General features: G+C 53.5%; 40 protein-coding genes (2 of these 40 running past the window's edge). 18 read left to right on the top strand and 22 right to left on the bottom strand.

All coding sequences use genetic code 11. The features are described 5' to 3' along the window. From ACQKLP_RS08395 to ACQKLP_RS08365, 7 genes are all read right to left on the bottom strand, one after another. A protein-coding gene (locus tag ACQKLP_RS08395) for a glycosyl hydrolase family 95 catalytic domain-containing protein (protein WP_427321874.1) crosses the window boundary here: on the bottom strand, positions 1-1163 show its 5' portion. The gene continues 1057 nt to the left of window position 1, outside the view; only the first 1163 of its 2220 coding nucleotides appear in the window; its start codon is at positions 1161-1163; the stop codon falls past the left edge of the window. A 101-nt stretch (positions 1164-1264) separates the two neighbouring features. Then, positions 1265-2755 (bottom strand): alpha-L-fucosidase, encoded by a 1491-nt coding sequence (locus ACQKLP_RS08390; protein ID WP_427321872.1) that lies wholly within the window; start codon positions 2753-2755, stop codon positions 1265-1267. Positions 2756-2797: 42 nt separating this feature from the next. Beyond that, the gene (locus ACQKLP_RS08385) at positions 2798-3196 is read right to left on the bottom strand and encodes an L-rhamnose mutarotase (RefSeq protein ID WP_427321870.1); all 399 of its coding nucleotides are present in this window, start codon (positions 3194-3196) and stop codon (positions 2798-2800) included. Between the two features lie 18 nt (positions 3197-3214). Next, on the bottom strand, positions 3215-4510 hold the full coding sequence (locus ACQKLP_RS08380; RefSeq protein ID WP_427321868.1) for an alpha-L-fucosidase: 1296 nt from the start codon (positions 4508-4510) through the stop codon (positions 3215-3217). Positions 4511-4533: 23 nt separating this feature from the next. Next, on the bottom strand, positions 4534-6171 hold the full coding sequence (locus ACQKLP_RS08375; protein WP_427321866.1) for a sodium:solute symporter: 1638 nt from the start codon (positions 6169-6171) through the stop codon (positions 4534-4536). A gap of 15 nt (positions 6172-6186) precedes the next feature. Further along, positions 6187-7407 (bottom strand): enolase C-terminal domain-like protein, encoded by a 1221-nt coding sequence (locus ACQKLP_RS08370; protein ID WP_427321864.1) that lies wholly within the window; start codon positions 7405-7407, stop codon positions 6187-6189. Positions 7408-7422: 15 nt separating this feature from the next. Further along, on the bottom strand, positions 7423-8196 hold the full coding sequence (locus ACQKLP_RS08365) for an SDR family NAD(P)-dependent oxidoreductase (protein WP_427321862.1): 774 nt from the start codon (positions 8194-8196) through the stop codon (positions 7423-7425). A 255-nt stretch (positions 8197-8451) separates the two neighbouring features. On the opposite strand from ACQKLP_RS08365, the gene ACQKLP_RS08360 reads away from it, so the two are divergent. Then, a complete protein-coding gene (locus ACQKLP_RS08360) occupies positions 8452-9321 on the top strand; it encodes an AraC family transcriptional regulator (RefSeq protein ID WP_427321860.1) in 870 nt (289 codons plus the stop codon). A gap of 53 nt (positions 9322-9374) precedes the next feature. On the opposite strand, the gene ACQKLP_RS08355 is transcribed toward ACQKLP_RS08360, so the two are convergent. Continuing rightward, entirely contained in the window at positions 9375-9647 is a 273-nt protein-coding gene (locus ACQKLP_RS08355; protein WP_427321858.1) for a hypothetical protein, read from the bottom strand. Positions 9648-9736: 89 nt separating this feature from the next. Here ACQKLP_RS08355 and ACQKLP_RS08350 point away from each other — a divergent pair, with 89 nt between their 5' ends. The 7 genes from ACQKLP_RS08350 to ACQKLP_RS08320 all read left to right on the top strand — a co-directional run bounded on the left by ACQKLP_RS08350 (position 9737) and on the right by ACQKLP_RS08320 (position 18133). After that, positions 9737-10756: a LacI family DNA-binding transcriptional regulator gene (locus ACQKLP_RS08350; protein WP_427321856.1), complete on the top strand. Its 1020-nt coding sequence runs from the start codon at positions 9737-9739 to the stop codon at positions 10754-10756. A gap of 99 nt (positions 10757-10855) precedes the next feature. Continuing rightward, positions 10856-11992, top strand: a complete 1137-nt coding sequence (locus ACQKLP_RS08345; protein ID WP_427321854.1) for a glycoside hydrolase family 172 protein — start codon at positions 10856-10858, stop codon at positions 11990-11992. 20 nt (positions 11993-12012) lie between these two features. Continuing rightward, positions 12013-13563: an aldehyde dehydrogenase (NADP(+)) gene (locus ACQKLP_RS08340; protein ID WP_427321852.1), complete on the top strand. Its 1551-nt coding sequence runs from the start codon at positions 12013-12015 to the stop codon at positions 13561-13563. 39 nt (positions 13564-13602) lie between these two features. Beyond that, entirely contained in the window at positions 13603-14397 is a 795-nt protein-coding gene (locus ACQKLP_RS08335; protein WP_427321850.1) for an SDR family oxidoreductase, read from the top strand. A gap of 6 nt (positions 14398-14403) precedes the next feature. Further along, positions 14404-16008 carry a UxaA family hydrolase gene (locus tag ACQKLP_RS08330; protein ID WP_427321848.1) on the top strand — a complete coding sequence of 535 codons (1605 nt, stop codon included), beginning with the start codon at positions 14404-14406 and terminating at the stop codon, positions 16006-16008. 35 nt (positions 16009-16043) lie between these two features. Next, entirely contained in the window at positions 16044-17267 is a 1224-nt protein-coding gene (locus ACQKLP_RS08325; RefSeq protein ID WP_427321846.1) for a DUF6786 family protein, read from the top strand. 8 nt (positions 17268-17275) lie between these two features. Beyond that, complete coding sequence (locus ACQKLP_RS08320) at positions 17276-18133, top strand: fumarylacetoacetate hydrolase family protein (RefSeq protein WP_427321844.1); 858 nt, start codon at positions 17276-17278, stop codon at positions 18131-18133. A 65-nt stretch (positions 18134-18198) separates the two neighbouring features. Here the strand turns inward: ACQKLP_RS08320 and ACQKLP_RS08315 are convergent, their stop codons facing one another. Beyond that, on the bottom strand, positions 18199-18606 hold the full coding sequence (locus ACQKLP_RS08315; RefSeq protein ID WP_427321843.1) for a DinB family protein: 408 nt from the start codon (positions 18604-18606) through the stop codon (positions 18199-18201). A gap of 67 nt (positions 18607-18673) precedes the next feature. Further along, positions 18674-19507: a helix-turn-helix domain-containing protein gene (locus ACQKLP_RS08310; RefSeq protein ID WP_427321841.1), complete on the bottom strand. Its 834-nt coding sequence runs from the start codon at positions 19505-19507 to the stop codon at positions 18674-18676. 129 nt (positions 19508-19636) lie between these two features. On the opposite strand from ACQKLP_RS08310, the gene ACQKLP_RS08305 reads away from it, so the two are divergent. Beyond that, positions 19637-20356 (top strand): GAF domain-containing protein, encoded by a 720-nt coding sequence (locus ACQKLP_RS08305; protein WP_427321839.1) that lies wholly within the window; start codon positions 19637-19639, stop codon positions 20354-20356. Here the strand turns inward: ACQKLP_RS08305 and ACQKLP_RS08300 are convergent. Beyond that, on the bottom strand, positions 20353-20730 hold the full coding sequence (locus ACQKLP_RS08300) for a YidH family protein (RefSeq protein ID WP_427321837.1): 378 nt from the start codon (positions 20728-20730) through the stop codon (positions 20353-20355). The genes ACQKLP_RS08305 and ACQKLP_RS08300 overlap by 4 nt on opposite strands. Before the next feature lie 56 nt (positions 20731-20786). After that, positions 20787-23489: a GH116 family glycosyl hydrolase gene (locus ACQKLP_RS08295; protein ID WP_427321835.1), complete on the bottom strand. Its 2703-nt coding sequence runs from the start codon at positions 23487-23489 to the stop codon at positions 20787-20789. Between the two features lie 237 nt (positions 23490-23726). On the opposite strand from ACQKLP_RS08295, the gene ACQKLP_RS08290 reads away from it, so the two are divergent. After that, a complete protein-coding gene (locus ACQKLP_RS08290; protein WP_427321833.1) occupies positions 23727-26993 on the top strand; it encodes a caspase family protein in 3267 nt (1088 codons plus the stop codon). Here ACQKLP_RS08290 and ACQKLP_RS08285 read toward each other — a convergent pair. Further along, positions 26990-28927 carry a PAS domain-containing sensor histidine kinase gene (locus ACQKLP_RS08285; protein ID WP_427321831.1) on the bottom strand — a complete coding sequence of 646 codons (1938 nt, stop codon included), beginning with the start codon at positions 28925-28927 and terminating at the stop codon, positions 26990-26992. The genes ACQKLP_RS08290 and ACQKLP_RS08285 overlap by 4 nt on opposite strands. A gap of 462 nt (positions 28928-29389) precedes the next feature. On the opposite strand from ACQKLP_RS08285, the gene ACQKLP_RS08280 reads away from it, so the two are divergent. From ACQKLP_RS08280 to ACQKLP_RS08265, 4 genes are all read left to right on the top strand, one after another. Next, positions 29390-32893 carry a SusC/RagA family TonB-linked outer membrane protein gene (locus tag ACQKLP_RS08280; RefSeq protein ID WP_427321829.1) on the top strand — a complete coding sequence of 1168 codons (3504 nt, stop codon included), beginning with the start codon at positions 29390-29392 and terminating at the stop codon, positions 32891-32893. A gap of 46 nt (positions 32894-32939) precedes the next feature. Next, positions 32940-34322 (top strand): RagB/SusD family nutrient uptake outer membrane protein, encoded by a 1383-nt coding sequence (locus ACQKLP_RS08275; protein ID WP_427321827.1) that lies wholly within the window; start codon positions 32940-32942, stop codon positions 34320-34322. Positions 34323-34498: 176 nt separating this feature from the next. After that, on the top strand, positions 34499-35752 hold the full coding sequence (locus tag ACQKLP_RS08270) for a TlpA family protein disulfide reductase (RefSeq protein ID WP_427321825.1): 1254 nt from the start codon (positions 34499-34501) through the stop codon (positions 35750-35752). 11 nt (positions 35753-35763) lie between these two features. Then, positions 35764-36906: a TlpA family protein disulfide reductase gene (locus ACQKLP_RS08265; RefSeq protein WP_427321824.1), complete on the top strand. Its 1143-nt coding sequence runs from the start codon at positions 35764-35766 to the stop codon at positions 36904-36906. A 67-nt stretch (positions 36907-36973) separates the two neighbouring features. Here ACQKLP_RS08265 and ACQKLP_RS08260 read toward each other — a convergent pair whose 3' ends face one another. The 8 genes from ACQKLP_RS08260 to ACQKLP_RS08225 form a co-directional block, all read right to left on the bottom strand. Then, positions 36974-37408, bottom strand: a complete 435-nt coding sequence (locus ACQKLP_RS08260) for a hypothetical protein (protein ID WP_427321822.1) — start codon at positions 37406-37408, stop codon at positions 36974-36976. Positions 37409-37480: 72 nt separating this feature from the next. Continuing rightward, positions 37481-38548 carry a hypothetical protein gene (locus ACQKLP_RS08255; RefSeq protein ID WP_427321820.1) on the bottom strand — a complete coding sequence of 356 codons (1068 nt, stop codon included), beginning with the start codon at positions 38546-38548 and terminating at the stop codon, positions 37481-37483. 22 nt (positions 38549-38570) lie between these two features. Beyond that, on the bottom strand, positions 38571-39038 hold the full coding sequence (locus ACQKLP_RS08250) for a MauE/DoxX family redox-associated membrane protein (RefSeq protein WP_427321818.1): 468 nt from the start codon (positions 39036-39038) through the stop codon (positions 38571-38573). A 946-nt stretch (positions 39039-39984) separates the two neighbouring features. Then, positions 39985-40821 carry a sugar phosphate isomerase/epimerase family protein gene (locus ACQKLP_RS08245; RefSeq protein WP_427321816.1) on the bottom strand — a complete coding sequence of 279 codons (837 nt, stop codon included), beginning with the start codon at positions 40819-40821 and terminating at the stop codon, positions 39985-39987. Between the two features lie 499 nt (positions 40822-41320). After that, on the bottom strand, positions 41321-42925 hold the full coding sequence (locus tag ACQKLP_RS08240) for an MFS transporter (RefSeq protein ID WP_427321815.1): 1605 nt from the start codon (positions 42923-42925) through the stop codon (positions 41321-41323). 2 nt (positions 42926-42927) lie between these two features. Further along, a complete protein-coding gene (locus ACQKLP_RS08235; RefSeq protein ID WP_427321813.1) occupies positions 42928-43992 on the bottom strand; it encodes an HlyD family secretion protein in 1065 nt (354 codons plus the stop codon). Positions 43993-44011: 19 nt separating this feature from the next. Further along, positions 44012-45325, bottom strand: a complete 1314-nt coding sequence (locus tag ACQKLP_RS08230) for a TolC family protein (RefSeq protein WP_427321811.1) — start codon at positions 45323-45325, stop codon at positions 44012-44014. A 57-nt stretch (positions 45326-45382) separates the two neighbouring features. After that, positions 45383-45829 (bottom strand): MarR family winged helix-turn-helix transcriptional regulator, encoded by a 447-nt coding sequence (locus ACQKLP_RS08225; RefSeq protein ID WP_427321809.1) that lies wholly within the window; start codon positions 45827-45829, stop codon positions 45383-45385. Positions 45830-46300: 471 nt separating this feature from the next. Between ACQKLP_RS08225 and ACQKLP_RS08220 the strand changes: the two genes are divergently transcribed. From ACQKLP_RS08220 to ACQKLP_RS08210, 3 genes are all read left to right on the top strand, one after another. Then, positions 46301-49399, top strand: coding sequence for a SusC/RagA family TonB-linked outer membrane protein (locus ACQKLP_RS08220; protein WP_427321808.1), 3099 nt, complete (start codon positions 46301-46303; stop codon positions 49397-49399). Positions 49400-49410: 11 nt separating this feature from the next. Further along, positions 49411-51024, top strand: a complete 1614-nt coding sequence (locus ACQKLP_RS08215; RefSeq protein WP_427321806.1) for a SusD/RagB family nutrient-binding outer membrane lipoprotein — start codon at positions 49411-49413, stop codon at positions 51022-51024. 94 nt (positions 51025-51118) lie between these two features. Then, complete coding sequence (locus ACQKLP_RS08210; RefSeq protein WP_427321804.1) at positions 51119-53074, top strand: AAA domain-containing protein; 1956 nt, start codon at positions 51119-51121, stop codon at positions 53072-53074. 323 nt (positions 53075-53397) lie between these two features. On the opposite strand, the gene ACQKLP_RS08205 is transcribed toward ACQKLP_RS08210, so the two are convergent. Beyond that, positions 53398-55419, bottom strand: coding sequence for a TonB-dependent receptor family protein (locus ACQKLP_RS08205; RefSeq protein ID WP_427321802.1), 2022 nt, complete (start codon positions 55417-55419; stop codon positions 53398-53400). A 77-nt stretch (positions 55420-55496) separates the two neighbouring features. On the opposite strand from ACQKLP_RS08205, the gene ACQKLP_RS08200 reads away from it, so the two are divergent. Then, positions 55497-57671, top strand: the 5' portion of a protein-coding gene (locus ACQKLP_RS08200) for a B12-binding domain-containing radical SAM protein (protein ID WP_427321800.1). The gene runs 21 nt beyond the window's last position; 2175 of the gene's 2196 nt are visible here — the first part of the coding sequence; the start codon lies at positions 55497-55499; its stop codon lies beyond the right edge, outside the window.

The raw sequence follows: 57671 nt of genomic DNA, 5'->3' as shown, positions 1-57671 counted from the left end.
GGCTTGCCGGTAAGGGTGGTGACGCCGGGAACGTTGAGCCCTTCCACCCCGAAATACTGCTTTGTATAGCGTTCGTTTTCCGCGCGGGTGTTCCAGAGCCAATTGGTGAAGCCTTCCGTGAGATCGGTATGGTTGGCGGTATATCCGGGCCAGTAGCTCAACTGGGTGTTGAGATCGTGGTGGAAATCGCCCTTCCACGGCGGAAGATGGCTGTTATCCGCCGTCCACACCGCTTGCAGGGAGATCGGCGGCGTATGCGCGCGGGCTACGCTGCCGAATTTGTACATATCGAGATAGTATTGCTTTTCGAGCAGGGGCTCGGGGAGCTGGATGGAAGAGCGTTTCCAGAAACCGGCCCACCAGGCGGCGTGGCTTTTCCAGTTCTTCGCTTCGTTTTTGGAAGCGGCGGGAATAACGGCGGGCCGGTCGGGGGTGATCGTCCACCAGCCGGTGGTTTTGCCGTTTTTCACGGTCCATTCCACCAATACTTCGTAAAAATGCCCTTCGTAAGTCGGTTGCCGGTAACGGATGGCGTTCGCGCTTTTGGTGACCGTTCCTTTTCCATATCCCAGTCTTGCGAGGCTTTGTCCGTCTACGCTCGTGGCTTCACCGCCCTTGCTTTCCGAGACATACAACGGTGCGATGAGCTCGGGACTGAAATCCGCGCCTTCCAGCGAAAACACGCCTACATCCTGTCCTGCGTGCACGTAGGTGCGGAAAACAGCACCAGAAGCGAACCGGGCCTCGTGCACACCGTTGCTGATGTCCAGCACGGAGGAAACGGAGTTGCCCCAACCTTTCATATCCAGTTCCAGCGAGGCGCCGGGGATCTTGGTGGGCGCGGCGTTGGCTTCATATGGCACATCGCCCAATTGCTGAACGGGGGTGTAATCCTTTTTGTGGACCTGCTCCGTCACGTATTTGAAAGTCAGCTTGTCGATATTGGCCATGGGCCGGTCGTCCCACAAATCAACCCTGTCCAGCGAAAACCGGAGCTTGTCCGCTTTCTGCCAGATGAGGGCGCCGATCATCCCGTTCCCCAGCGGCATGGCTTCGTCCCATCTCCGCGGGAGATCGCCTTGCCGGAGGTTATGTTCCGGCTTCGGCTGCGCCGCGGCGGTGAAGGCAACGGCGAGTAGCATCCCTGTAAAAAGTCGTTTCATATCATACAATTTAATTGGGTGTTAATGAGGGCGCATCCCGAAAAATCGGGATGCCGGTCTCTGGAAATTCTCTCAAATTTTTAATCCAATAACTGGACTTCCTATTTTCTTGCCATATCGATTACCGAAATTTCGTAGATAGACGGCAGGTCGGTGGCTTTCGTCACGCGGAAGCGCAGCGCGTCCGTCTTGTACCGCCGCGGCAGGTGGACCACCTTGCAATCGCCCATGGGCTCATGCCCCAGGAAGATCGTTTCCCACTGGCCGTTCCGGCGGATGTCGATCGCATATTCCCGGATGCGCGGTTCACGAAGTTGCGAGAACCCGTCACTGGAATTCTTCACATCCTTGTATTCGAAAATGCTGATTTTATTGAAGTATTCAGAAGGATCGAGGGAAATTTCGAGGGAAGCGAGGGTGTCTGCCGAAGCCCAGCGGCTATCGAGCTTTCCATCGGTCACCTTACTGCCGTCGTACTGATTGTGCGCATCCGCCGGATATACGCTCGACGCCTTTGCAGGCCTGCGCTCCGACACGAACTTACCGTTCACCGGCAAAGGTTTCCCCGGCGCAAGGCCCAGCCGTTTCCCCAGGTTGATGGCCGCCAGCGCTTCGTATTCGCGGATGCGGCCCGTCTGGTCGGGCGGGATGTTCATCACCAGGCAATTGCTATTGGCCGTGCTCCAGTAAAACAGTTCTTCCAGTTCGTCCAGCTCGCGCACCGGCAGCTGCACGGATTTCTGGAACCAGTTATATCGGCTGCTGAGGCAGATCGTGGCTTCGTAAGGCAGGTAGTACGATTTCCCCTGGTGGAGATATTGCTTTTTATCGAACCGCGTGATGATCTGCGGGTCCCACAGCCGGAAGTCGGACGGGAAATACTGGAAGAAATACTTATTGTCTTCCGTCATGTTCGACGGCCGCGTATAATTCCGTTTCCCTTCCTCGTTCACGATAGTGTGGTTGACGCTCACGGCGCATTTGGGATTGAATTTCTTCACCAGCGCATACAGCTGGTCGATGCCCCAGTTCTCCGGCTTGCGGTCCCAGCCACCGTCGAGCCACAGCTCGCAGATGGGACCATAATTCGTGAAGAGCTCCGTCAGCTGGTTCTTCATATAGTCGATGTAAGGCTGCGGATCGGCATCTTTGTAGGTGGGCTCCTTGCGGTCCCACAGCGAATAATAAATGGCGAACTGCAGGCCGTGCTTTTTGCAGGCATCGGCCACGGCTTTCACCACATCGGTTTTCACGGGCGATGAAGCCACATCGTATTCGGTGTACTTGCTGTCCCACAGGCAAAACCCGTCGTGGTGCTTGGTGATGAGGAGCACATACCGGAACCCCGCGTCTTTCGCGGTTTTCACCCATTGTTCGGGGTCCAGTTGAGTGGGATGGTATTGGCTGACGGGGATCGTACCGTCCGACCATTCCACATCTGCAAAAGTGTTCACCCCGAAATGGATGAACATGCCGTATCCCCGGTCGATCATCGCCTGTTGGGCGGCGCTGGGCTTGGTTGCGGGCAACTGCTGGGCCGTGACGCCCAGTGTGGCGAGCGAAAGCGCCATAGCGCCTGCGCATCGTTTCATAAAACTGTACATGGATATTGCTTACTGTGCTGGTTGATTATTTCATGGCAGGTGCATCACTTCTTCGAGCTTCGACCACGTTTCGCCGGTTGCGGCCGCGTCTGGCAGGGGGATCTGCGCGGGAGCGGTTTCTTTCCACCAACGCTGCGTGACCGTGTCTGCCGCCATTTTCTTCATGTCTCCGGCGAAATCGTTTCCTGTGTACTCAAAATAACTGAACAGATATGTTTTTCCATCCATCTCTTTCAGATAAATGGAGTAATTGCGAATATTGCATGCCTCGATGGTTTTCACCACGCCGGGCCAAACATGGGCATGCAGTTGCTTGTAATAGGCGATCTTTTCGGGCTTGATGCCGGTCACCATGCCGAAGCGCTCCACTTTCCTTTCAACACAACCCGCCGCCAGCATCACGATGAGCAAAACGAAAACCGTTCTCATGTATTGCATTTGAAGGGATTAAAGAATAGGCAATTGATCCGCCGGGCCGTCGAGCGTAAGCTCGATCACGTAAGGTAAAGTGGCCGGCTGCTGCGGGATTTTGATGCGCAGTTCATCGTTCGCGGTTTCTGTAGTAACGGCACTGCCGCCGATGATGGCGGATTTGCTGATGTTCCGTCCCGGCAGGGCTTTCAGCGTGAGCCCGCCTTCGGCGGATTTGAGTACGTGGATGAATACCTTGTTGCCTTTGCGCGTGGCGGCGAATGTTTCGTTCGGCTCCCAGGGGCCGCCCATCGTTCCGTATACCGCCGTTCCATATTTCCGCATCCAGTCGCCGATCTCCCGGAGGCGCGCCACCTGGCGGGCTTCGATGCGGCCATCGGGCATGGGGCCTACGTTCAGGAGCAGGTTACCGTTTGCGCCGGCCGTTCTGGAGAGGATGTCGAGGCAGGTTTCGAGGGATTTCAGCTGGTCGTTCGGCTTCCAGGCCCATTGCTTGCAAATGGTGAAGCAGCTTTCCCAGGGCGTCGTGAGGTTCATTTTGCCGATCACCTGCTCCGGCGTATCGTAATCGCCCACCATTTTGGTATGGTCGATCTGCTTGTTGTCCATCGCCGCGAATTCTTTCCCCAACCGGTTATTGGTGATGAGCGAGGGTTTGAGCTGTTTGAGGTAAGCGTAGATCTCGCGGCCGCGCTCGTCGGTCCAGGGTTCTTCCCACTGCCCGTCGAACCACAGCATGTAGGGGTCGTATTTGGTAACGAGCTCCTTCAGCTGGTTTTTCATATAAGCCACGTACTTGTTCATATCCGATTTGGGATCGATGGAAGGCTTGGTAGACGAGTGGTTGGGATAATCCGGATGCCACCAGTCGAGCACGGAATAGTAAATGCAGAATTTAATGCCCTGTTTCTTGCAGGCGGCAGCGAGCGCGCCTACCACGTCTTTTTTGTAAGGCGTGGAAGCGATGTCGTATTCCGTGAAGGCGGAAGGCCAGAGGCAGAAGCCGTCGTGATGGCGGGCAGTGATGGTGAGATATTTCATGCCCGCGTCTTTGGCCACTTTCACCCATTCGTCCGCATTGAACAATACGGGATTGAATTCTTTGTAAAGATTGTCGTATTCAGCGGCCGGCACCTGGTTGCCCCTCGACCAGCCGATCTCCGTGCCGCGGAGGCTTACCGGCCCCCAGTGCACGAACATCCCGAAGCGCATGTCCATGAACTGGCGCAATACCGCGGGATCGGTTTTGGCGGGCGATTGCGCGAACGATCCGCTGCAATACAACATCATCAATAGTATCAGTTTCTTCATCATCATAACTTTTTTAAACATGGTTATCTGAAAATCCAGTACAGCACCCCCATCACCAGGAGCAACAGTACCGACAAAAATTTATAGTTACCGAAACCTTTCCATCCTTCCCCTTCCAGCGGCTCCCGCCAGGAGCGCCAGTACAAAGCGCCGCTCTTCTCCGTAAGTACCACGGGGTAAAGGAACGAAAACAGCACCTGCATGGCCACACAGGCCAGGAAGAGGTAAAACGCCATCATCATGAAAGGAATGCCACCGAGCGGCCCCTGCGGGTACAATTTGTTCATCGCGTACACCAGCGCACCGAGCGCAGACCCGATCCAGAGCGTGAGCTGGGCCGACCGCGCGGAAGCCCGCTTCCAGAAAATCCCCAGCAAAAATACGCAGGTAATGGGCGGCGCGATGTGTGCGATCACGTCATTGATCCCTTCAAACAGGCTCTGGTAGCGGTTCAGCAAAGGCAACAGCCCGATGGAGACGAGCAGCGCCAACGCCGAAGCCCAGCGGCCCGCTTTCACGAGATCGGCATCTTTCGTTTCCGGCCGGAACCGCTTGTACAGATCGAAGCTGGCCAATGTAGCGATGGAATTCAGCGCCCCCGCGATCTGGCTCATGAGGCCCGACAATAATGCCGCCACCAGCACGCCGATCAGCCCGGAAGGCAGCAGCTGGGTGATCATGAGGGTATATATGCCTTTGGAGTCTACTTCGCCGGTCCCGTGTTTCAGGGCCGACAGGTCGAGCCCGCCGGATTGATACAAGGCCCAGGCGAAAAGCCCCGGCAGCACGAAAATGAATACCGGCAGGATTTTGATGAACCCGCAAAAGAGGGCGCCCACCCGCGCGTGGTTCTCGTCTTTGGCGCCGAGCACCCGCTGCACGATGGTTTGGTCGGCACACCAGTACCAGATCCCCAAAATCGGGTACCCGAGGAACACCGCCATCCACGACATGCCCGAAGCATCGCCCACCGGGCGCATCATGCTCAATTTGTCCAGCGCGCCCTGGTTGGCGAGCACCGCTTCCATCGGCTGCCAGCCGCCCATTTTGTTCCAGGCCGCCACGGTAATGATGACCGCTCCGGCGATGAGCACCACGCTTTGAATGGATTCGGTCACCACCACGGCCCGCAGCCCGCCCACGATCGTGTACAGCCCCGTGAGCGCGGCGATCACGATGATGCTGGCGTACATATCGATCCCGAACAGCGTTTCCAGCACGATGCCGCCCGCCAGGAACGAAAACGCGATGTGAATGATGACGGCCGAAACGATGGACACGATCGCCAGCCAGTCGCGGCACGCGCGGTTGTACCGCCTTTCCAGGAAATCGGGCAGCGTGGCCACGCCCGAGCGGATGTAAAACGGTACGAAGAACAGGGCGAGCAATATCAGCGTGAATGCCGCCATCCATTCGAAATTCCCGTTCAGCAGCCCCGAGTCGAAGCCGCTCTGGGCAAGGCTCACGAGGTGAAGACAGGAAATGTTCGTGGCGAAAAGCGCCAGGCCGATCATGGGCCAGCGCAGGGTTTTGCCCGCCAGGAAATACGCGCCGGAGCCTTCCGTGGCGGCGGATTTCTTCCGCAGCCCCGTCCACAGCCCGATGGCGACGATAAGCAGGATATAACCGATGGTGATGACGATATCTGCGGTTCCGATCATATGTGGATTATTGGATTATTTTAAGTCGCAACTGCTGCCCGGTTCCTGCGGCGTAACGTACACGCCGTTTTCGATGCGGACCGGGTGGAGGAAATGCTCCTTCAGATGCGGGATATGTTCGAGAAAAAGTGCTTCGTGCCCCATGGCGATGTGGTTGAACAACACGAGGTGCTGATGCAGCTGCCCCATGTCGCCGACGTGCGGCACTACCGGCACGCCGAACTTTTTGCACAGCAGGCTGATGGTGATGAATTCGCTCACCCCTCCTACCCGCACGGCATCCACCTGGATGAAGCCCGCGCAGCCCGACTGCAGGTAGTTCTTGAAGATCACGCGGTTGGGAACATGCTCTCCCAACGCGAGTTTCACCGGGGCTACGGCTTCCGCCAGCGTCACATGCGCCTGCACATCGTCCGGGTGCGTCGGCTCTTCTACCCAATACGGCTGCATCTGCTTCAGTTCGTTGCAGATGGAAATGGCCTGCGGGAGGTTCCATTGCTGGTTGGCGTCGAGCATCACTTTGACGGAATCGCCAACGGTTTGGCGGACGATGTTGGCCCGGCGGATGTCGCGCTTCGGATCGGCGGAGCCCACCTTCAGCTTCATGGCTTCGAAACCCTGGTCCAGCGCGCGTTTGCAATTCTCCCGCACCTGCTCGTCGTCGTAATTGAACCAACCCACGGAAGTATCGTACCCGGCATATCCTTTTTCGAGTATCCCCATCCGGCCGGCCGCCGTTTCCGAAGCTTCGGTCAATAGGGCGATGGCTTCTTCGCGGGTGAGGACATCTTCGAGATAGGTGAGATCGAGCGTATTGACGATGCTTTCGGGCGACAAGCCGATCAGCAGCTTCCAGAGGGGCACGCCGCGCTGTTTGGCCCAGAGGTCGTAGCACGCGTTGGTAACGGAAGCGAGGCCGAGGTGGACGACGCCCTTGTGCGGCCCCAGCCAGCGGAACTGTTGTTCGTTGGCCAATGCGTGGAAGGTGCTGCCGAAGTTGCTCATGAGCGTTTCGATGTCTTTCCCGCGGAGGGTTTCGGCGTAAAACCGGGCCGCGCGGCAAACCAGGTCGTTGCCTTCTCCGAGCGTGAATGCGAGCCCCGTGCCGCGTAGCCCCTGTTCGTTCTGCAGGTGCGTGACGGCATAGGCGTATTGCGGGTCTTTGTGCACGGCGTCGCTGCCGGCGCCGTTTTTCAGCGCAAACCGGGCGTCTGCGATGTCGATGTTTTTTATCATGTAGTGAAAGAAATGTCAGATCAGGGCCCGGTACCCCAGTTCCGCGCCGCCCGTTACGGGCAGGATGCAACCGGTGATGAAGCGGGCGGCATCGCTGAGCAGGAACACGCAGGCGTCGGCGATCACGTCGCCAGCGGGCATGGCGCCAAGTGGCTGGAGGCGGTCGAGATACCGTTGCATGATTTCCGGCTGCGGCTGTTCGGCGCTCCAGGCTTCGAGCATGGGTGTGCGGATGGCGGCGGGCGCCACGGCGTTGACCCGGATGCCGTCTGCCGCGTAATCGAGCGCCATGGCTTTGGTGAGCGCGTTCACGGCGCCTTTCGTGGCAACATAGGCGGCATGGTCCGCCTGCCCGATGCTGCCTACGAGCGAGCTGGTGTGCAGGATGCAGCCTTTGGATGCGCGCAGCAGGGCGATGCCGTGGCGGGTGGTGAGGTAGATGCTTTTGAGGTTCACCCGCATGAGGGCTTCCCATTCGGCATCTTCCGTTTCGTGCAGCGGCCTGGCGGGCTGCGCGATGCCGGCGTTGTTGTGGACCGCGTCCAGCCGGCCGTACGCTTTACCGATCTCCGCGAACAACTGGGCCACGGCCGTATCGGAAGTAACGTCGCACAAAAAGAAGGTATGCCCCTCGCCCGGCAGCTTCGCCAGCTTGTCGCGCCCCGCGGCATTCAGGTCTGCGATGCAAACCTTCGCACCCGCGGAGGCGTAGGCCAGCGCGCATTCCCAACCGATACCGTCTGCCCCGCCCGTGAGCAGGACCACCTTATCCTTCAGCATGTCTTTCATTCTTTCCATTTTTAATCCAGGCATAAGTTAATTCATTCCACCACCATTTCGCGCAGCGGTACCGGTCATGAAACAAAACTAACGTAAGGGCCCGGGGAATACTAACGGACCGTTGATGACTTCTGCGCCTATATTAGCAAGTTTATCACACTATTTTCATAATTGGCGGCAATAGAAATTCAGATTTGTTACGGGGATTGCCGATTTACGCCTATATTAGCATACAATATCCCGAATAAAATAAATTCCATCAATATGAAGCCGGTTTTCACCAAGATACAGGAAGAGGCCCACATGGGCGTGTTTGCGATGCGGGTGATCGACCTGCCGTATTTCTCGACGGAGTTTCATTTCCATAAGGAATGCCAGCTCGTGTATGTGGTGGAAAGTGAGGGGAGGCGCATCATCGGCGACAGTGTGGAGAATTTCGACAGCGACGAGCTTATCCTGCTGGGGCCCGACATTCCGCATGTCTGGCATAACGACAGCCGGTATTTCGACCGGAATAATTATAAACATGCCCGGTCGGTGGCGCTTTTCATCGAGCCAGACAAGCTCCTGGCCTCCATGACGCATTTCGGGCTGGGGCGGCAAACGGAATTGCTGCTGAAGAAATCGAGGCGGGGGATGAAATTTTTTGGACAGGCGAAACGGGCGTTGAAAACTTTACTGCTCGAGATGACGGAGCAGCCTCCCTTCGCGCAGCTCATTTCCTTCATGCGCGTGCTGGACGTGCTCACCCGCACGCGGGAATACGAACTGCTGGCCAGCCAGGGCTATGTGAATACTTACCAGGCGAAAGACAACGACCGGATCGATACGGTGTTCAAGTTCGTGTTCGAAAATTTCAAGAGCGAGATCCAGCTGGATGAGGTGTCGCGCCTCGTGAACATGAACAAGCAGGCGTTTTGCCGGTATTTCAAAAGCCGGACGCAGAAAACGTTCGTGTCGTTCGTCAATGAAGTGCGGATAGGGCATGCCTGCAAGCTGCTGGCGGAAGGCGAGCTCGCCATTTCGGGACTGGCGTATGAATGCGGGTTCAACAGCTTGTCCAACTTCAACCGCTTTTTCCGGGAAATAAAAGGCATGACCCCGCGGGAATACGTGCGCTCGCTGCCGGATTGAAACGATATATTTATGGGGAAGCCGCTTTGTGAGCGGCTTTTTTTATGGAAAGATCAGCCTACCGGCGATGCGAGGATCGCTTCGGCGAATGCGGCTTCGAGGGGAACGTATTGGGGCGGGCAAATCCCCCGGCCCACGATCTTGAATTCCCCCGCGGCGTTCTCCTGGATATGGAAACGCACTTCCTTTCCTTCGTGCGGCACATATACCTGGTACAATTGCTTGTGCACGCAATTCATCGTCACGAAACGTACCCGCACCGGTTCTCCGTTCACTTCAAATTCCTTGTCGAAACTCCTGATTAACTTCCAGCCTAATGAACTCATGTGTCTAAAAATGAGCGGCAAATGTAGCCAAAAAATGATTTTCGACGGCAAAACTTGCTTACTTAAACGTTTAAGCTTATATTTATTTCATGAAGAAGAGAGTCTCCCTGAAAGACATCGCACAGGAAGCCGGGGTATCCACGGCGCTGGTATCCTATGTGTTGACGAATAAAGAGGAGAAGGCCCGGGTGGGGCGGGAAATGGCGAACAAGATCAGGAAGATCGCACGCAAGCTCAATTACCAGCCCAACTACCTCGCCCGCAGCCTGAAAAGCGGGCGGACAGACACCATCGGCCTCATCGTGGCAGACATCTCCAACCCTTTCTTCGGACAGATCGCCCGGATCGTGGAAGACGAAGCCAAACGGCACAATATCACCGTCATCTTCGGCAGCTCCGACGAAAACGCGGAAAAATCCGCCGACCTTATTAATGTATTGCTCAACCGGCAGGTAGACGGACTGATCGTAGTCCCCTCGGAAGGATCCGAACAACAGATCCTCCAGCTCAGCGAGCGCCACTTCCCGTTCGTGCTCATGGACCGGCCGTTCCCCTCCATCGCCGCCAGCAGCATCAGCATCAACAACTTCGGGGCTTCGTATAATGCGGTAGAACACCTGCTGCGCACCGGCCGCAAACGTATCGGCATGATCGCCTACCAAACCGGCCTGCACCACATCGCCGAACGCCGCAGGGGGTTCGAAGTAGCCCTGGCCAACGCCGGACTCAAAACGGAAAAGCGCCTCAAACTGGCGCGGTACAGCCACCTGCGCGAAGATATCCGCAAAGCGATCGACCAGCTGAGGGGCGGCAAACATCCGGCCGACGCGCTGTTTTTCGCCACGAACAGTCTTGCCATCGAAGGGCTGCGGTATATCAGCGAACTGGGCATCCGCGTACCAGAGCAACTGGCAATTGTGAGCTTCGATGAAAGCGAAGCGTTCGACCTTTTCCACGCGCCCGTCACCTTCATCCGCCAGCCTATCCGGGAAATGGGCAAAGCCGCCGTGCAACTGCTGCTCAGCCAGATCGCCGATAGCGAACGGCCGCCGGAAGACATCCGGATAGATGCGGAACTGGTCGTGCGCCGTTCCAGCGCAGCCAGCTGAACCATCCATCAAATCACTTTATACGCCACGTGCATGGAAACCGTTGAAGCCAGGGGCGCTTAATCGATAAAGCGGAAAACCTTTCAAACGATACACATTATGAAAACACTGCTCCTTCTCTCCTTTTGCGCCTGCCTGGCCCTCGTTTCGGCAGCGCAGCAGCCATTTAACGGGCTCGACATGAACCTGGGCAACCTCCACCGTTTATCCGACGCCAAAACCCGTTCCATTTCCCCGGAAAACTTTACCGGCGAGCCCGGCAAGGGCGGCATGGCCACCCTTGAACAGGGCAACGCACGCGGCGCCGCGCGCGATCTCGGACAGGGATGGAAAGTGAATCCCTATGTGCACATCGAGCCCGGACAAACGTTTACCCTCGCGGAAATTAACGCCTCCGGCGCCATTCAGCATATCTGGATGACGCCCACCGGCAACTGGCGCTATTCCATCCTCCGCTTTTATTGGGACGATGAAACCACGCCCAGCGTGGAAGTGCCCGTCGGCGATTTCTTCGGGATGGGATGGGGAGAATACGCACAACTGAGTTCCCTGCCCGTAACCGTCAACCCCGGCAGCGCATTCAACTGCTACTGGCCCATGCCCTTCCGGAAAAAATGTAAGATCACCATGGAAAACATCAATACGGAAAGGATGACGCTCTATTACCAGGTCGACTACACGCTCACGCAGGTGCCCGACGACGCGGCGTATTTCCACGCGCAGTTCCGCCGCAATAACCCGGTCAAAAATGCGGAATTCACGCTGATCGACGGCATAAAAGGAAAAGGGCACTATGTTGGCACCTATATGGCCTGGGGCGTGAACAACAACGGCTGGTGGGGAGAAGGCGAGATCAAGTTTTTCATGGATGGCGACGGCAAATTCCCCACGATCTGCGGCACCGGGACGGAAGATTATTTCTGCGGTTCCTACAATTTCGACAACAAAGGGAAATACCAGGAATTCACCACGCCATATGCTGGCTTACACCAGGTGATCCGTCCGGACGGATTGTACAAATCGCAGCAACGGTTCGGATTGTACCGCTGGCATATCATGGACCCCATCCGTTTCGACAAGGAACTGAAAATTACCATCCAGGACCTGGGCTGGCGGAGCGGTGGACGGTATTTGCCGCAGCAGTCGGACATCAGCTCGGTCGTGTTCTGGTACCAGCGCGAGCCGCATGCGCCGTTCCCGAAGCTGCAACCGAAAGACCAGCTGGAAGTGAATTGATCTATTTAAAAGTTTGACGCATGCATACAATCGGATTACAGATGATCGGGAACCGCCAGTCCGCGGAAGGCACGCAAACCTTCCGCGCCTGGGCCCCCGCGAAGCAGCAATGGCTCCCGCAGCCATTCCATGAAGCAACGCCCGCAGAAGTGGACCAGGCCGTAGCCCTCGCCGCCAAAGCGTTCCCGGCATACAAGAAAGCCACGGCCACGGCGCGCGCGGCATTCCTCCACGCCATCGCATCGGGGATCGAAGCTCTTGGCGAAGCGCTGCTCCAGACGGCTTCGGAAGAAAGCGGCCTGCCCCTGGCCAGGCTCAACGGCGAGCGCGACCGTACGGCCAACCAGCTCCGGCTTTTCGCGAAAACCATCGAAGAAGGCTCCTGGGTACATGCGCGGATCGACGGTGGCGCGCCAGACATCCGGCAGATGCAGATCCCGCTGGGACCGGTAGCCGTTTTCGGTGCGAGCAATTTCCCCCTCGCCTTTTCCGTGGCCGGCGGCGATACTGCGGCCGCACTTGCGGCCGGTTGCCCCGTGGTCTGCAAAGCCCATCCCGCCCATCCGCATACTTCGCACCTCGTCGCGAAAACCATCCTCGAAGCTGCCAAAGAAACCGGTATGCCGGAAGGCGTTTTCAGCCTGGTCCATGGCGCCACCGTTGAAACGGGGCAACACCTGGCCCGTCACCCGCAATTGCGCGCCATCGCGTTCACCGGATCGTTCGGCGGCGGGAAGGCGCTTTTCGAAACGGCCGCGCAACGGCCCGTGCCCATCCCCGTTTATGCGGAAATGGGCAGCGTGAACCCGATTTTCCTCTTACCAGGCATGCTGGCGGAAAACGCGGCTACCTTCGCTGCGCAATATTTGCAATCGCTCACCATGGGCGTGGGGCAATTCTGCACCAATCCCGGTGTGATCGTAACCGCCGGCGACGGGAACGAATTGATCAAAGCCCTCGAAACCGGCATCACCCAGCTGGCGGCAGGTGTCATGCTCACACCGGGCATCCTGAACGCCTACCAGGCTGGCCTGCAACGCCTCGAAAGCATGGGCGCGCTGCCGGTTTGCAAAGGCGCCGATGTTGCCGGCAAAGCCGCGCCGGTAATGATGCGTACGTCTTTGAACAAAGTACTGGAAACACCAGGTATGTTGCATGAGGTTTTCGGGCCGGCGGGGCTGCTCGTGCTGTGCGATGATGCCGCCGGTCTTTCCATTTTCGCCGAAGCCCTGGAAGGGCAGCTCACCGCTTCCATCCACGGTACGCCGGCCGATCTGGACCATCATGCGCCACTGGCAGACATTCTTCGCGAAAAAGCGGGGCGCCTGCTCGTGAACGGCTTCCCGACGGGCGTGGCCGTGAACCACGCCATGGTGCACGGGGGGCCTTGGCCCGCAGCTACGCCCGGCGCCGGTACTTCCGTTGGCACGGCATCGATTTACCGGTTCACGCGGCCGGTGTGTTTCCAGGATTTCCCGGGACAGATGTTGCCGGAAGAGCTGCGCAACGAAAATCCGCGGAGCATCTGGCGGATGGTGAACGGCGACTGGCAGCGCGGAAGCATTTCCTGAACGGACCAGCATATTTAATCAACCCTCATACCACACGTTATGGACCTCGGCTTACAGGACAAAGTAATTATCGTGACCGGCGGTGCCAAAGGCATCGGCGCGGCCATTTCGGCGGTACTGGCGCAGGAAGGCGCCATTCCCGTCATCGTCGGCAGAAGCGAAACCGACAATCTGCAGCATCTTTCCAACATACAGACTGCCGGTGGAAAAGGCTGGCAGACCGCGGCCGAGCTCACCGACCCGGAAGCCTGCAAACGCGCCGTGGAAGCGGTGGCGAAGCAATTCGGGCGGATAGACGGGCTCGTCAACAATGCGGGCATCAATGATGGCGTGGGGCTCGCATCGGGATCGTACGAAGCCTTCATGCGATCGCTCCACCGCAACCTCGTGCATTATTACCTGATGGCGCATCATGCGCTGCCCATGCTCAAGGAAAGCCGCGGACCGATCGTCAACATCAGTTCCAAAACGGCGGAAACCGGCCAGGGCAATACGTCTGCTTACGCGGCGGCCAACGGCGGCAGAAACGCTCTCACCCGCGAATGGGCGGTAGAATTGCTTCCCTGGAGCATCCGCGTAAACGCCATCATCGTTGCGGAATCCTGGACGCCGCTGTACGAGAACTGGATCAATACTTTCGGGGACAAAGCAGCGAAACTTGCCTCCATCGTGTCCCGCATCCCGCTCGAAAACAGGATGACGACGCCGGAGGAAATCGCGCAGATGACGGCATTCCTCCTGTCAGGCAAATCCAGCCACACCACGGGCCAGCTCATTCATGTAGACGGCGGCTACGTTCATCTCGACCGTGCATTACCATCCCTTCAACCTTAAACCATCATGCGTCAGCAAATACTTCAGATCCACCCGGCAGACAATGTGATCGTGGCCCTGCAGGACGTTCCGAAAGGCACCCTGGCCGGCGGCGTCACCGCGCTCCGCGACGTACCTGCCAAACACAAGCTTACCACTACCTTCATCCCCCAAAACGGCGACGTGATCATGTACGGCGTGCTCGTAGGGCAGGCGAAGGAAGACCTTCCGCCCGGGGAGCTCATTTCCACCGCCAACGTCCGCCACGCTTCGGGGAATTTCGGCGTGCGGGCAGAACGGAAAACGGACTGGCAGGCTCCCGACGTGAGCGCCTGGGAAGGCCGCAGCTTTTTGGGGTATCACCGCTCAGACGGCCGCGTGGGCACCGGCAATTACTGGATCATCCTGCCGCTGGTGTTCTGCGAAAACCGGAACGTGCAATTGCTCCACGAAACGCTCACCAAAGGCCTGGGCTATCATAAAGGAAATCCTTACGAATCCCTCCTGCAGGAAATGCTCCACGGCGAAAAACATGTTTCACAAGCCGAAACGGCATCCAGCCGCCCCTTTCCGCAGATCACCGGAATCAAATTACTGACCCACACCATGGGCTGCGGCTGCACCAAAGACGACGCCCGCACGCTTTGCGGGATCCTCGCCGGGTACGTGACGCATCCCAACGTAGCAGGCGCTACCGTGCTCAGCCTCGGTTGTCAGAACGCGCAGGTGGCGATGTTGCGGGAAGAGATCGAAAAGCGGTCGCCGGGGTACGACAGGCCCCTCGTCATCCTCGAGCAGCAGCAGGAAGGCACGGAAAAAATGCTGATGGAACAGGCGATGCGGCAAACGTTCGACGGACTGGCGAAAGCCAATGCACAGGAGCGCAAACCCGCGCCGCTGAGCAAACTCATCGTAGGCATGGAATGCGGCGGCAGCGACGGGTTTTCCGGCATTTCCGCCAACCCTGCGGTGGGCAAGGTGGCAGACAGGATCGTGGCCCTGGGGGGATCGGTGATCCTGTCCGAATTCCCCGAATTGTGCGGCGTGGAACAGGAACTGAGCGACAGATGCGTGAATACCGAGCTCGCCGAAAAATACACCGGGCTGATGAAAACGTATGCCGCGCGCGCGGAGGCAGTGGGCTCGGGGTTCGACTCCAATCCTTCTGCCGGCAACATCCGCGACGGCCTCATCACCGACGCCATCAAATCGGCCGGCGCCGCGCGGAAAGGAGGCTCCTCCCCCGTAACCGATGTGATCGATTATCCCGGATGGGTGCAGCGGCCCGGACTGGCGCTGCTGTGCACGCCCGGCAGCGACGTGGAATCGACGACGGCGGAAGTGGGCGCCGGTGCGAACATGGTATTGTTCACCACCGGCCTCGGCACGCCTACCGGCAATCCCGTGACGCCCGTGCTGAAGCTGTCCACCAATTCGCGGCTCGCCGCCAAAATGCCCGACATCATCGACCTGGACACGGGGCCGGTCATCAATGGAGACGAAACCCTCGACCAGGCGGCCGACCGCATCATGGAGCTGCTCATTTCCTCCGCCAGCGGGCATTACACCGCCAAGGCACAATTGCTGGAACAGGACGACTTCATCCCCTGGAAACGGGGCGTCTCGCTCTGATCCGGCATCAAACATTAAAAAACAATCCGAACGATATGAAACCATTACTCATGGCATGTTTATTAACCGCCGGCATCGCTGGTTGCCAGACCAGCGGGAACAAGCAGCCCAACAAACCCGCCAACTTCGGCGAAGACGTGGCTTTCCTGCGCCAGCATCTTAAAAACGTAGTGGTGCTGCAGCTTCCGGGAGACAGTAGCCGCGTGCTCGTTACCGGCGATTACCAGGCCCGCGTCATGACCAGTTCCGCTTCCGGCGATGCAGGCAACAGCTTCGGCTGGATCAATTACGACCTCATCGGTTCCGGCAAACTGATGCCGCACATCAACGCCTTCGGCGGTGAAGAACGCTTCTGGCTGGGGCCGGAAGGCGGCCAGTACGCCTTGTTTTTCCCTCCCGGCAAGCCGTACGAATTCACGCACTGGCAAACGCCGGGCATGATAGACACTGCGCATTACAACGTAACGGCGGAAGCTCCGGGCGAAGTATCCTATCAATATGCCGGTGCCATTCAAAACCACGCCGGTTATACCTTTAAGCTCGGCGTAGCGCGTACCATCCGCCTGCTCGGCAAAAAAACCATCGAATCCAAACTGGGGATCGCATTGCCGGAAGGCTTGCGCAGCGTGGCATACGAGACCGAAAACCAGGTTTCCAACCTGGGCGACAGCGCCTGGCAGGAAACAACGGGGCTCCCCAGCATATGGCTCCTCGGCATGTTCAAACCGTCTGAACAAACGGCCGTGGTAGCGCCTTTCCGGCCGGGTGCGGACTCCCGCAAGCTGATCACGGACGATTACTTCGGAAAAATCCCCGCGCGCAATCTGCAGGTGAACGACAGCCTGCTGCTGTTCCGCGCAGACGGCAAGGCACGCGGCAAACTCGGCATCGCGCCGGGCATCGCGAAAACCGGCGCCGGCAGCATCGACCTCGCCAACAATTCCATCACCGTTTTGCTGTATGAAATTTCACCCAATGGGAAATACGTGAATTCGAAATGGGAAGACCAGGCGGAACCCTACAAGGGCGATGCGGTGAATTGTTATAATGACGGTCCGCTGGAAGACGGTACGCAAATGGGCCCTTTCTATGAAGTGGAATCCTCCTCAGACGTTATTCCCCTGCAACCCGGCGAGGCGCGGAAATACAGCCAGGTCACCATGCATTTCGAAGGAGATGCTGAAGCGTTGAAAGCCCTGGCGGAAAAGCTGTGGCAGCTGCCGCTGGATTCTGTTCGTCAATTCCTCCAACAAAAATAATTCCCGCTATGAACTTAATAAGGATCTATAAAACATCCGAAGGCATCATCGTTCAGCACGACGGCCGCTTCTATGCGACATCTACCGGCTGGAACGAATTCGTGAACCGGAAAGGCCTCTACGCAGCCGTTGTGGCCGAACTGCCGGATATGGCCCCGCTGGCCCCGCATCCCGCCGAACAGGCCATCGCCACAGGTTTACAGGCCCCCATCGGTACGCAGGAAGTCTGGGCGGCGGGCGTAACGTATTACAGGAGCCGCACGGCGCGGATGGAAGAATCGGAAGATGCGGGTGGCGCCACTTTCTACGATAAAGTATACGTGGCGGAAAGGCCCGAACTGTTTTTCAAAGCCACGCCCCACCGCGTTTCCGGGCACCGCGAGGTGGTGTACATCCGGCCCGATTCGAAGTGGGACGTGCCGGAACCGGAACTGACGCTGTTCGTGTCTTCGCAAGGCACCATCGAAGGCTATACGATCGGGAACGACATGAGCTCGCGCAGCATCGAAGGGGAAAACCCGCTGTACCTGCCCCAGGCGAAAGTCTACGAGAAATGCGCCGGGCTGGGGCCTTGCCTGCTCGTTCCGGAAAACCCCATTCCCCCAGATACCATGATCAGCATGTCGATCTTCCGGAACGGGGAAATCAAATACAACGACAGCATCGCCATCAGCCAGATGAAACGCGGCCACGGCGAACTGGTGGAATTCCTCTTCCGCGGATGCGCCTTCCCCGACGGCTGCTTCCTCATGACCGGCACCTGCCTCGTGCCCGACAACAGCTTCACCCTGCGCGACAACGACCGCGTAGAGATCAGCATCGACCACATCGGAACGCTCATCAACGAAGTGCAGACCCTCCGCTGACCATAATTAGCAAAGCCGCGACCCCGCGGCTTTGCATCAAACAAAAAAACCAAATCACCTGCCGGCTAGTACATGTACTCCGGCGGGGTGATGCCTTTGCACCGCAGGTACGTAGTGGCTTGTCCACGGTGGTGCGTAATATGGTCGAGCGTGGCGAAGAACCCCTCCAGCGGCAGTTCCTTTTCCTTCGCCGCCGCCACGCTTTTATCCAGGTGGGCGAACGCCTGCTCCAGGTACTTCGTAACGGCCTGTTTGCCATAGGTCACGGGCGTGGGCGCCCAATCGGCCGTCTGCCCCCGGATGTAATTTTCTTCCCACCAATATATGCCGTAGCCAATGTGGTGCAGCAATTCGTTGAATGTCCATACACCGTCGGCAGGCTTGAAACCATATGCTTCTTCGGGCATGGCTCCGGCTACGGCGAGGGTGTACATGCGGGCGTTTTCCAGTGTTTTCTTCAAATGCGCTTTCATAATTGAATGTTTGATACGGCAAAGCTATCGTAGCGGCCGCGGCGGCATTTAAGGAAAATTGCGGTTTTTACGCCCGTGCGCCCGACGGCGGTTTGCCATACACCTTCCGGAAAGCGGCGGAAAAATGTTCGAGACTGTGAAACCCCGTGGCAAACGCGATCTCGGTCACCGGCCGGCCCGTATGCCGCAACTGCCACGCCGCTTCCTGGAGGCGCACATTGAGCAGGTAGCGATAAGGCGTGGTCTGGGTCATTCGCCGGAACATCCGGTTGAAGTGATAGGGGCTCATATGGCTCATAGTCGCCAGGGCGTTCAGGCTCAGGTCTTCATCGAAATGCGTGCTGATGTGGATTTTCACTTCTTCCACCAACGGCAGGTAATGCCTTTTCTCGCGGTCGCTGAACGGCGCGGGGCCTTGATCCGCGTTGTTCATCAGCCTGCCGAAAAGGTCCGCCATCAACTGTTCTGCCTCCATTTGCGGGAAACGCGGGCGTTCCAGCAGCGTTAATATGCGATGGTGGAGATATTCCATATCGGGCGTGGCTTTTACGAGGATGGAATGCAGGTCGGGATTGCGGAAAAACCCCTTCAGCCCGGGGGCCTGACTTTCCAGCAATTCGGCATGGGCGGCGGAAAAAGAGAAGATGGTACACTCGTCCGGCAGATCGTGGACATGCCCCACGGTATGTTCGTATCCCGGCTTGCAGAAGAGGAACAATCCGCTGTAAGCATCCAGCTCGTTGCGGAACACGTTGAACCGGAAATTTCCTTTCCGGATGTAGGCGATGGAAAAATGCTCCTGGTGCTCCTTCCCCGAAACGCCGCAACTGGTGCAGCGGCACCGGAAATCCCGGATGCTGTATTCCGGCGAGCCGAACAACAGGCGAATGTCTGCTTCCATAAGTCGAAGGTAGTTGTATCCGGGCGAAATTTAAGGGAGGGAAGTGACAACCCTATGTCAGCAGCCTCGTTTCCGGCTTGGAAATCTGCCGCAATACGTCTAATTTGAGCGAAATTGGAAAGCCCTTACATGTTATTTAACCTTCTCGAAATTCAATTCAGATATCCCCTCGAAGGATTCCCCGCCGAACTGCTACTTACCGCGAACGTTACCTGGAACACGCTGCAGCACTGCTATTCGCTCGACAATGTCCGCCTCCCGGGAAACGCCGGCATACCGGTCATGCCGCCCGTCCAGCTTAAAAAGAAAAACGACCAATGGGTGCATACCGACAGTGAAAGCGGCACGCTGCTCAGCGAATCGGCCGGTGCGGCCATCGACGAAGCGGAAGCCGACAAGGTCAATTGCCTGAATAACGACTGTCCGGAACTGGGATATTACCTGGAAAAAGCCATTTCGGCGGATGGGGCGGACTTCGGGAACATCCAGCTTTTCAATCCCTCCTATCGCTCCCTTTCCATCGTTACCCAGCGCGGCTTCCGACGGGATTTCCTCGCGCATTTCAACGTAGTAACGGCCGGCGACCGCTCCGCCTGCGGAGATGCGCTGCGGACGGGCCAGCCCGTCGTCATCCCCGACGTATCGCAGCTACAGAGCTATTCCCGGCATTGGGACGTAGCGGCACGGGCAGGCTACCGCTCGGTGATTTCCACGCCTGTAACGACGGGCAAGCGGTTCATCGGCATGCTGAGCACACATTCCAGCCAGCCCCACTGGCAATGGAACATCCGGGAGCACCAGCAGATCGCCGCCGACCTGGGGCTTTGCCTCGAAGCGCGGCTGCCCTAAACGCTTTCCAGCAGATAAACGATCAGTAAAATGCTGACCAGGAAGATGAAACCGGTCAGTGTAGTGAGGAGGCCCGAAGAATGGCCATAGGAACCCTCGTTCAGTTGCTTTTCGATATTCCGGTAACGGAAATACGAGAAAATGACGGTGGCCGCGCCCACTGCCACGAGCGTAATGCCCGCTATGGCCGACAGTCCATGCGATTTGACCGCATATTCCTTGCCCAGCATGAGCGACAGCTGTTTGACGAACAGCGAAAATTTCACCACCACGAAGCCGAACGCCATTATCCCGATAGCGGTGCGTACCCATGCGAGGAAAGTGCGCTCGTTGGCCAGGTGGTCGGTTGGCCCGCCGTATTTCTTAGGTTCCATAGTCGATAATTAATGGGTTGCTGACCATGAAGTTACAAAATACGGCGGGCGCCCGGTCATGAAAATTGGATGTGCAGTTTTTGACCTTCCAGCACGCGCACCGCATCCGCCAGTTCAACTGTAGACGTACCGTCTGCCTGGCGCAGCGTGGCTTTGAGGGTTTTCCCGTTCAGTTGTACCGTCACTTTTTTCCACGCGGAAGCCGGTCCGGTTTTGAAGGTTTTGAGCCGGAGCGATCCATACGCCAGTTCCAGTTCGCAGGTACGGCCACCGCCGGAATGGTTTTCCTGGGAATAGGTGCCCCAGCCTTCCGCCGCGGTAAACGGCGCGCTGAATACCGGCTGGTTGATCGCCGGTGCGAAGCGGATCTCCCCTTTCGGACCATGATAATCGAAGCCGCAGGCGGTGATGAAAGTGCCGTAGCTGGCCATGGCGCGGGCGTAGTGGTCGCTGCACTCGATCTCGTTGAACGGGTTGCGGCGCGCGGCGTGGTGACGGTCGTGGATGACGCGGGTAAGCACCATCGCTTCGTCCGTCATGCCCTCCGCCATCATGTGGCTGGCCACCTGGTGCTCGAAGCCGGACATGCATTCATGGAAATATCCCAATTGCCAGGTTACGTTGTCGCCATAGGCTTTTTCCTCATTTTTCGGATTGGTGTTCATCACCATTCCGCCTTCACCTGCAACGGCGTAAGGGCGGCCGCCGGTGTGGGTTTTGATGTATGGCCCCACGTCCATCGTGAAATTATATTTCCAGAGGGCGCGCAGCGCGGAAAGGGTTTCTTCCCTGTTCCACAGCCTCCCGAGCCCCGCCTGGAACGCCCAGCTCTGGCCGTATACCTGGTCGATGTGGCAGGTATTGTACGAGCCCAGCTTGCTGCGGCCGTGCGCGGCATTGGGCCGGTGGATGTAATATTCTCCGTTGAACAACTGCGACATGTTCCTGCCACCCTTGTCCGCATATTCCCGGCAGATTTTGGCGAAAGCCTTATCGCCTGCGTCTTCCGCCAGTTTTTCCGCCGCCCGCGCCGCTGCGATGCACAGCCCTGCGATCCAGGCGATCTCGCCTTCCCAGATGGCATCGAGCGTATTTTCCATGGGCGTATCGGTGAGGCCGTCGCCGTTTTTATCCTGCGCCAGCATGAACTGCGTGGCTTTGCGGATGGCGGGCCAGTTTTGCGTGAGGAATTGGTTGTCTGCGCTCATGCAATGCTCGCGCCAGATGCGGAGAATAGTGCCCGCCTGCCCGTCGATCGCCGGGCGGCCTTCGAATTCCGCGCGGAAGATGATACCACCGTCGGGCTGCATGGCGATGCCGAGATCCGTGCGCTGGCGGGTGTCGCGCTCCAGCGAGGGGAAAATGCGCCCCATGGCCTGGGCGTATTGCCAAACGTGCGTGCAGGTGCCTTCGCAGGCGTTCACACCTTCCCATGACCAGAACCGTCCGCTGGCGAAGCGATAGGTGTTTGCCGTGGCGAGGGTGCCGATATTGAGGAAAGTGCGCTCCAGGAACCAGTGCGGCAGTGTCGATTTATTGTACCAGGTATCGCGCCAGCGCAGGGTGGCGCCCCAGAGGCGGTCGAGGTTTTGCGCAAGATAGCTACCCACGGCCGCGGCGTCTTTGAAGCGCGCGCCGTAGAAGAACCCGCCTTCAGTGTCTTTCAGTTTAGCGCGGAGCGTTGCCAGCGGGTGGTTGAAATGCCAGCTAAGGAGGAAGCGGCTGGATGCGGTGGCTTGCGGTGCGAGAGATTTCGTTTCCGTAACGACGCCGCCGTTCAGGATGCCGGAAGGCGCGCTGGTGGCGGGCGCTTCGCTGCGTGTCGAAAAATAGGCGGACGTTACCGGCCAGGGCTGCGCATGGGTATTGGCGAAACCCGTTTCCCCGGCGAGCGTGATGGCGGTATAACCATCGTCCGGGCGGTTGGAGCTGCCGTCTGCCGCGGCGAAGGAGCCCTGCACGGTAATGAAGCCATCGCCTTTTACGACCTGGTTCCTGCGCTCACCTTCCCCGTCTTTGGCGGATACTTTCCGCGCGCCGTTTTCCAGCCATCCGGCCAGCGTCACTTTCACATCCTTCCCTGAAATATTTTTAATACGGATATCGAAAACGGTAGCGGGCAAAGCGGAATCGTCGGCGTCCAGCGGAACGAATACGCCGCCGGCGAACATTTCCACTTCCACCGGCAGCGCGCTGTGCTTGAAACGTACCACTGCCACGGGGTACGTGGCTTCGAACGTCACTTCCTGCCAGTCGTCCTCTTTCAATTCCTTGATCCATTCCTGTCCGCCGGATTCGATTTTCAGGGCAAAGCCCTGGTCGAGCACGCGCTTGTTGGCGGCGATGGCGGGCTCTACATAGCAGGCGCCGTCGCGGTTGCGGACTTTCACCTCCTGCTTACCGTCGTTCCACAAAACCGTTTTAGGGTCTATCCCTTCGCGGGGATCGTTGTAGACCTGCCAAAGCCAGAGGCGGCCGTCGCCCCCGAGGTATACCGTTCCGGCATGCAATCCGCCGGCCGGCATGCCGATAAATTTCAGTTCGTTGGCGGATTTACGGTACACGGTTGTTTCACCGCGCTCATACAAGCTTTTGATCCAGGCGGCATCGATCGATTTATCGGCCGGGATATTATGTGTGGGCTGAAGCACGCCCTGGTAGGGCTTTTGCGTGGCCGCCAAAGCGGGGATGCGCAGCGTGAGGAGACCTGCTGCCGCAAGTCCGCCTTGCTTCAGGAAATTTCTTCTGTGGATGGTCATGTGCGGTTGCTGTTAACTGGTTATCTCCGGATAGACGTGGGACCGGATCATCGACAAAATAGCAAACCTTGCGCGGATACGCCCCACAACCGGAAATTTCCGCTATTAAATGTGAAAAAAGCATTAACCGCAAACAGATTTGCATGACAAGTTCCGGTAGCGGTTTTCCGGGAAATATTATTGCCGCATCCGCATCAAAGCTGTAATTTCGGGAAGTAACCTCAAAATACTTTACGCATGTCCGTCTTTGCCCTGCTCGTCGGCGTTTCCGCCTACCATCCCGATTCCGGCGTATCCGGATTGAACGGCTGTCTGAACGACGTAAAAGCCATGCACGACCTGCTCCGCAACCGGTTTCCGGACGATCCTCCCGGCAATGTGCGCATCCTGCTGAACGAAAGCGCCACGCGCAACGCGGTAATCGCCGCATTCCAGGAACATCTCTGCCAAAATACCGGTATCCGCGACGGCGATACCGTCCTGTTTTATTACAGCGGCCACGGCAGCCACGCCCCCTCCGCACCGGAATTCCTGGCACTGAACGAAGACAGCCAGGGGCAAGACGAAACGCTCGTACTCTACGATAGCCGCCTGCCCAGCAACTTTGACCTGGCCGACAAAGAACTGGCGCTGCTGCTCTCCCTCGTTCCCGAAAAAGCGCATACCGTCGTGATCCTCGATTCCTGCCATTCCGGTTCCGCCACCCGTTCGCTCAAAACCCTCCAGCATTCCGGGCTTCCCAAATTCACCAGCAATGCCGACATTCCGCGCAGTTTATCCGATTACCTGCAGGCCGGTAGCGTAAGTTACGCCCAGATGCATCAAAACGGAAAACTGGAACTGCCCCGCTCGCGGCACCTGCTGCTGGCGGCCTGCGGGCGCAACGAGCTGGCGTATGAAGACGTGGCGGCGAGAGGGGTTTTCTCCGGATGGATGACAAGGCTGTTGCAGGAATATTCCGGCGGACTGTCGTACGCAAAGCTGCACGAATCCCTGTACGCCGCGATCAGGAAAAACGCCAACGCACAAACGCCGCAACTCAAGACATACGGCGGCTTCAATCCCGACCAGTTTTTCGGGCGGCCAGACAGCGACGCTTCCGCGCCATTGCTAATAGCGCGATTCTCGGAAAACGAATGGATCGTGAACGCCGGCGCCCTGCACGGCATTCCGGCAGACAGCGCGGCGTTTTCCAGGGCGCAGGTGCTGCTGTACAAAAATGCCGACAGCCTGGCGCCCGACTTTACGACGTCCATCCTCCGCGTGGGATTGACCGATTGCGTGCTGCGCGTGCCGGAAGGCGCGGACGCGGGCGCCCGGTACGCTGCATCCATCATCAACCTGCCGCCACGCCTCAGCATATTTATTTCCGGAGATGCGGCAGCGGATGTGAAAGCCCTGCTGCCGAAAGATCCCGATATATATTACCACACCGACGCCGGACAATATTTCGATTACCGGCTGGATACGGCGGACAACCAAATCAAAATCCTCGACAAACATACTGGCAACCTCGTGCATGGCGTATTGGGCGCCGAGGCCGAACATTGCCACTATATCGGCAAGGCCCTCGCGCAGATCGCGAAATGGCGCGCGCTGGAAAGCATGCACAATCCGCAGACGGCCATCCCGAAAAAGAATATCGAACTGGACGTACAGCTGATGGACGATGACGGGAACTGGGAATCCTGCAACGGCCAGGAAATCACGGTCGACATTACGGAATCCCGTCCCGAAATCCCTTTCCGCATCCGGCTGGCCAATACTTCGCAGGTAGAATACCACGTGGCGCTTTATCACCTGTCCCCCACTTTTTCGATCGACAAACAATCACCCGACACGGATGCCAGCGTGTTGCGGAACGGCAAGGCGATTGCGCTGAAATGCAACCCCCTTAACGATTTCATCACTTTCATGCTCACGGAAGACGATATCAACGAAGAAACCGAGATCTTCCAGCTCGTGTATGCGCTCTTTCCGTTTTCGGATTACTTCGTGGAAGAATCGCAGGAGCTGAAACGGGAAATGGTGACGCTGGACTCCGTGAAATCGCGCGGGCTCGGCGACGGCAATAAAAAGCATTTCCGGAAGGATTGGGATACGCAGACCCTGCGCATCCGCATCGTCCGCAACGGGCAGCGCATCCAAAAGGGGAAGCAGTTCGACAACGGCCTTATTTCCATCACATCCACCTCCGGGTTCGGGGCGGATGTGACCGTTACGCCCACGCATACCGGCGCGAAGGGATTGAATCCCGCGCAGGAATTGCAATCGCTGTTCGACGCCGAAGCGTTCACATTTCTGCCGGTGGCGCCGCCTACGCGGGGCGTTCCCGTCAACACCGTCGTGGAATTGACGCAGCTGGAAAACGAGGCGTCGCTGAAAGACGCGCCGCTGGAAATCCGCGTCCGCCAGCCGATCGGGGAAAACGAAGCGGTGGTGGCCCTTACGATGCAAAACGGGATCGTGGTGCCGTTGGGGTTCCTGGAGCCGGACGCTTCGGGAAACCACCGGATGTACGTGCATCATGCGCCCGGGGAGCCCGACGAGCGACGCGCCGCCGGCAAAAGCCCCGTACGTGCGCTGTGGTTCTGTTTGCTGAAAGTCGTTTTCCGTCGCGACAAAGAAATCTTCAAACTCCGATACCTGCAATTCCCGGACGGCGAACCGGAATACGTCAAAAATAAAGTGGCGGAGAAAATCGCACAGTCGGACCGGATATTACTCGTGATCCACGGGATTATCGGCAATACGAAGTCCCTGTCCGCCAACCTGTCTTCCCTCCTGACCGACAAAAAATACGACTGCATCCTCACCTTCGATTACGAAAACCTGAATACCGACCTCGAAGATATCGCAGCCAAACTGCTGGACCGCCTGCAGGAAAACGGCGTTTCCGCCAGCAAGCCTATCGACATCCTGTCTCACTCCATGGGCGGGCTGATCAGCCGTTACATGATCGAGGAATTGGGTGGCGACAAGCTGGTGAAACGGCTGATTATGGCCGGAACGCCCAATGCGGGATCGGCTTTCGGGAACCTGGAAGACGTCCGCAAATGGACCCACCGCGTGCTGACGCTGGCCTGCAATTATGGCAAGCAGTTCCTCGGCGCCTGGGGGCCATTCCTTGAGATCGTCAATAAAGGATTATCGGCGGCGGGTTTCATTACCAATACCCTCGGCCAGATGGACGTTGGGTCGGATTTCCTGGTGGCGCTCAACAAGGGGCCGAAACCGCCCATCGCCACCCGTTACTACATTCTGGCCGGCGATTCCGCCAAATACAAGCATGAAGCGGAAGATACGGGGCTGATGGAGAAGATCGAACTGGCGGTGGGAAAGATGTTGTATTGGAGCACGCCCAACGACATCGCCGTGAGCGTCGAAAGTATCCAAACCGTGCCGGCGGCGTATGTGGCCGAATCGATCGAGACAAGCGCGCACCACCTCAATTATTTCGACTATAACAGCAGTATCAAAATTCTGAAGGACATGATGGATTAGACCAGCGGCAGCACGACTTCCATGGCCGTTCCGCCTTCCGGGCGGCGCCGCGCGAAGATGTGGCCGTGATGGTTTTCCACGATCTTCTTGCAGATCGCGAGCCCGATGCCCGTGCCGGGGTATTGCTGGCGGTTGTGCAGCCGTTTGAAAATGGCGAATATCTTGTCGACGTACTGTTCTTCGATCCCGATCCCATTGTCTTCCACTGAAATCTGCACGTAGGGCCTGTTATCCGGCAGGTTGAACCGGATCGCCGCTTCCGTGGGGGTGATGGGCTGGCTGTGTATCCGTATTTCCGGCATTTCCGTCGAGAATTTCAACGCATTTCCCAGCAGATTGGCGAATAGCTGCCGCAATTGCGCGGCTTCGCCTATGATTACCGGTAAACTCTCCGTTATTACGGTTGCTTTCTTTTCGGTGATGGCGCTTTCGAAATCCGACAGCACATCGCCCAGCACTTCATTGAGGTCCGTTTCCGCGGGGTTGCCTTCGGCGTTGGAGAGGCGGGAATAATTGAGGACATCGCGGATGAGGGTAGACATGCGGCGGGCGGAGTCGGAGATTTTGACGAAGTATTTGTCGAACGCTTGCCGGTCGCCCGGGTTTTCCCGGATCATATCGATGAAGGTCTGGATTTTCCGGAGGGGCTCCTGGAGGTCGTGCGAGGCGATGTAGGCGAATTCTTCCAGGTCGCGGTTGGATTTGCCCAGGCGTTCGTTGGATTTGATGAGCTCTACGGTGCGTTGCTGCACGGTGCGTTCCAGGTGCAATTCGGCTTCTTTTTCGGGGGTGATGTCGAGCAAAGTGCCGAGGAGGCGTTCCGGCCGGCCATCTCGCCCATGGAAGTATGCGCCGCGCACCCTGACCCAGCGGTGTTTATGGTCGGAGGGGCGGACGATGCGGTGCACGGCGTCATAATCTCCCCCGGAGTTCTTTTCCACGAGGGCTTTGAGCTGGAGGAGGGCGCGGGTGTTGCCGACGGGATGCAGGAGGGCTTCGAGGGTTTGGAGGTCGGCCACGGAGTCGATATCGAGCCCGAGGATGATGCGGCATTCGTCCGAGCAGGTGATGACCCCGGTGCGGAGGTCCACTTCCCAGACGCCGAGTTTGGTGGCGGAAACGGCCATACGGAAGCGTTCTTCGCCGAGGCGGAGGAGCAGTTCGCCGCGTTTCTGGCTGGTGATGTCCCGCGCGATCTTGGAGGCGCCGATGATGGTGCCGGAGGCGTCGCGGATGGGGGAAATGGTGAGGGATATATTGATGATGCGGCCATCGCTGGTGACGCGTTCCGTTTCAAAGTGGTCGACCCGTTTGCCGGCGGCGAGTTGGCGGAGGATGGCGGGCTCTTCGTCTTGCCGGTCGGCCGGGATGAGCGTGGAGATGTGTTTGCCAATCATTTCATCGGCTTTGTACCCGAAGATGCGTTCGGCCGATTTGTTCCAGGAGGTGATGATGCCTTCGAGGGTTTTGGAGATGATGGCATCGTCTGACGACTCCACGATGGCGGCCAGGTGTGTGAGGCTTTCGTTCTGGAGGCGTTGGGCGGTGAGGTCGGTGATGAGGTTGATGCCTCCGGCCAGATGCCCGTCCTCATTGAACAGCGGTTTGGGATTGGGGAGGATGTATGAGCGGGTGCCGTCTGGCCGTTCGATGATGATCTCCTGCCCTTGCACGGGCTCGCCGGTGCGGAGGCAGATGGCCATCGGGCAGGAATCCGGGTCCACGGGAGTGCGGCCATCGAGCTGGAAGGCTTTGTAGGCGCCGCAGTACCGGTCTATGCCGATGGAGGGTTCGCGGCCCCAGAGTTTGGCGGCGGCGGGGTTGAAGTGGAGGATGAAACCGTTGTGATCGGTAAGATAAACAGCAGTAGGAATGCTGTCAATGATTTGATGTTCCAGTTGCTGGATGACCGTATTGTTGTTTTGTAAGGGCATGGTTGTTAAGGCTGAACGCTAGCTGGAAGGTAAGGAATTTTTTCTTCTGATGCCGGGGATTGTCGGTGTGGGCGGCGTTTGGGGGGATTGCGCCGATATAAAAAAAGCGCCCCGCCGACTGAGGGGCGGGGGCTGGGTGAATCTGAGTTTATGGACATCAAAGGCTAGAACTAATTTGCATGGACGTACAACCGTAGATGTTATACACAAATTTGCGGATTCCCATAGTGAATAAATGTTTTTCGTTTGTTAATCCCACCATTAAAACACGAATTGGTTAACAAACGGCTAACCATGACCCAACAAAGTGGATGTTAAATTTACGTTCATTAACAATTCCCTCGTTAACTATAAAAAACTAGCGCGTGATTACCCAGATCAATCACAACGGACACGGAATGCTACATTCTCTTTTTGGCAGAAGAACACAACCAAACTTACTGATTATCTAAAGCAATACTAATGAAACGAAGATTTACCTACGGATCAAAAACTGGCCGGTTTTTACTGAGCCTGGTGTTTGCGCTGCTGATGATGCCATTTATGGCGTTTGAGCAGGAGAATACGAAGGTTACGTTGAATTTTAAGAATATAGTTATCACTAAAGTCTTTCAGGAAATAGAAACACAAAGTGGCTTTACTTTCTTTTTTGCCGCGGGTACCCTCGATGCCAAGAGCCTTGTGAGCATTCAAGTAACGAAAACACCATTAGAAAAAGTACTAACTGAGCTGCTTAAGCCATTTAATGTAGATTACCAATTTAAAAACAAATCCATCATACTTAAAAAATCGGGGCAATTTGCAACAAATGAAGAAACTGTAAGCAGCAACGATACAATACCATCAATAACCGTGAATGGAAAAGTCTTAGATAGTAAAGGCTTACCATTATTAGGAGTAACAGTTAGCGTAAAAGGCAAACGAATAAACTCTATCACAGACGAAAATGGCGATTTCAAAATCACCTCTACCAAAGAGAATTCAATATTAGTATTTAGTAGCGTAGGGTTCGAAACTCAAGAAGTAAAAGTTAAAAAAAACACAATTATAAGTATTTCACTTAAAGAAAGGGTATTAGATCTACAAAAAGTCGAAGTAGTATCAACTGGATACCAGGAAATCCCGAAAGACAGAGCAACAGGCAGCTTCAGCCATATTGATAATTCAACATTCAACAGAAGAACAGGATCCAGTATATTAGACAGAATTGACGGTTTGGTACCTGGGCTATATATGTCACCAAGTACCAAACCGGACCCACTAGATCGAATTACCATACGCGGAATATCAACGTTCAATGCATCCAAAAGACCATTGATTGTTGTAGACAACTTTATCTTTGATGATGATATAAATCAAATTAACCCAAATGATGTTGAAAGTATCACTGTACTAAAAGATGCAGCTGCTGCGTCCATATGGGGAGTAAGAGCAGGAAACGGCGTGATCGTCATTACGCTAAAAAAAGGCAGGCCTAACAATCCACTATCAGTAACACTAAATACCCAGGTAGGGGCTATGGAAAAACCAAGATTTAAAAATATCCCTACAATACCCTCAAGTGAAATTATAGCAATAGAACGTGAAAGATTCAAATCGGGATACTATGACTTTCAACTGAACGATAATATACTTTTCCCTTCAATACCGTTAGCCGTGGAGATTCTCAATCAAAATAAGCAGGGCCTTATAAGTGAGAACAAGATGAATAATTTGTTGAATAACTTAGCCTCAAATGATGTAAAAAAAGAAATCTATAACCATCTTCTTCAAACACAAATAACACAGCAATATGCTCTGAATATTTCCGGAGGAACGGACACACACCAATATTATTCATCGGTTGGATATGATAAAACTAGACCAAATGAAATAAACAGCAAATCTCAGCGAATTTCAATGAGATTTCGAAATACTTGGCGACCAATAAAGAATCTATCATTAAATGCAGAGATCAACTATACTCAAAGTCAGCTTCAGTCCAACAATGAAATTGGAAAAAACTTTCAATCAATAACATCAAGCCCATACTTGAAGCTAGTAGATCAAAACAATAACCCACTAGCAATACCTTATCAATATCGAAAAAGTTACATAGACACGTTACAATTTCCAGGAAAATTAAATTGGGAATACTTCCCTCTAGACGAAGCCAATTTCGGAAACATAACATCAAAAGAATATACAACCAGAATCAACGGAGAAATACGATACGCCTTCATGCGGGCATTTAAAATAACAGTACAATATCAATGGCAAAAAACAACAAACTCATATCAAAAAATATCTTCAGAAAAAATATTTCTAACTCGGAACGAAATTAACAAATTTGCGACTACTGATCCAACTAATGGACTTCCTATTTATCCAATACCGAGAGGTAGCCAATACAGTTCAGCTAATGGAGAATTAACATCATGGAACATAAGAAGCCAGCTAGACTTTAACAAAAGTCTTTCGCAGCACAACATTTCAGCACTTATTGGCCTTGAAACGAGGCAAACAGAAAGCCAATCCATTACTCCTCCTGGCCAGTTTGGATTTCAAGAAGAGTCCGCACTATTTAATCCAACGATATACGGTTCTCACATAGTTCGACCCGGCGAATATTTTGCTGAAATTCAACCGGGTAGTCTTTTCAAGGGCGGAACGCTAAACAGATTTGGCAGTTACTATGCAAACGCCGCATACAATTATGATCAAAGGTACACATTCACAATTAGTGGAAGAGTTGATCAAAGTAATTTCTTCGGTGTAAAATCAAATGACAGACTTGTACCATTATGGTCTACAGGCGCATCTTGGGAAATTTCCAACGAGCCGTTTTACAAAATAAACTGGATGGACAAATTAAAATTTACTGCCACATATGGATATAGCGGCAATGTTAATGCCGGCATAAGCCCATTTGCTACCGCTACGTATCAAATCCCGAAACCTCCAATTTATCTACCTTATGCTCAAATAACGTCCCCTCCAAATCCTCACTTAAAATGGGAAAGAGTATCCCAATACAATTTTTCATTATTGTTTTCACTTAAAAACAATCGTCTGCAGGGTCTAATTGAAGTGTATAAAAAGACTGGAAAAGATCTCATTGGATCAATTCAATCAAATCCAAGTTCCGGCTTTACTGTATATACCGGCAATACGTCAAGACTATCCACAAAAGGTATAGATTTAAGTCTAACAAATAACAATAAGATAGGTAATTTTGCTCTTCAACACATCTTAATTTTAGGTTATAATACAAACAAAGTACTTGCCTATTATACTCCGCAGCTTTACTCATATGCTACTCCAAGTGACTATAACTCGATGCCGATAATTGGATTCCCCGTTGATAAACTTTTTTCATACAAGTGGGCGGGCTTAAGTGACATCGATGGGTCCTCTCAAATCTACATAAATGACAAAGTAGCAAGTGGATCTAACTATGAACAAGTTCAATTATCCGATCTAAAATATAATGGTAGAAGAACGCCAGCTTATTTCGGAAGCATCAGAAACAACCTGACCTGGAAAAATATTGACATTTCAATTGGCATTTCGGGAAAATTCAATTACGCCTTTGTTCGTCCTACTTTTGAGGGATCATTAGGCTATCCCGGATTACAACACATAGATTACCTAAAAACTTGGAAAAAACCTGGAGATGAAAGAATAACCAATGTTCCCAGATTTGACGACAATAACCCGAATCCATATGACTTTGCTACTTACCTATCATCAGATAATATCATTGAAAAAGGAGATCATATTAGACTTCAGGATATAAAACTTACTTATTCATTTCGACCAGTCGCCGCAAGGAATATATTCAAATCCTGTAGTTTAAATTTCTTTATTGACAATGTCGGAATCATCTGGCGTAAGAGCAAATACATTGCAGATATAGAAAATCAATTAACATTTGATCCAAATCAACGAATTTATACAATAGGACTAAAGTTTGACTTTCTATAATTTCTACATTAAACTTCACTCCCATTCACTTTCAACCAAATTTAACATGCTAAATATTAAACAATATAAAAGTTTTGCCATTATCTTCCTCCCAGCAATACTATTTATTCATTGCACAAAGGATTGGTTCGATGTGAAATCAGACAAAAATCAAACCGTACCTGCGAGTCTAAATGACTTTGAACTACTCCTCGACAATTACGACGTCATATCTACGCAAACTCCAGGTTTGGGCGACATTGCTGCAGATGGACAATTTATAACAGAAGCAATGTGGACACAATACTCGTCTAATATTCCTCTGTTCAACAATCAGCGTAATGCCTATACCTGGTCTAATCGAGTTGCATATACATCATTATCTGATTGGAATGAAAGTTATAAAAAAATATTTCATGCCAATCTTGTACTCGAAGGGTTAAACAAATTGGATAATCAAACCGAAACAACAAAATACAATGCAATTAAAGGAAATGCATTATTTATTCGGGCAAAAGCTTACTTCGATCTAACACAAATTTTTTCGGAAACCTACTCGGCAGGCAAGGATAGTGAATTCGGCTTACCATTGGTCACAACGCCGGATGTTACCCTCATACCTACTCGAAGCACTGTTCATGAAACATACCAGTTCATAATAAATGACCTCATCGAATCATCCACCTTATGTCCACTCACAACAAGAAAAACGAGAGCTTCCAAGTTGGCATCCTGGGCTCTTATTTCACGTCTAATGCTTATTAAAGAAGATTATTTGAAAGCTAAAAAATACGCTGATTCAGTAATAACAGTTCAGCCCGACCTATTAAACTTTAATGACCTAACAAACAATAACAAGCCATTTCCAGGGTTAAATAGTGAAGTAATTTATCAATCCCAAATGACAAACTATGCCTTATCATTCCGAGCATTTATAGAACAGACATTTTACAACACCTATGAAGAAAACGATCTACGTAAAACTTTATATTTCAACTCAACTGCATCAGGTATAACATTCAAAGGCTCCTATTCTTTAATTGGCCTCCCTTTTACCGGCATAGCAACAGATGAATTATACCTACTCAGAGCGGAATGTTATGCCAGAACTAATAGTATAGAACTTGCTATGAACGATCTAAATACACTTCTAAAAACTAGATACAAGAAAAATGAAGACGGGACTTCAACATACAAGAACCAAACAGCAACTACAGCGGAGCAAGCATTAAGATTAATCCTTACTGAACGAAACAAAGAACTAGTAAAAAGGGGAATTAGATGGAGCGACTTGAGAAGGCTAAATAAAGACGATAGATTCAAAGTAACTATCAGCAGAACAATCAATAACGAAACCTTCAAAATTGAACCAAACTCATTTAAATACACCTTTCCGATTCCAGAAGACGAAATAAAATTTGGAAAAGTTAAACAAAACCCCGGTTGGTAATAGCGACACAATAGCGCTAATTATTAATACTTAAAACATACTATCAATTTATACTTATTAAATCCAAAAGTATAGCCATAAGATAAAATAAATTATTGTTAAAGAGCTTTAACCCTTCAGCACCCTTTTATTCTCTTTAATTGGAAGCAAACATTATTGATAATAAACTAAAAGGGATGAAAATCACCAAAAGTAAAATTTCGTCATTAATTATGTTATCGTTGCTACTTTGGCATTTTCAACTAATTGCTTTCAGCAAGAAAAACGGAGATACACCAACATATGAAGACATACTAGCGATATCCGTAAGAATAAACGAAAGTGATAAGCTTACAGTTGAAGAAAAAGAAATTCTCTCTGAAAAATACTTTCAAATGTCACAAGAATTTTGGGTAAAAAACCCAAAAGATAAACGCCGCTTCACGATATTTGAAATGATGTCCACCGAACAACCTACTCTATTACATTTTTGGAAAAATGTATCTCAAGCCTCTGTCAATTTTGAAATCAAATCAAATAGTGACAAATCCTATTGGCAATCATATTCAGCTGAAATTGACACCATACTTCTAAATAAATGGAATCAGTTCTATCCTATTATGAAAGCAGAATATCTTAATCATGTGGATGCAGAAAACACAAGCGTACAAGCATCAAAAATACGAATAAATATTTTGACTTCTGAAATGAAGCGGCATCTGACGCTTTCTCAAAATATACAATTTAGAAAAAATGGGAAAATTGATTTAAAACCCATATCAAAAATTATTAGTGAAGCCACTTTGTTATCAAATGAAGATCATTATGAATTAAAAAATCTGTTAAGAAATATCAGATTTCAACTTATCAGCGGATACGACGAGCTTGGATTCTCAAAAATTGAAATATTGGAATGGCTTAAAGAATTAAATGCCAATGGAAATGTTAATATGAACTCCATTTGCTCGAAATGGATAACTCAAACGATATCGGTCTTAAACGATCCATTAAAAGAATTTCAATTCAAATCCGAAAATGGCAAATCGGTAACTATAGATGATTATAAAGGGAAAATATTACTAGTTGACGTTTGGTCCCTCACATGCTCTTCCTGTATACAAAGAATGAAGTTTCTAAAAGAGCTGTATAAAAAATATAAAACAGAAGACTTCGAAATAATTTCACTGTGTATTAATATAAAACCAGAAGACCCTATCAAAATAAAAGAAGTAGAAAAGAATATTGATGGAGGTTGGGAGACTTTCCTCTTGGGAAATCCTCTAGAAGAAGGTACGATTGGTCACAAAATGTGGAATGCGTATGGGTTTAATGGTGTTCCACAAATCTTCTTATTCAATAAAAATGGAGAATTAATACTCTTTAATAATTCACTAACTGAAGGAAATTTCGAACCACTTTTGAAAGAAAAGTTAAACACTAAAATTAATTAATCTTTAAAATTATGAAAATCATAAAACTTATAACTATATTTTCCTTTCTGATTCTAATAATCTTTCTACCTGCGACCAAGTCCCTTTCTATACCATTTAATCGTTATTTAATTGAAGGAAAAATTTTTGGAATTCCAGATAATACACCTGTTTACTTAATTAAAAAAAATGATACAATTGCTACTTCCATAACAAAAAATTCAAAATTTAAGTTTGAACACACAGAAAACTCAAACGGGAATTATGTATTTATTAAGATCGACACCTCAAAGATAAAGCTGAAAGAAAATACACCCACCTGGATGATTCTGATTCTAGATAGTGCTCGAATTAGTATCTCCGGGAATTTAAATGAATGGCCAAATAATTCAATATTGGGTTCGAATGCTACAAATGCTTATCATAAACTAGTGAATGAAATTAATCAGATGAGAAGCTACTATGACAGCATAGTAATTTCAAGAAAAGTAGCACCTGACACTGTAGATTTACTTAGATCTGATTATAAATCAAAATTGATTGCAATTCTAAAAAAGTATCCGACAGATTTGGCAACGCCTTTGATTGCATCAAATATGAAGATGTCATTAGAGCTAGATGGCTTGAATGAAATATACGAAAGCTTTCCGGATAAGATTAAGGACAGTTATGGTGGACATTTGGTTAAAAAAGATATAAATTCCTTAAAATCCGTAAACTATATTAAAAAAGAAAAGAGACTACCCCCGTTTTACTTTACCAACGATAGCGGCATAAAAGTAAGCATTCAAGAGCTGGTTAAGACCAATAAACTTACATTAATTGATTTCTGGGCAAGTTGGTGTAGTCCCTGCAGAAAGCATTTTCCTCAACTTAAAGAAGTGTACGAAAAATTCAAGAAAGATGGATTTAATCTAGTTTCTATTTCCATAGATGACGATCAATCGAAATGGATAAACGCCATGAAAAAAGACAATAATCCGTGGATTCAAGGCATTGAGGGTGAGCAAAAGATTTCATCTGATTTATTTGGAATAACCGGAATCCCCGCTTATTTCTTAGTCAATTCAACAGGCGATATAGTTGCTGCATATGCACCATTTGATTTTAGTCCATATGGTCCACTTATCAAGCCAGATTCTCTCTATCAAACGATTTCAAGTCTATTGAAATAATATTATATTAAAGGAGGCAAACAATATATGTTTGCCTCCTTTAACTTTTAATTAGGAACTACCTCAATTAGTTGCTGGTGGATTTGCAGAAAACCTGGGCAACTTTATAAGTATAATCTGTTGCTGCACCGAAATCAATTACCGGTTGGCCAGAGCAAAGTTGCTGAGTAGGATTAGCCGGATTCACTTTAGCAATTTCTAAGCAGCAGAAGAAATTACCACCATCGCAATCAAGTTGAGGATTGTTAGTGAAGAGCGAGGTATTCAGCGCAAAAATAGGCTGATTTACTGCAACTTGGCTACAAGGAGTGCTGAGTACCAAGTTGCGTGTTGTAACGCAATCAGCAGTCTTAATTTGGATCTGAGAAGAAGCTGCAGTACGGAAGCAGCTAGTTTCTGCCAAAGCTTTCTTAGCAGTAAATACACCTGCTTGAGCTGCGATAGTGGCACCAATTGCAAGAACACCAACAATTGCGATGAAGCTAATTTTTAAGCTTTTCATGGTTTAACTTTTTAAGAATTAGGAAATAATACTTCAATTAGGGTTGAAGTTCACCCGTATAGCGCTATAACTTCAATTTTTAATTTGTGGCAATAAATACGATCTAAACTCATTTTCATACAATACATACAATCTCCCATCTTTCACGTAAATTGATTTATATTTTCGATCTTCCATTTTAGGTATTTTAACTGTACCTAAATATTTACCATCTTTCTGATCATAATAGTCAATTACAAAATGGGAATTAAAGTCCTTTATTGTCTCATTCGATGCTCTCATCCCTGAAAGAATGTACAACAACCCTTCCCCAGCAAAACAATCCTTATTAACTTGAAGCCTAGCAGCAGCAGATACTAACTTGATTGTTGTATCGTTTTTCTCCATACTTTTCAATTCAATCCTACTAGTAGCCACAGTGTCTATTGTTTTTCCAATGTATTGCAGGGAAATAGAAGTATCCATACAATAAAACTTATTTCTAAAATACTCAACAAAAAAGATCCTCTTTGTTTCCTTATCAAATGTAAATGACCCATCAGTTGACATTCCAGCTGTTTTATCATACATTTTTACATAGTCTGTGTCTCGTTTTACCTCCATTGACTCTAGATCAAGGATTGCAAAATCCTGTCCGGTGCCTTTCTGATTAAACATTCTTAATATTACTTTACTACTATCTATTTGAATAGATTTCGTAAATGGCAGTTCTGCCTTCTCCTTAAGTTTGATGTTCTCATTTGGAAATTTCCCATACAAATAAGCCCTCAGATTAACAAACTGAACAAAGTAGTAAGGTGTATCAATACGTATACTGAATGGAACTATTTTAGTAGGATCAGGATGAAACTGAATCATCAAGGTATCCTTCCTTTTGAAAGATTTTTTATCAATTAACAAAATTGCAGTTGCATTGTCACCTGCCAAAAAAATCGTGTTTTTAGAAATGCCTGCAATTGTCGAAAGTGGCTCATCAAATTTCATTGATCTTTCCAATTCCAAACCCTCATTCGACTTCCAATTTCTATTAAATCCATTATCTTTTTCGTTTGGCATTACAGTTGTACCCTTCAAAACACCCAATATTATTATTGACAGTATAACTATTCCCAATATTTTATATAGCACCTTAAAACTCATCTGGCACATATTTTATTATTAACTAAATTGTATATCTCTGATGCAGGTTTGGCCTGTATCGATGCTCCCACATCAAAATACCAACAAGCGCTATAACTGTATAAATCAAATTAAAATATAGATGTGTATCCCAATTCATCTTAGCTAATACACCACCGCAACTACACGGCAAATCATATGCATAGTAAAGCATAATATAAATATAACCGGTAAACAAAAGCATAAGAAAAAAGGAACCATATAAGCCAATTTTCCTCGTTCGCTGGAATACTAACAAAATTCCAAGTAAAAGCTCGCTTATGGGAAGAGAGTAGCTAACAAATCCGGCAATCGATTCAATAAAGGGAGATTGCCCCAATTGGGTTCTAAATTTATTGTATTCGTATAACTTACTAATGGAAGTATAAAACCAAAGTATAACCAATAAAGTTATCAATATTTCAAGCACTACGTTAAAAATGCGTATGCGCCAAGAACCTTTCTTGATCATAATGTTGCTACTTTTGGGTACAAAATCTTCAATGGTGAAGCAATAAATTTTTTATGGTAATAGGCATTCAATAAATTGCGTACTCTTTTTAAGTCCTAAGCATTCGTTTGTTGACATAGCTAAATTAAACACACCTACAGCAGAGAGAATGCAGTGGCAAAAAATTCTGAATATTTCTTCAGCATTGTGATTAACCACCCCATTAAAAAAGGGCCATCCCGTCCTTTCGAAAATCTTTTACATGAAATAATCACTCCCCCCCTCAAATACACCATCCGTACAAAAAACCCTGGCCAGTCACCCACCGGCAATTACGTTCTCCTCTTCCACCCCCATCATACGCACTCTCGTAATTTGCAAGAACTTCACGAAAAAGGACTGCCCGTTCGACAACGAAACATCCATCTACTACAGCAAAGCTATAAACAGCCAACTGCCGGCAACCGGCTTGAATGCAAATTCGAACTTCATTCCAGGCAAGGGGTCCGTCGGCCGAACGGGCTCGTTGGTGGAAACAAGCTTCACTCCGATCAAGCGAATTTGCATTAGTTATTTTTTTAAATATGATTCACAGGTAAATATGCGTTGATGGTCATGGTATCCAGGTCTGGCAACGATTTTCGTTGTCCTGTATCTGCCCCACTACGTACCAAGAGCCCAAGAACGGGCTTCGTTCTTTTCTTTTTTGCAAGACGTAACCAAGAGGATGAATAATGCAATCAGCGGAATAATATATCGCGAGGGTTTATATAAAAGTGTTGAAATGATAAATGTAGGAAGAAACGATGGGCGCCTGATTCCGGAATTCATCTTGATTTCTTTTGACTTCATACCGAAAATCGCCCTTCACACCCGAAAAAGCCCGGAGACACTTTGTCAAATACTTGAGCACAAAAAAGGCTCCACGACCCTCAAAGCCATGGAGCCCTCCAAAAAATCAGGAACCCTACTTCACCAAACTCCTCACCACCCCCTCAAAAAACCCTTTTCCCTCCGCGATCCCCGGCAAAGGGTCCGCCATGTTCTTCTCATACTCAATACTGCAAATGCCCTTATAATTAATTTTTGCCATCGATTGCACGAAACCGGGGAAATTAATGACCCCGCGGCCGATTTCCGTAGGTTTCCCCTGGTTGGAGGCCACCGTCACATCTTTCAGGTGCAGATCGAAAATGCGGTCTTTGTACAGCTTCATCGCCTGGCCGGGCTCCTCGCCTGCCCGCATGGCGTGGCCGATGTCCAGGCAAATGCCCATGCGCGCGTCGCGGTGCTTGATGAGGTCGTACACGTTCTTGGGGCCGGGGTACAGCTTGTCTTCCGGGCCATGGTTGTGGATCGCCAGGCGGATGTTCGTCGCCTTGATTTTGGCCTCCGTGTAATCGAGCAGTTCGGGATTGGGAACGCCAACGATCAGGGGAACATCCACTTTGACGGCGTAAGCGAAGGCCTCGTCCACGGCCTTTTCGGTTTTCATGTAAATCACACCCACGGCGTACACCTTGATGCCGGCAGCTTTGAACTTGCCCAGGACTTCGGCGATCTTCTCTTCCGAGCTGTTCAGGGGCAGGTGGATGTCTTTCACGGAGATGTACTCGATGCCGGCGCGTTGCATCTGGGCGATCGCTTCATCCACGCTGAACTTGGCGAAGGTATAACCCGCCATGCCCATGGGGAAGCGCTGGCCTTCCGGCTTTGGCGCCGCCGCTACCGCTGCCAGGGGCCCCGCCGCGGTGGCGGCCAGTCCCAATGCGGTTTGCAACAGGAAGTTTCTTCTTGTAGACATATGTTTTGTAAGATTATTTTAACTCAATATGGGAATTTTCCGGGAATATTTCCGGCGGAATTGCATCCCTGGCAGTCTTTGACCGATTTCCAACGTTGTAAATGATTTTGAAGCTGTTGGGGAGTGATAGGTTGCGTATGCTGTAGCTTCCTGAACCGAGGGTTTGTATCGGGCATTATCATAGCATTTTTGATCCCTGGAATCCATCCCACAGGCGTCTTCCCTGGCATCAATCATTACTCCTATTTAGGTGGCCGATACAATAGCGATGCGTTACTTCGATAAGTGCCCATCCAGCCTTTGATATCCTCCGCCTCCCGTTCAACGATTGCGCCAGCTATCTACCGCCACATGTCTGTTGCCCCCTGCTGGACAGCAGCCAACTCCAACAATTGGTCGGCACAGTTGCAAACACTGCGCAGTTTTCGGCGTTGTGCCGGGGCATTGAGGCACAAAACACCGAAATCCAATCACATCTTCCGGTCTCTCCCATCACAACTCAAGCCGCCGCTGCCGCGGCGGCCACCGCATCCCCCTCATCATCGTCCCTCCTCCTCCTGAAACGCGCCTTCAACGGCGTCCCCGAAATCGCGCGGCTGATCGTCACCATCCGCCGGAAATCCAGCCGGCCGAAGTGATGCGTCAATACATACGTCAGAATGAAAAGCCCCCCGATGCAAACGTACCCGTACAGCGTTTTGGTGGCATCCAGCACGGCTTGTATCTGCAATTGGCCGTATATCGCCATCCCGCCGTCGAAGGCAACGGCATCCATCCCCGTGGCCAGATTGGCGGCGCTTTGCCATTGCAGCTGGTATTGCGCCCAGGAATACACCGCAGCGAACAGCGCCACGCCCACGAAGGTCCGCACCACCATGAGCACGCTCACGGCACTCAGCATTTCATCCATAGGGAGGGTGCTCATAGCGTAATACCAGATCCCGATGAACAGGACCGTCATCCCCAAACCCTTTACCACACTGATGGCGTAGAGATATTCGATGTCGATGACGGGCGCCATGAGGAAGTACATGCTCACGCTATACGCCATGAAACACAGATAGCCGCCGAATATGAAGTATTTGAGATGCCATCCCCGTTTAAAGCCCACGGCGCCCATGATGCCGCCGGCGATGATACCGGGGATCATCCACGCGTAGAGGATGGCGTTGGTATAGTTGTCGTACCCCAGCACACCGGTGGTGAATGTGGTTTGCATGGCTGCGGTGCCCATGTACACGCCCAGGCTTATCAGCAGCAGCAATCCATGCCAGACGGGCGTTTTCCGGAAGACGCGCACGTCGATAAAGGGATGTCGAAGCATCAGCTGGCGCCATACGAACAGGCCCGCCAGCACCACGAACCCCACTGCCGCCCACTGGATCGATGCAGACGCAAACCAGGCCTGCTGCCGCGCAAACACCAGCACATAATCCAGCAGCAGGAAGGCCGCGGCGAAGATCGCCATGCTCCACCAGTCGATGCCTTTCAACGACACCGCCCGCGCACTGCGCTTGTTATGCATGAAGATCACGGCCAGCAACGCGTTGATCAGCAAAATCCCTGCTATCGCATAATACACCGCCTGCCATTCCGATTTGTACGCCAAGCCGGTGGTCCCCCAGATCACCAACTGGCTCGTCACGATGCTGATGGTATAGTAAAACGAATAAAACTTGCCGCGGTCGCCTGTGGGCGTGATGAGGAACATGATCACAGGGATCATTTTCAGTAAAGCCAGCATCTTGAAAACGCCCATGAGGAACGAGGCCCCTACGATCACCAGGGGCTCCGTGGTCATGGCGCACAACACGGAAAGCGCCGCCAGCGCCAGGAAGCAGCCCACCAGCAACTCCTTCCCCCGGAACCGCCGCTCCAGCCGCAAGATCACCGGCACCACGGCCCCCATTCCGATCACGTTGGCGTAATTGGCCATCGAGATCACTTCGGTATAAGTGCCGAGGCTTCCCACCATGTCGCTGATATTACCGGTATATACACCCGCCGCCGCCAGCACCGGCAGCTCGAACACGCCGATGAGCAGCAGCGCCAGGGGCCTGGGCACCCAGCTGTGAAAAAGTCCTTTGTCGTATAACTGGTTCATGATTAATCGAGTGTAATGACCACGTTCATCCCGGCGCGCAGCAGCGCGAGGGCTTCCGGGGCATTGTCTGGTGTGAATTCGATGCGCACCGGTATCCGTTGCTGCACTTTTACGAAGTTGCCGGTCGAGTTATCGACGGGCACGGATGCGTAGCGGCTCCCCGTGGCGGCGGAAATGGCCGTCACTTCACCGATGTATTCCTTATCGCCGAGCGCATCCACTTTGATGCGGAGCTTCCGGCCGATCCGGATCTTGTCCATCTGCCGCTCGCGGTAATTGGCGGTCACCCATTTCTGTTCGCTCGTCACGATCGTGGCCACCTGCTGCCCCGCCTGGAGCAATTGCCCTTCGTTAATGCTCCGCCGGCCCACGAACCCGTTGTGCGGGGCGGTGATGACGGTGTAGCCGATGTTGAGGCGGGCCATGTCCAGCGCAGCTTTGGCGCGCTTGATCTCCGCGTCGTTCACCGCCAGGCGGCTAGCCGTTTCATCGGCGCTCAGGCTGGTAGTGGTACGCTGGTTCACGAGGGCGTCGTACGTGGCTTTTTGCGCCTCGTACTCCGTTTTCATCTGTTCGAACTGCTGCCGGGTAACCGCATCGTCCTTCAGCAGGCTTTCGTATCTTTTATAATTCTGTTCCGCATTCCAGAGCCGGGCTTTCGCGCCGGCGATGTTCGCTTCCGATACACCGATGTTGTTCCTGACCGTCCGCACGGAAGATGCCGTGGTGGCCTTCGCCGCCAGGGCGTTGGCATACGCCGCTTCCGCCTGCGCGAGGGCCGTTTGCAGCTCGCGGTCGTCTATCACCACCAGCGTATCGCCCTGCTTCACTGCCTGGTGCTCGATGAAACGGATTTCTTTGATGTAACCCGGCACGCGGGTGTTGATGGGGTTAATGAAAGCCTCCACCTGCGCGGCGTTGGTATAGCTGCCGTCGCCCACATGGAAATACTGGCGGAGCACCCAAACGAGCCCCGCGGCAATAAGCACAAATGCGGCGATGTTGACGTACATCATCCGCCGTTTGTGCCGGCCTGTTTTCCTGTTGTTGTTATGTTGCGTTGCCATTATTTGCAGTGTTGTGTGTTTATAATTGTCCGGTGGTTTTGAGGAGCTGGTAATATGTGAAAAGGATATTGATTTCCGCGTTCGTGTATTGCAGCTCCGCGTCCAACTTGGCGTTGGTGGCATCGAGCAGGTCTACGGCCAGGGCCAGCTGGTTGAGGTATTTCTTTTCGATGATGCGGTAGTTTTCTTCCGCCAGTCGCCGGTTCTGTTCCAGCGTCTGCCATTGCGTGATGGCTTCATTGTGCTTCACGTATGCCGCATTCACCGCCACGCCCGCCTGCTGGATTTTCTCCATTTCCACCGCGCGGTATTGTTCCACCTGCAGTTCCGCCTGTCTGATGTGTTTCGGGGCCGTGTAGATGGACGCGATATTGAAGGACAGCGTCAATCCCGCCTGCCAGCCGTTCGCATACGCGTCGAGCGCGGGGCTCACCGACGTCACGGGCCTCGACAGGTTATTGCCCGCGTAAGCCGACAGCGAAGGCAGCCTGTCCGCCTTCGTGACTTTCAGTCCCGCCTGCGCGATCTCCGTGCTTTTGGCGGCCATTTTCACATCCGGCTGGTGCCCCGGAACGAGCGCCTGGTAATAGCGGATGTCTTTCACGGCCGGGTGCTCCTCCAGCAAAGTGGTATCCGGGAGGATGAGCAGTTCATCGGGTAGGCCGAGCGCCGTGGTGAGTTGTTTATTGAGGATGTTGATGTTGTTGCCAATGACGTTGGATGCCAGTTGCAGGTTAGACAGCAGCAGTTCGTTCCGGATCACGTCGTTGCGCGTCACCATCCCTTCCGCGTGCATCCGGCGGATGTTTTTGAGGCGCTCGCCGGCCAGGGCGATGTTGTCTGCATACACCTTGCGCTGGTTGTAGAGCTTGTAGAGATCGAAGTAGTTCCCGGCGGCGAGGAGCTTCATGTCCTGCGTGTTCTTTTCCAGCCCCAGTTCCGCCAGCTGCTCCCGGAGCGTGGCCGCGGCGATGTTGTTTTTCACCTGGTTCCCCTTGAAGATGAGCTGGGTGGCCTGCAGCGCGAACGAGTTCGTGAAACTGGGCATCGCTACGCTCGTGGTGTTGGTAAAGTTCCGGTCGATGATGAGCGGATCGCCCATATACCCCGCTCCCAGCGAGGCGTTGAGGCCCGGCAACCGCTGGAGCCGCGCCACTTCCGTTTGCTGGCGCGCCAGGGCTACGCCGGCGGCAGACACCTTCAGCGATGGGTTCGCCGTTTCGGTGAGGCGGAATATCTCGGGAAGCGGCACCACCCGGCGCAGAGAATCCTGCGCCTGCAAAGGGCCCGATGCCAGGAGCACCACCGTCCATATGATAAGTATATGCTTCATGATCAATCTTCGTTAAACATTATATAGTTAAATCTTTAACCATTAGGGCAAAAAAAATCAGGACACCATGTTCCTGCGCATTTTCATCAGCACCTCGCTCACCATTTCCAGTTCGGCCATGGTCACATCCGTCTCTATCCTGCGGAAGAAATCGTCGAGCACCGGGCTGAACGCCTCCATATACTCGCGCCCGGCCTTTGTAAGGGCGATGATCTTGTTGCGGCGGTCAGACGGGTCTTCCGTTCGCACCACGAGCTTGCGCTTGCTGAGGTTGTCGATCAGCGGGGTGATGCTCGCCTTGTTCTTGATGAGCAGGTTGGCGATCTCCTGCTGGTTCACTTCATGGCCGCGCCAGAGCACCAGCAGCAGCTGCATCATCTCGTACGTGATGTCATAATTCCCTTCCTTGATCTTTTTGGAGATGAACTGCCGCATGGCCGACCGCAAACTCGTGATCGCGTCCAGGGTGTTACGGATATGCTCAAATTCTTTCGATGGTATCATAACGATGCAAAGGTACTACAAATTAGTTAAATATCAAACTATCAAGCCTATCCGGCTTTCTCCGTAAATCCTATACCGTTAACAATCAATCAAATACAAATCATGGGGCGATAATGGGGATTTCTAAGCGTAAAAGTAAACAGCCTGAAAGCAATTCGCAAGCATATGAAATAAAAAATAATCCACATCCATTGATTTCACCGGGTTTTGCGCTTATATTGGTGTCGGATTCGCATTTCCGGTAAAAGGAAAACGCGATTCGACGGGAAATCATCGCGTACGACAGCATATTTATCAAAATCAAATCGCTATTCCTTAACACACTGTAAAACAAACGGGAAACCCACGTCTGGATAACCCTTTGCCCAAAAGACACGGGAACGGCAACCAATTTAAATCGTGCAGCGTGCATACAGCTCAGCTATGTCACTATTTGTCAACCAGTTATATCCTTTCACAAAATCAGCTACCATGAGAAACATGCTCAGGTTATTAACGGCTTTGTCGTTAATACTCCTATTGCTGCCTGCCCTTTCCCCGGCGCAGCAAAAAGCCATTACCGGCACCGTGCAGGGAGACGACGGCACACCCATGCCCGGCGTCTCCATCCGTATCAAAGGCACCACGCGCTATGCGCAAACCAATCCGTCCGGCCAGTTCACCATCTCCGCAGCGCCCGGCGAAGTGCTGGAGTTCTCCTTCATCGGATACGTCACCAAAGACGTGGTGATCGGGGACAACGCCACGCTCCGCGTCGTAATGGAAACCAGTTCCAGCGCGCTCGGCGAAGTGGTGGTTACGGCCATGGGCATCAAAAAGGAACGAAAGGCATTGGGGTATTCCGTGCAAGACATCAAGGCTGATGAACTGATGAAAAACAAAGATCCCAACCTCATCAATTCCCTCAACGGCAAGATCGCCGGCCTCAACATCACCAACTCCGGCGGCGCCCCCGGCTCCTCCGCCTCCATCGTGATCCGCGGCGGCACCTCGCTCGAACGCGACAACCAGCCCCTGTTCGTGGTAGACGGCATGCCGATCGATAACTCCACAGGCCAGGGAGACAACAGCGCCTTCGACGGGATGATCAACCGCTCCACCACCAACTCCAACCGCGCGATGGACCTCAACCCGGAAGACATCGAAAGCATTTCGGTACTGAAAGGCCCAGCCGCCGCGGGCCTTTACGGTATCCGCGCGGCCAACGGCGCCATCGTCATCACCACCAAAAAAGGTAAAGACGGCGCGGTGAGCGCATCCGTCACCTCCCGCTACACCAACAGCTGGGTGAACAAACTGCCGAAACAACAAAGCACCTTCAAGCAAGGCTCTTCGCTGAACGGCACGTTTACCGACCAAACCACGGTTTCCTGGGGCAAACGCTTCGAAGCGGGCGAGGAAGTGTACGACAATCTCCGCAACTTCTTCCAGCACGGCCAGGCGTTCGATAACAGCTTCACCGTCACCGGCGGCAACAAGAACGGGAACTTCTTCCTTTCCGGCTCCGACCTCCGCCAAACCGGCATCGTGCCCACCACGGGCTTCAACCGCTCCACGGTCCGCTTTAACGGTGAACAGAAGATAGGACGGTTCACCTTCGGCATCAATTCCTCCTTCTCGCACGCCAACACCACCAAAACCCTCACGGCCAACGGGCTCTGGGAAGCCAAAACCAACGGTGCGCTGGAAGGCGCGCTGGTATGGCCCCGTAACCGCGACATGCGGTACTGGCTCGATCCCAATGGCGCGAAGGTCCGCCTCCTGCCCGCCATCAGCCTCGATGCCGACGGCGACCTCGAAAACCCGAACTGGATCCTGCACCGCAACCCGCAGGGCGATAAAACCAACCGCTGGCTGGGAACGGCCTACGCCAACGTGAAAATCACCGACTGGCTGGACGCCACCTATCGCCTCGGTATCGATAATTACGTGACCCAGTTCTCCACCATCGTTTCTCCCGGCTCCTCCGTGAAGGAAGCCTGGCTGAAAGGCATGATTTCCGAAACGGACAGGAACTACCAGTACATCAATTCCAACTTCATGTTGAACTTCCACAAGAACATCGGCAGGGATTGGGACCTGAACTTCCTGCTGGGCACCACTGCGGAAGATTTCAAAACGAAATCCAATTCCCTGCGCGCGGAAAACCTCCTGCTGCCCAACAAATGGACCATCAACAACGCCGACCGCCGCGACCGCTACGCCCTCCAGAAGCTCGACCGCTCCAGGCTCGTGGGCGCTTACGGCGATCTCCGCGTTTCGTATAAAAACATGGTGTTCCTGAGTGCCACAGGGCGCAACGACTGGACGTCCACCCTCACGCAAGACAACTGGTCGTTCTTCTACCCCGCCGTGAGCGGCAGTTTCGTCTTCACCGAACTGATGGGTAATAACAGCATCCTCAGCTACGGAAAGGTGCGCGCTTCCTGGGCCCAGGTAGGTAAAGTAGCGCCGGCTTACCAGACGGCCACTTACCTGAAAACGCCGGAACTGACCATCGGCGGCGGTTTCCGCAATGAATGGACCCGCGGCAACCCGAACATGAAACCCGAAACCACTACTTCCACCGAAGTAGGTACGGAACTGCGCTTCCTCGGCAACCGCCTCGGGCTGGACGTAACGTATTACATCAACAACAGCCGCGACCAGATCCTCCAGCCCCGCGTTTCCAACGCCACCGGCTACATCCTCAGCTATGTGAACACCGGCGAGATCGAGAATCGGGGGATTGAAGTGTCTGTCAACGCCAACCCCATCCGCAAAAAGGATTTTAACTGGGACGTGGCGCTGAACTTCTCCAAAAACAAAGGCACCGTGAAATCGCTCCCCGCTGCCCTGCCCATCCTTTACGTGACAGACGTGCAGGTCGGCAATGCGAAAGCAGCTTCGTTCGACGGCGGCAACTTCATGGGCCTCAGCGGCTCGCGCTGGCAGCACGATGAAAACGGCAACACCATCCTCGACTGGGTGACCGGCCTGCCCAAAATCTCCGGCAACACCACCGAAAACGTGGGCAACCGCGAGCCAAACCTGCTGGGCGGCATCAACAACAGCTTCACCTACAAAAACTGGAACCTTTCCTTCCTCTGGGATTTCCGGCTGGGCGGAGACGTGTTCAACGGAACGGAATACATGCTCGTGAGCAACGGCCTCAGCACCATCACCGAAAACCGTGACCAGGACATCACCCTCACCGGCGTTTCCATGAACCCCGGCACCAACAAGTACGAAGCCAAAACCGCTACCGTAAAAGCTACGGAGAAATTCTACCGCGAAATGTACCTGAACCATATCCCCTTCTTCGTGGAAAAAGTGAACTGGATGCGCCTGCGCTCGCTGTCGCTCACCTACAACCTCCCGCAGGGAATGTTCACCAACATGAAATGGGTGAAAAACGCATCGCTGAGCCTCAACGGCAACAATCTGCTGCTGTTCACGAACTACACCGGTATGGACCCCGAGACCAGCGCCGCCGGCGCGGGTGTGATCGGTTCCGGGTCTGTAGGCATCGACTACGGCGGGATCCCTTCCACTTCCGGACTGGGTGTTAGTTTAAATGTTAAATTCTAATTCTGAGGGACATGAAAAAGATCATCTGCATTCTCACCATAGCCGCCGTTTCTTTTACATCCTGTAAGAAATGGCTGGACATCAATCAAAACCCGAACGTAGGCCAGGAAGCGGACCCCACGCCCGAGCAGCGCCTTCCGCCCATCCTCGCCCAGTTCGTGGACGGATATGAAAGCGCCGGCACCCGCGCGGCGCTCATTACCCAACAGCTCGCCACAGTGTACGTTAACGGACTGGCCGCTTACGAAATGAGCCGCTGGAACTCCACCGCCGCATCGTCTTCCATCGCCGGATGGCCCTGGCAGAGCTGGTATGTGAACACTGCCGTGAACATCCAGCCCATGATCGTTGCCGCGCAGAAAGTGGACGCCTGGCATTACGTGGGCGTGGGCAAGATCATGAAAGCCTGGGGGTTCGGGTACATGGCCGATTATTACGGTATGCTGCCCTACGATGAGTTCGACGATCCGAAAGTGCTCACGCCCAAATTCGACGACGGCGCTTACGTGCAAACGAAAGTGCTGGCCTTGCTGGACGAAGCCATCGCCGACCTCCAGAAAACCCAGGGCGCCATCGCTCCCGCCCTTTCCAAAGGCGATTACCTCCATGGCGGCAATGTGACGGACTGGATCAAGATGGCCTATGCGCTGAAGGCCCGCTTCCTGCTGCATACTTCCAAGAAAGCGGGTTTCAATCCCCAGGCCGTGCTCGACCTGCTCGATAAAGCGCCCAAAACCGACGACGAGGGCGCCATCATGCAGTACGTAGACGAATCGCCCGCCACTTCTACCGTGCAGGCCGCGCTGCAATACGCGAACATCAACAACAACTACCGCCCCACGAAGCTGTTCATCGACTATCTCACCAACAAATACACCGGCGCCCCCTCCGGCGCCAACAACATGGAAGACCCGCGTGCCGCGCTCATGATCCCCAGTGCTACCGACGCTAACGGCGTGCTGGTGCGCTCCGAGGGCGTGGATATGGCTTCCGACATGCCCAAATCCGGCCCGGCAGCCAGCGATGCGCGTTTCATCACCCTTCGGAAAAACCCCGTGGCCCCGAAACCCGGCGATAAAATCGTGTCTACCGGCTCCTGGTACACCCAACGCGGCGGCAAAGGCCTGCTGATCACCAACGCCGAAATGCGCTTCATCGAAGCGGAAATGCTGTTCCGCCAGGGCAAGCGCCCGGAAGCACTGGCCGCCTACAAGGCCGGCATCCGCTCGCATATGAACACCATGGGCATCGCCGGCACCACGATCGATAATTTCCTCTCCAGCACATCCGTTGTGCAAAACGCGCAGGATATCACGATGAGCCACATCATGATCCAGAAATGGATCGCGCTGAGCTATTCACCGGAAGCCTGGATGGATATGCGCCGCATGAATTTCTGTGCGGACGCGGCCGGCAATTACGACGAAGCCACCGGTGTTTACAAAGGGTTCAAACGGCCGTCGCACGTCATGGCCGAAGGTTATCCCAATCCTACCGACTGGCCGCGCCGTTGCGCCGTTCCGTCCTACGAGGTCAACTATAACATGGTCAAAGTGCTGGAAGCCAATCCCAATGCGGGAAATCCGACCTATATGGCGGAACCTGTGTGGTGGGACAAACCCTGACGCATAACGCACCGCAATAAAAAAACGGCGCTCCCGGGAACGGGGCGCCGTTTTTTTTGTCATACGGCCCGAAAATAGCCAATAAGATGTTAATATGTTCTTTAAGGTTGATGGGCCGCCTTCGGGGAATGATTACCTTTGCGGGATGGATTATTTCAGCAGGCTCCGGCAGTTGTTGCAGCAGGAGAAGTCGGACGACAGGGAAAATTACCGTAAACTCACAGAAAGCGTATCCGTGGCCGAAAGGCGCGCCAACGGCCTTTCCTGGTACCCCGTGGCCATCCGCGGTTCGGAAATGAGCCGCGGCGATTACCTGACGGTGGAGATCGAGCGCACCACGCATCACGATGTGCCCCACCAGCTGCGTTTCGGCGCGTCGGCCGTGTTGTTTTCCCAGCACGACCCGAAGGAGTACCGTGCCGAAGGCACCATCGCCTGGCAAAGCGGCAACCGCCTCAAGATCACCCTGAAATCGGACGAGCTGCCGGAATGGGCAGACAGCGGCAAACTGGGCATCGACCTCCTGTTCGACAATGCCAGCTACGAAGAAATGTTCTCCGCCCTGCAGAAAGCGGAATCCCTCCTCGAAAAACCAACCGAAGGCCGCCTCGTGCGCGTGCTCACCGGCGCGGAACAACCTGCTTTCGACGCATATCATACGCCGTTTTCCTCCCAAACCCTCAATCCTTCCCAACAGGAAGCCGTTAATAAAATATTGTCCGCCAACGATGTAGCCGTAGTCCACGGCCCTCCCGGGACCGGCAAAACCACTACCATCGTACAGGCTATCAATGCACTGCTTTCCAACGACGATAAAAAGATCCTCGTAGTGGCGCCCAGCAATGCCGCGGTAGACCTGCTCAGCGAGAAACTCTCCGCCGAAGGCCTTCGCGTACTCCGTGTAGGCAATCCCGTTAAGGTATCGGAGAAATTGACGGACATTACGCTGGACGCGCAGGTGAGCAACCATTCGTCTGTTAAGGAAATCCGCCGGCTCCGCAAGCAGGCCAACGAGTTCCGCGATATGGCGCATAAATACAAGCGCAATTTCGGGAAGTCGGAGCGCGAGCAGCGGAAAGCCCTTTTCGCGGAAGCCCGCAACATCATGCAAAGCGTCGAAAAGATGGAACAGTACATCGTTTCGGACATTCTCGACAAATCGCAGGTGGTGACCGCCACGCCCGTCGGCGCGCAACATTACACCGTCCGCCACCTGCAATACGATACCGTGGTGATCGATGAAGCCGGCCAGGCCCTGGAGCCTGCCTGCTGGATCGCGGCACTGAAAGGAAAAAAAGTAGTGCTCGCCGGCGACCATTGCCAGCTGCCGCCCACCATCAAATCGGCGGACGCTGCGCGCAACGGCCTCGCCGAAACCCTGCTCGAAAAACTCGCCGTCCGCCATCCGGGATCGGTGACCATGCTCGAAGAGCAATACCGCATGCACAATGCCATCATGGGATATTCCTCCACCGCATTTTACGACAGCCGGTTGAAAGCGCATCCTTCGGTGGCGGGGCACCTGCTGTTCGGCGAAGATGCGCCGCTGGCGTTCGTAGACACGGCGGGCTGCGGGTTCGATGAAAAGTCGGAAGGCACCAGCACCTCCAACCCCGAAGAAGCGGCATTCCTCTTCCGCCACCTGGCGGGCTTCGTGGAAACGCTGCTGCCGCATTATCACCCCGGCAACTTCCCTTCTATCGCGGTGATTGCGCCATATAAGGAGCAGATCGGTTTGCTGCGCGAACAGCTCGACCATCATCCCGACCTTAAAATTTTCGGCGACAGGATCTCCGTCAATACGATCGACAGCTTCCAGGGGCAGGAGCGCGACGTGGTATATATCAGCATGACGCGCAGCAATTCCGACAACAAGATCGGCTTCCTGTCAGACATCCGGCGGATGAACGTGGCCATGACGCGGGCGCGCAAAAAACTCGTGATCATCGGCGACAGTGCAACTTTATCAAGATTGCCGTACTACGCGGGTTTCATCGCCTACGCAGAAGCGAACGACGCTTACAAAAGTGCGTGGGAATATATGGTGTAAAAAAAGTACCCGCCATGCTGTGGTGTAAACCTGGGCAGGGCGGGCGGTATATGTTGAGGCAGCCGGAGCCGCCGAAAGGTACCTGTGGGGATTGGCCCCAATCAAGTACAAGGCAAAGATAAAGGCAAGTTGGATGCAACCATTGCAGCGACGCACTTTTTTAGGCACAACTTATCCAGCAATTTTTTCTTACTGCATCACACAATAAAAAGCCCCCGGTATGCCGTGCATTCCGGGGGCTGGTATTTTCTGCCGATAACGTCTAAACTCTTTGCTGACAGGCGCCTCCGGCCAAACGGCGTTTACCTGAACATGCCGCCGTATTATTCGGCGGGCGTTTTCCCTCCGCCCAATTTCACGGCAAAACCTGCGTAGAAAGAACGGCCGGGCGCGGCGTTGTAATAGCGGCCGGCTGCGGCGTTGATGTCGTTGCCGAGGCTATAGGTTTGGTTGAGGAGATTTTCGCCTCCGGCGAACAGGCGGCCCTCCCATCCCCTGCCCTTCAGTTTGTATTCGGCTTTCAGACCGAGCAGGTGGAAGGCAGCGGATTTATCGGTATTGGCGTCGTTCATGAAAATATCATCGTTGTACAGCCAGGTGGCGAAAAGCGAGAACGATGGACGGATGCGCACGTCCGCCGAAGCAGTGAGCGCATGTTGCGGCGTTCCGGGAAGACGGTTGCCGTTAAATGATTTGCCTGCCTGGGAAAACTCGTCGTACCGGAAATGATGGAAAGTCCACCCGCCACGGAGCCCCAGCACATCCAGCGGCTGATATGCAACGGCCACTTCCGCGCCCTGTTGCACGGTGGCGCCGGCATTCACGAAGTAATCTGCGCCGGAAGCGTCGCGCCGCTGCACGATCGCGTCTTTCAACTGGAAACGGAAAAGGCTCACGTCGTACCGGAAACGGCTGTTCCCGCCGCGCGCGCCGGCTTCGTAGTTCCATCCTTTTTCGGCCTGCAGATCGGTATTGATGACGCTGGTAGACGGCAGCAGCTCGGCTACCGCCGGCGGCGAGAAACCTTTAGACACTACGGCATACACACTGGCCCAGGCGTTGAATTGCTTCAGGACGGCCACTCGCGGCGCCCATTCCGTGTCGTATTGCGTGGAGAACCGGAACTCCGGTGTGTCCGACACCCTGCGGACCGTCGTATTGGCGCCGTTCATGCTCAGGCCGGCCGTGAACACCCAGCCGCCGTCGAGCACCAGTTCGGACTGCGCGAAGAGGGACAGGAGGCCGTTGCGGATGCGGTCGTCTGTCTGGAGAATAGCCGCCTCGCCGTTCTTATTCGCAGACACCCGCGTGCGGAAATTCCCTATTTGCCCTTCCGCTCCCGCCAGCACGCGCCAGGGCCCCTGTTTCCAGGTCACCACGGTGCGCGCCCCGGCATGGGGCTCGTTGCGTTGTTCGTAATTCCGGATAGACGGGTTGCGCAGGCCGCTCCAGGCGCCGTACACGCCCACGGAATGCTCCCAATGCTCGTTCCAGCGGTACGCCCATTTCAAGCCGCCCCACAGCGTTTGCTGGTAAATGGCGGCATGTGCGCCTGCTGCGGAAGGGAAAGCCCCCGCGGCCGGGCGCGCCTGCTTCGGATTGGCGAGGAACTGCGCCAGCGTGAGGCCGCCGGGCGTTTCGTAATAGAGGTCGCCGGCCAGCAGGTGCGCTTCCAGCACAGACCGTTCGCTGGCCTCCCATCTACCGCCCCAGCCTGCTACATAGCGGCGCATGTAGGAACGGTCGCGGTAACCGCCGGCTTCCTGCCACGATGCCATGGCCTGTTGCCGGAACTTCGCGCTGCCGAAATCGGCGCTGACCACCGCCTGGTGACTGCCGAAACTGCCCACCGTATACCCCGCGCTGAAGCTGTTTTCGGGGCCAAAGCGGCGGTCTCCCAGGAGTACGCCCCCTGTCCCGGCGCCGTACAGGCTGCTCCCGGGGCCTTTCAGCACTTCGAGGGAGGAGAATATGACAGGAGAGAACTGGTTAAGATAAGTGTTGCCGCCGGGATCGGTGAACGGCAGGCCATTATAATACATTTTGACGTTGCGGACGCCGAAGGGCGACCGCAGGGAGCTGCCCCGGATGTTCAACCGGTAACTGCCCGGCGAACGTTCTTCCATGCGCACGCCCGGCGCCGCGTTGAGCGCGGGCACGAGGGAGCCGGGGGCTATCCGCTGCAGGTCCTGCTCCCTGATCACGCTCACCGCCCCGGGAACGGTGGAGAGGTCGCGCTGCTGGGCGTACCCCTGCACGGTAACGCCCTGGAGCACCGTGGTATCCGTTTGTGCAGCGGCCGGCAGACCAAAGGCCATGGCCGCTATGATCATCTTTCTTTTCATAACTCGCAGCGCGTAAAATAGGAAAAATCCGGGTTTAATTATTTCGGGTTAATTTTGCGGTTTAAACGAATCCGAATTTGAGCGCACCCGTATTCCTCATTACACCGCCTTTTACACAGCTGAACACGCCTTACCCGGCCACGGCCTACCTGAAAGGTTTCCTCAATACCAGGGGCATCCCCTCCGTTCAGGCAGACCTGGGCATCGAAGCCACCGTGGCGCTGTTTTCCCAAAGCGGCCTTTCCACCCTCTTCGCCCGCATTCCGGCAGACAGGGAACTGAGCCCCAATGCGGCGCGCATCCTCGCCCTGCAAGACGATTACGTACATACCATCGACGACGTGATCTCCTTCCTGCAAGGCCACAATCCCACCCTGGCGCACCGGATCTGCAAGCGCGACTTCCTCCCCGAAGCGTCCCGCTTCTCCCAGCTCGAAGACCTCGGCTGGGCCTTCGGCTCCATGGGTACGCAAGACAAAGCCAAACACCTCGCCACCATGTACCTCGAAGATCTGTCCGATCTGATCCAGGAATGTGTGGACGAGCACTTCGGGTTCAGCCGGTACGCCGAAAAACTCGGCCGCTCTGCCAACAGTTTCGATGAATTATACGAAGCCCTCCGTCAACCCCTTACTTACGTCGACGAAATCCTGATCCGCCTGCTGGAAGAACGGATGAAAACCATACAACCGGCCATGGTAGCCATTTCCGTCCCCTTTCCCGGCAACCTCTATGCATCCCTCCGCTGCGCGCAATATATCAAACAACATTACCCGCAGGTGAAAGTGTGCATGGGCGGCGGATTCGCGAACACCGAACTGCGCTCCGTCTCCGACCCGCGCGTGTTCGAATTCTACGATTACATCACGCTCGACGACGGAGAAGCGCCCATCGAAAACCTCTACCGCCACATCACCGGCGAACTGCCGGAAAGCGACCTGAAGAGGACTTTCCTGCTGAAAAACGGGCAGGTCGCCTACATCAACAACGCATCCTGCAAGGATTATAAACAGGGACAGGTAGGAACGCCCGACTACAGCGATTTCCATCTCGGCAAATACATTTCCGCCATCGAAGTTGTTAACCCCATGCACCGCATGTGGAGCGACGGCCGGTGGAACAAGCTCACCATGGCCCATGGCTGCTACTGGGGCAAATGCACTTTCTGCGACATTTCGCTCGATTACATCCGCCTGTACGAGCCCGTGGCCGCGGCCATGCTGGTAGACCGGATGGAAGAACTGATCGCGCAGACTGGCGAAACGGGGTTCCATTTCGTGGACGAAGCCGCGCCGCCCGCGCTCATGCGCGCGCTGGCGCTCGAGATCATCCAGCGGAAACTCACCGTGAGCTGGTGGACCAACATCCGCTTCGAGAAAAGCTTCACCCGCGACCTTTGCCTGCTGCTGAAAGCCAGCGGCTGCATTGCCGTGTCCGGCGGGCTGGAAGTGGCCTCCGACCGGCTTTTGGAGCTCATTCAGAAAGGCATTACCGTGGCGCAGGTAGCGCAGGTGAACCGCAATTTCACCGAAGCGGGCATCATGGTGCATGCCTATCTCATGTACGGCTTCCCCACGCAAACCGCCCAGGAAACCATCGACTCCCTGGAAATGGTGCGCCAGCTTTTCAAAACGGGCATCCTGCAATCCGCTTTCTGGCACCTTTTTACCATGACGGCGCATAGCCCTGTGGGGCTGAATCCCGAAAAATACCAGGTTAAACGTGTATCCGAAACCGTTGGCGCCTTTGCGAATAACGACCTCGAGCATATCGACGATTCCGGCGCCGATCACGAACAGTTCGCATTTGGATTGAAGAAATCGCTCTTCAATTTCATGCATGGCATTTGCCTCGACGATCCTTTGCAGCATTGGTTCGAGATGAAAATCCCCCGCACCAGGATCCCGCCGGATTACATCGAAAAAGCCCTGCAGGAAGACGCGCTCGGCGCCCGCAAGCCCACGGCCAAAGTGGTTTTTCTGGGCAAAAAACCGCAGGTGCAAACGCTGACCAAATCGAAAAAAGGCAGTACCTGGGAAGTGACGTCCCTCACGTTCCAGACGCGCAAGGAACCGCTGAGCATCAGCGTGGGCAAGGAACAGGGGATCTGGCTGGCCGGTATGCTGGAAAAGTTATCGGTACAGGCCGCCACGCCCCTCACGCTCAAAGACGTGGAAGCGAGCTATACTGCCGCGGGTTTGGAGGATTTCGAGCTGTTCTGGGACAATAAGCCCGTGAACACGCTCCATAAA

It is taken from the genome of Chitinophaga sp. NPDC101104 (genome assembly GCF_050277495.1).
Classification (GTDB): domain Bacteria; phylum Bacteroidota; class Bacteroidia; order Chitinophagales; family Chitinophagaceae; genus Chitinophaga.
Note: the sequence above shows the minus strand (reverse complement) of the source record. Positions and strands in the feature narration are given on the sequence as shown.

Bases quoted from the DNA above. Each gene is read 5' to 3' on its own strand.
- ACQKLP_RS08390 (WP_427321872.1), bottom strand. From the start codon at position 2,755: ATGAAACGATGCGCAGGCGCTATGGCGCTTTCGCTCGCCACACTGGGC.
- ACQKLP_RS08385 (WP_427321870.1), bottom strand. From the start codon at position 3,196: ATGAGAACGGTTTTCGTTTTGCTCATCGTGATGCTGGCGGCGGGTTGT.
- ACQKLP_RS08380 (WP_427321868.1), bottom strand. From the start codon at position 4,510: ATGAAGAAACTGATACTATTGATGATGTTGTATTGCAGCGGATCGTTC.
- ACQKLP_RS08375 (WP_427321866.1), bottom strand. From the start codon at position 6,171: ATGATCGGAACCGCAGATATCGTCATCACCATCGGTTATATCCTGCTT.
- ACQKLP_RS08370 (WP_427321864.1), bottom strand. From the start codon at position 7,407: ATGATAAAAAACATCGACATCGCAGACGCCCGGTTTGCGCTGAAAAAC.
- ACQKLP_RS08365 (WP_427321862.1), bottom strand. From the start codon at position 8,196: ATGAAAGACATGCTGAAGGATAAGGTGGTCCTGCTCACGGGCGGGGCA.
- ACQKLP_RS08360 (WP_427321860.1), top strand. From the start codon at position 8,452: ATGAAGCCGGTTTTCACCAAGATACAGGAAGAGGCCCACATGGGCGTG.
- ACQKLP_RS08355 (WP_427321858.1), bottom strand. From the start codon at position 9,647: ATGAGTTCATTAGGCTGGAAGTTAATCAGGAGTTTCGACAAGGAATTT.
- ACQKLP_RS08350 (WP_427321856.1), top strand. From the start codon at position 9,737: ATGAAGAAGAGAGTCTCCCTGAAAGACATCGCACAGGAAGCCGGGGTA.
- ACQKLP_RS08345 (WP_427321854.1), top strand. From the start codon at position 10,856: ATGAAAACACTGCTCCTTCTCTCCTTTTGCGCCTGCCTGGCCCTCGTT.
- ACQKLP_RS08340 (WP_427321852.1), top strand. From the start codon at position 12,013: ATGCATACAATCGGATTACAGATGATCGGGAACCGCCAGTCCGCGGAA.
- ACQKLP_RS08335 (WP_427321850.1), top strand. From the start codon at position 13,603: ATGGACCTCGGCTTACAGGACAAAGTAATTATCGTGACCGGCGGTGCC.
- ACQKLP_RS08330 (WP_427321848.1), top strand. From the start codon at position 14,404: ATGCGTCAGCAAATACTTCAGATCCACCCGGCAGACAATGTGATCGTG.
- ACQKLP_RS08325 (WP_427321846.1), top strand. From the start codon at position 16,044: ATGAAACCATTACTCATGGCATGTTTATTAACCGCCGGCATCGCTGGT.
- ACQKLP_RS08320 (WP_427321844.1), top strand. From the start codon at position 17,276: ATGAACTTAATAAGGATCTATAAAACATCCGAAGGCATCATCGTTCAG.
- ACQKLP_RS08315 (WP_427321843.1), bottom strand. From the start codon at position 18,606: ATGAAAGCGCATTTGAAGAAAACACTGGAAAACGCCCGCATGTACACC.
- ACQKLP_RS08310 (WP_427321841.1), bottom strand. From the start codon at position 19,507: ATGGAAGCAGACATTCGCCTGTTGTTCGGCTCGCCGGAATACAGCATC.
- ACQKLP_RS08305 (WP_427321839.1), top strand. From the start codon at position 19,637: ATGTTATTTAACCTTCTCGAAATTCAATTCAGATATCCCCTCGAAGGA.
- ACQKLP_RS08300 (WP_427321837.1), bottom strand. From the start codon at position 20,730: ATGGAACCTAAGAAATACGGCGGGCCAACCGACCACCTGGCCAACGAG.
- ACQKLP_RS08295 (WP_427321835.1), bottom strand. From the start codon at position 23,489: ATGACCATCCACAGAAGAAATTTCCTGAAGCAAGGCGGACTTGCGGCA.
- ACQKLP_RS08290 (WP_427321833.1), top strand. From the start codon at position 23,727: ATGTCCGTCTTTGCCCTGCTCGTCGGCGTTTCCGCCTACCATCCCGAT.
- ACQKLP_RS08285 (WP_427321831.1), bottom strand. From the start codon at position 28,927: ATGCCCTTACAAAACAACAATACGGTCATCCAGCAACTGGAACATCAA.
- ACQKLP_RS08280 (WP_427321829.1), top strand. From the start codon at position 29,390: ATGAAACGAAGATTTACCTACGGATCAAAAACTGGCCGGTTTTTACTG.
- ACQKLP_RS08275 (WP_427321827.1), top strand. From the start codon at position 32,940: ATGCTAAATATTAAACAATATAAAAGTTTTGCCATTATCTTCCTCCCA.
- ACQKLP_RS08270 (WP_427321825.1), top strand. From the start codon at position 34,499: ATGAAAATCACCAAAAGTAAAATTTCGTCATTAATTATGTTATCGTTG.
- ACQKLP_RS08265 (WP_427321824.1), top strand. From the start codon at position 35,764: ATGAAAATCATAAAACTTATAACTATATTTTCCTTTCTGATTCTAATA.
- ACQKLP_RS08260 (WP_427321822.1), bottom strand. From the start codon at position 37,408: ATGAAAAGCTTAAAAATTAGCTTCATCGCAATTGTTGGTGTTCTTGCA.
- ACQKLP_RS08255 (WP_427321820.1), bottom strand. From the start codon at position 38,548: ATGAGTTTTAAGGTGCTATATAAAATATTGGGAATAGTTATACTGTCA.
- ACQKLP_RS08250 (WP_427321818.1), bottom strand. From the start codon at position 39,038: ATGATCAAGAAAGGTTCTTGGCGCATACGCATTTTTAACGTAGTGCTT.
- ACQKLP_RS08245 (WP_427321816.1), bottom strand. From the start codon at position 40,821: ATGTCTACAAGAAGAAACTTCCTGTTGCAAACCGCATTGGGACTGGCC.
- ACQKLP_RS08240 (WP_427321815.1), bottom strand. From the start codon at position 42,925: ATGAACCAGTTATACGACAAAGGACTTTTTCACAGCTGGGTGCCCAGG.
- ACQKLP_RS08235 (WP_427321813.1), bottom strand. From the start codon at position 43,992: ATGGCAACGCAACATAACAACAACAGGAAAACAGGCCGGCACAAACGG.
- ACQKLP_RS08230 (WP_427321811.1), bottom strand. From the start codon at position 45,325: ATGAAGCATATACTTATCATATGGACGGTGGTGCTCCTGGCATCGGGC.
- ACQKLP_RS08225 (WP_427321809.1), bottom strand. From the start codon at position 45,829: ATGATACCATCGAAAGAATTTGAGCATATCCGTAACACCCTGGACGCG.
- ACQKLP_RS08220 (WP_427321808.1), top strand. From the start codon at position 46,301: ATGAGAAACATGCTCAGGTTATTAACGGCTTTGTCGTTAATACTCCTA.
- ACQKLP_RS08215 (WP_427321806.1), top strand. From the start codon at position 49,411: ATGAAAAAGATCATCTGCATTCTCACCATAGCCGCCGTTTCTTTTACA.
- ACQKLP_RS08210 (WP_427321804.1), top strand. From the start codon at position 51,119: ATGTTCTTTAAGGTTGATGGGCCGCCTTCGGGGAATGATTACCTTTGC.
- ACQKLP_RS08205 (WP_427321802.1), bottom strand. From the start codon at position 55,419: ATGAAAAGAAAGATGATCATAGCGGCCATGGCCTTTGGTCTGCCGGCC.